The organism is Type-C symbiont of Plautia stali, assembly GCF_059730935.1.
In genome coordinates this window covers 974,089-1,031,759 of record NZ_AP035923.1, presented here as the reverse complement: position 1 = coordinate 1,031,759, position 57,671 = coordinate 974,089, and the positions used below count along the sequence as shown (strand labels likewise).

The following is a 57,671-nucleotide window of genomic DNA, read 5'->3' as shown; positions in this document are numbered from 1 at the left end:
CCGATTTCGCCATAGCCGGGTAAACAGGCGATGACCAGCGAACCAAAACACATCATGCATACCGAGATCAGCATCGAACTTTTTCGGCCGTGACGGTCCGCGATGTAGCCGAATAGCCAGCCACCGATGGGACGCATTAAGAAGCCCGCCGCAAACACGCCGGCCGTTTGCAGCAACTGGGTAGTGGTGTCGCCGGCCGGGAAAAATACATGGGCAAAATAGAGCGAAAAGAACGAGTAGACGTAGAAATCAAACCATTCGACCAGATTGCCGGACGACGCGCCGATAATGGCCCAGATGCGTTGTTTACTGACGGCTGCCGCTTCCGGCTGGGCCGATTTTTGTTGTAAGTCGGTCATCTTTTACCTCATTTCCTTGCGAAGAACATCGCTAAAGCAATGAGTAAAGCATCTGAGAGCAGCGCGGGGGAATCAGAGCCCGTTCAGGATGACAAAATGTGACAGAGCTGGAGTTTTAGGGCGAGATTTTGCAAGGGGTGAAGTGGATTTAGCGATCGCCAGACGTAAAAAAGCCCCGGACTCTCGTCCGGGGCTTCCTTACTGGTTTGATGCCTGGCAGTTCCCTACTCTCGCATGGGGAGGCCCCACACTACCATCGGCGCTACGGCGTTTCACTTCTGAGTTCGGCATGGGGTCAGGTGGGACCACCGCGCTGTTGCCGCCAGGCAAATTCTTTGTGCGCGAAACGAATCTTTTTCGCTGATGCCGCGTTGCCCGTCCTCGCGCTACTCAGTCACATACTTCTGTATGCTCCCTCGTACCGTCTCGTCCGGCGCCTTGCCTCAGCGCAAAATCTTTCGTTTCCGCTAATTTTTCCGTCACAAGCTGAAAATTCTTCCGGTCTCTCAGACCAAAACGCCTCTGGCGTTGTAAGGTTAAGCCTCACGGGTCATTAGTACCGGTTAGCTCAACGCATCGCTGCGCTTACACACCCGGCCTATCAACGTCGTCGTCTTCAACGTCCCTTCAGGACCCTTAAAGGGTCAGGGAGAACTCATCTCGGGGCAAGTTTCGTGCTTAGATGCTTTCAGCACTTATCTCTTCCGCACTTAGCTACCGGGCAGTGCCATTGGCATGACAACCCGAACACCAGCGGTGCGTTCACTCCGGTCCTCTCGTACTAGGAGCAACCCCCCTCAATTCTCCAGCGCCCACGGCAGATAGGGACCGAACTGTCTCACGACGTTCTAAACCCAGCTCGCGTACCACTTTAAACGGCGAACAGCCGTACCCTTGGGACCTACTTCAGCCCCAGGATGTGATGAGCCGACATCGAGGTGCCAAACACCGCCGTCGATATGAACTCTTGGGCGGTATCAGCCTGTTATCCCCGGAGTACCTTTTATCCGTTGAGCGATGGCCCTTCCATTCAGAACCACCGGATCACTATGACCTGCTTTCGCACCTGCTCGAGCCGTCACTCTCGCAGTCAAGCTGGCTTATGCCATTGCACTAACCTCCTGATGTCCGACCAGGATTAGCCAACCTTCGTGCTCCTCCGTTACGCTTTGGGAGGAGACCGCCCCAGTCAAACTACCCACCAGACACTGTCCGCAGCCCGGATCACGGGCCTACGTTAGAACATCAAACATTAAAGGGTGGTATTTCAAGGTTGGCTCCACGCAGACTGGCGTCCGCGCTTCAAAGCCTCCCACCTATCCTACACATCAAGGCTCAATGTTCAGTGTCAAGCTATAGTAAAGGTTCACGGGGTCTTTCCGTCTTGCCGCGGGTACACTGCATCTTCACAGCGATTTCAATTTCACTGAGTCTCGGGTGGAGACAGCCTGGCCATCATTACGCCATTCGTGCAGGTCGGAACTTACCCGACAAGGAATTTCGCTACCTTAGGACCGTTATAGTTACGGCCGCCGTTTACCGGGGCTTCGATCAAGAGCTTCTCCTTGCGGATAACCCCATCAATTAACCTTCCGGCACCGGGCAGGCGTCACACCGTATACGTCCACTTTCGTGTTTGCACAGTGCTGTGTTTTTAATAAACAGTTGCAGCCAGCTGGTATCTTCGACTGGCCTCGGCTCCGGGAGCAAGTCCCTTCACCTACGCGCCAGCGTGCCTTCTCCCGAAGTTACGGCACCATTTTGCCTAGTTCCTTCACCCGAGTTCTCTCAAGCGCCTTGGTATTCTCTACCTGACCACCTGTGTCGGTTTGGGGTACGATTTCGTGTTACCTGGAGCTTAGAGGCTTTTCCTGGAAGCAGGGCATCAGTTACTTCACCGCCGTGGCGGCTCGTCGTCACGCCTCAGTGTTAAAGAAGACCGGATTTGCCTGGTCTTCACACCTGCACGCTTAAACCGGGACAACCGTCGCCCGGATAACCTAGCCTTCTCCGTCCCCCCTTCGCAGTAACACCAAGTACAGGAATATTAACCTGTTTCCCATCGACTACGCTTTTCAGCCTCGCCTTAGGGGTCGACTCACCCTGCCCCGATTAACGTTGGACAGGAACCCTTGGTCTTCCGGCGAGCGGGCTTTTCACCCGCTTTATCGTTACTTATGTCAGCATTCGCACTTCTGATACCTCCAGCATGCCTCACAGCACACCTTCAGCGGCTTACAGAACGCTCCCCTACCCAACAACACATAGTGTCGCTGCCGCAGCTTCGGTGCATGGTTTAGCCCCGTTACATCTTCCGCGCAGGCCGACTCGACCAGTGAGCTATTACGCTTTCTTTAAATGATGGCTGCTTCTAAGCCAACATCCTGGCTGTCTGTGCCTTCCCACATCGTTTCCCACTTAACCATGACTTTGGGACCTTAGCTGGCGGTCTGGGTTGTTTCCCTCTTCACGACGGACGTTAGCACCCGCCGTGTGTCTCCCGTGATAACATTCTCCGGTATTCGCAGTTTGCATCGGGTTGGTAAGCCGGGATGGCCCCCTAGCCGAAACAGTGCTCTACCCCCGGAGATGAGTTCACGAGGCGCTACCTAAATAGCTTTCGGGGAGAACCAGCTATCTCCCGGTTTGATTGGCCTTTCACCCCCAGCCACAAGTCATCCGCTAATTTTTCAACATTAGTCGGTTCGGTCCTCCAGTTAGTGTTACCCAACCTTCAACCTGCCCATGGCTAGATCACCGGGTTTCGGGTCTATACCCTGCAACTTAACGCCCAATTAAGACTCGGTTTCCCTTCGGCTCCCCTATGCGGTTAACCTTGCTACAGAATATAAGTCGCTGACCCATTATACAAAAGGTACGCAGTCACCTAACAAGTAGGCTCCCACTGCTTGTACGTACACGGTTTCAGGTTCTGTTTCACTCCCCTCGCCGGGGTTCTTTTCGCCTTTCCCTCACGGTACTGGTTCACTATCGGTCAGTCAGGAGTATTTAGCCTTGGAGGATGGTCCCCCCATGTTCAGACAGGATACCACGTGTCCCGCCCTACTCGTCGGACTCACAACTCATGCATCTTCGTGTACGGGGCTGTCACCCGGTATCGCGCGACTTTCCAGACGCTTCCACTGATGCACAAGCTGATTCAGGTCCTGGGCTGCTCCCCGTTCGCTCGCCGCTACTGGGGGAATCTCGGTTGATTTCTTTTCCTCGGGGTACTTAGATGTTTCAGTTCCCCCGGTTCGCCTCGTTAACCTATGTATTCAGTTAACGATAGTGTGTCGAAACACACTGGGTTTCCCCATTCGGACATCGACGGCTGTAGCGGTTCATATCACCTTACCGTCGCTTTTCGCAGATTAGCACGTCCTTCATCGCCTCTGACTGCCAGGGCATCCACCGTGTACGCTTAGTCGCTTAACCTCACAACCCACAGGCGTTTTGCAACGCTGCGGACTGCAAGCATTTGAGAGACCCGAACGCATCGTGATTTCATTCTTATTACGGAGAATGAATACGACGCGTCGTTTCAAATTTTCAGCTTGTTCCGGATTGTTAAAGAGCAAATACTTCGCAGCACACCGTCGCCGGTATACTCTGAAGTAAGTTTCAGTACTGTAATGGTGGAGCTAAGCGGGATCGAACCGCTGACCTCCTGCGTGCAAGGCAGGCGCTCTCCCAGCTGAGCTATAGCCCCATACAGTCACTGCAGAGACCATCTACATCCACTCACCAGGAGTCACGTTTCTCACACGGGAAATGTGATTTCGTCTCAGGCAAGGCATGTTTTCGCGAAGCATAGTGAACTATGCGAGCCGGAAACATAACGCGGCATGAGAAGAAATCTGGTAGGCCTGAGTGGACTTGAACCACCGACCTCACCCTTATCAGGGGTGCGCTCTAACCACCTGAGCTACAAGCCTGTAGAGGTTTTTTCTGCTCGTTACTTTTCTATCAGACAATCTGTGTGAGCACTTCGCGGGAAAGTATCTTCAGGTAAGGAGGTGATCCAACCGCAGGTTCCCCTACGGTTACCTTGTTACGACTTCACCCCAGTCATGAATCACAAAGTGGTAAGCGCCCTCCCGAAGGTTAAGCTACCTACTTCTTTTGCAACCCACTCCCATGGTGTGACGGGCGGTGTGTACAAGGCCCGGGAACGTATTCACCGTAGCATTCTGATCTACGATTACTAGCGATTCCGACTTCATGGAGTCGAGTTGCAGACTCCAATCCGGACTACGACGCACTTTATGAGGTCCGCTTGCTCTCGCGAGGTCGCTTCTCTTTGTATGCGCCATTGTAGCACGTGTGTAGCCCTGGCCGTAAGGGCCATGATGACTTGACGTCATCCCCACCTTCCTCCGGTTTATCACCGGCAGTCTCCTTTGAGTTCCCGGCCGAACCGCTGGCAACAAAGGATAAGGGTTGCGCTCGTTGCGGGACTTAACCCAACATTTCACAACACGAGCTGACGACAGCCATGCAGCACCTGTCTCAGAGTTCCCGAAGGCACCAAAGCATCTCTGCTAAGTTCTCTGGATGTCAAGGCCAGGTAAGGTTCTTCGCGTTGCATCGAATTAAACCACATGCTCCACCGCTTGTGCGGGCCCCCGTCAATTCATTTGAGTTTTAACCTTGCGGCCGTACTCCCCAGGCGGTCGACTTAACGCGTTAGCTCCGGAAGCCACGCCTCAAGGGCACAACCTCCAAGTCGACATCGTTTACGGCGTGGACTACCAGGGTATCTAATCCTGTTTGCTCCCCACGCTTTCGCACCTGAGCGTCAGTCTTCGTCCAGGGGGCCGCCTTCGCCACCGGTATTCCTCCAGATCTCTACGCATTTCACCGCTACACCTGGAATTCTACCCCCCTCTACGAGACTCAAGCCTGCCAGTTTCAAATGCAGTTCCCAGGTTAAGCCCGGGGATTTCACATCTGACTTAACAGACCGCCTGCGTGCGCTTTACGCCCAGTAATTCCGATTAACGCTTGCACCCTCCGTATTACCGCGGCTGCTGGCACGGAGTTAGCCGGTGCTTCTTCTGCGGGTAACGTCAATCGGCGAGGTTATTAACCTCACCGCCTTCCTCCCCGCTGAAAGTACTTTACAACCCGAAGGCCTTCTTCATACACGCGGCATGGCTGCATCAGGCTTGCGCCCATTGTGCAATATTCCCCACTGCTGCCTCCCGTAGGAGTCTGGACCGTGTCTCAGTTCCAGTGTGGCTGGTCATCCTCTCAGACCAGCTAGGGATCGTCGCCTAGGTGAGCCATTACCCCACCTACTAGCTAATCCCATCTGGGCACATCCGATGGTGTGAGGCCCGAAGGTCCCCCACTTTGGTCTTGCGACGTTATGCGGTATTAGCTACCGTTTCCAGTAGTTATCCCCCTCCATCGGGCAGTTTCCCAGACATTACTCACCCGTCCGCCACTCGCCACCCAAAGAGCAAGCTCTTCTGTGCTGCCGTTCGACTTGCATGTGTTAGGCCTGCCGCCAGCGTTCAATCTGAGCCATGATCAAACTCTTCAATTTAAAGTTTGATTTGCTGCAACGAGTGCAGCGATGCTCTGTGAATTAAACTTCGTAATGAATTACGTGTTCACTCAGCAAAGACTTGATATTTTTTAAAGCCCGTAGGCTTGTGATATCAATCCTGCGAGTGCCCACACAGATTGTCTGATAAATTGTTAAAGAGCGGTGCGACGCGGCGTTCGGCCTGCTGTCGCGAGGTGGCGTATATTACGCTTTCCTCCTTCAGAGTCAAACACTTTTTTCAGCGTTTTTCTCCGGCGGGGTGAATCACTTCACGCCCTGCTGAGCCGCCTGCGTTGCCGCTTTGCCGTCTCAGTGGTGGCGCATTATAGGGACTTCGTTTCGCCTGACAAGCGCTAATTTGCAGTTTTTGCGCGACCGCTCACTTTCCAGGCAACACGTTGCAAAAACCAGCTGATTCTTGCGAAACAGCATAAAAAAACGGGCCCTGAGGCCCGTTTTTGTCACCTTGCGTTATTGATGTGCGACGATGGCATCGTCCTGCACATCCATTTCGATGGTTTTTCCCGGAACCAGCGCGCCAGACAAAATCTTCTGCGCCAGCGGGTTTTCAATCTGCTGCTGAATAGCCCGTTTCAATGGCCGCGCGCCGTAAACCGGATCGTAACCATTTTCGCCCAGCAGTTTCAGCGCCGCGTCGGAAATGTGCAGCTGATAACCGCGCTCTTCCAGACGCTGATACAGCCGCTGCAGCTGAATCTGCGCAATCGAGGCAATATGTTTTTCACCCAGCGGATGGAATACCACCACCTCATCAATACGGTTGATAAACTCCGGACGGAAGTGGTGTCCGACGACCGTCATCATCACATCTTTCATTTCCGCGTAATCAAGCGCGCCGAAACGTTCCTGAATCAGATCCGAACCGAGGTTAGATGTCATGATCACCACGGTATTACGGAAGTCCACGGTGCGCCCCTGACCATCGGTCAGACGCCCGTCGTCCAGCACCTGCAGCAGAATGTTGAACACATCCGGATGCGCTTTTTCCACCTCATCCAGCAAAATCACCGAGTAAGGGCGACGACGCACCGCCTCTGTCAGGTAACCCCCCTCTTCATAACCGACGTAGCCTGGAGGTGCCCCGACCAGACGCGACACCGAATGTTTCTCCATGAATTCCGACATGTCGATACGCACCATCGCGTCATCGCTATCGAACAGGAAATTAGCCAGCGCCTTGCACAACTCGGTTTTACCGACACCGGTCGGTCCAAGGAACAGGAACGATCCGATCGGCCGGTTCGGGTCAGACAAACCGGCGCGGCTACGGCGAATGGCGTTCGATACCGCTTCAACCGCTTCGTCCTGGCCGATAACCCGGGCATGCAGCTCCTGCTCCATCCGCAACAGTTTATCGCGCTCGCCTTCCATCATGCGGGCCACCGGAATACCGGTCCAGCGCGCCAGCACATCGGCGATCTCGACATCCGTTACGCGGTTGCGTAACAGCTTCATGGTTTTACCTTCAGCCTGCGTGGCGCTTGCCAGCTGTTTTTCCAGCTCCGGAATTTTGCCGTACTGCAGTTCCGACATCTGGCCAAGGTCACCCACACGCCGTGCCTGCTCCATAGCCAGACGCGCCTGCTCCAGCTCAGCTTTGATGTTTTGCGTGCCGGTCAGCGAGGCTTTTTCCGCTTTCCACTCTTCTTCAAGCTCAGCATATTCGCGCTCTTTCTGATCCAGCTCGCTTTCCAGCATCTCCAGACGCTTAACGCTGGCGTCATCCGATTCTTTCTTCAGCGCCTGCTGCTCCAGTTTGAGCTGGATGATGCGCCGTTCGAGACGATCGAGCGGTTCCGGTTTGGAGTCAATCTGCAAACGAATACTCGACGCCGCCTCATCAATCAGGTCGATGGCTTTATCCGGCAACTGGCGATCGGCAATATAGCGGTGCGACAACGTTGCCGCAGCCACAATAGCCGGGTCGGTAATCTGCACATGGTGATGCAACTCGTAACGCTCTTTCAGGCCACGCAGAATGGCGATGGTGTCTTCCACGCTCGGTTCGGCGACGAACACTTTCTGGAAACGGCGCTCCAGCGCGGCATCTTTCTCAATGTACTGGCGATATTCATCCAGCGTAGTGGCACCCACGCAGTGCAGTTCACCGCGTGCCAGCGCCGGCTTCAGCATGTTGCCGGCATCCATCGCGCCGTCGGCTTTACCGGCGCCGACCATGGTATGCAGTTCATCGATAAACAGAATGACGTTGCCTTCCTGCTTCGCGAGGTCATTCAGTACGCCTTTCAGGCGCTCTTCAAACTCGCCGCGATATTTCGCACCGGCCACCAGCGCGCCCATATCCAGCGCCAGAACGCGCCGGCCTTTCAGCCCTTCCGGCACTTCGCCGTTAATGATGCGCTGTGCCAGCCCTTCAACGATGGCGGTTTTACCGACGCCCGGTTCACCGATGAGCACCGGGTTATTTTTGGTTCGACGCTGCAATACCTGAATGGTGCGGCGAATCTCTTCGTCACGCCCGATAACCGGATCTAACTTGCCGAGCTCAGCGCGCTCCGTCAGATCGATGGTGTATTTTTTCAAAGCCTGGCGCTGATCTTCAGCCCCCTGATCGTTCACGTTTTCCCCTCCCCGCAGTTGCTCGATGGCCTTAGCGAGTTTGTCCGCCGTGGCACCGGCAGACTTCAGTAAGTCCGCCAGCGAGCCGCGCGATTCGAGGGCCGCCAGAACAAATAATTCAGATGAAATAAAGTTGTCGCCGCGCTTTTGCGCCAGCTTGTCGCACAGATTCAGTACCCGGACCAAATCCGCTGATGGCTGAACGTCGCCGTCAGTCCCTTCGACCTGCGGCAAACGATTGATGGCTTGTTCAATGCTGGTACGCAGGTTAGCGACATCCGCTCCCGCCGCGCTGAGCAGCGGACGTACCGATCCACCCTCCTGGTTGAGCAGCGCGCTCATCAGGTGCAGGGGTTCGATGAATTGATTATCGTGTCCCAGAGCAAGGGACTGTGCATCGGCCAGGGCCAACTGGAATTTGTTGGTAAGACGATCCAGACGCATGATTCCTCCCATTACAGGTCAAAATGCTACTGGAGATTAAATGAGGTCATCCCTCAAATTTTCAAGGTTAATGACCTGAGTTGTGAGCAAAAAATACGCTTACTGGATCGTCTTGCGGCGTAAGGTTATCTCAGCCAAATCAAAGTTGCCATACGCCCGGTGATTCCGTCGCGTCGGAAGGAGAAAAAATCGGCGCTTTCCTGATAGGTGCAGCGCGCGTCAGCCGTGACAGATCGCACGCCAGCGGCCTGCAGACGCTGGGTTGCCAGCAGCCAGATATCGGCAAAATATTTCTCACCGGCCGGGCGAAAAGCCGCATCGGCAGCGGCATCCTGCGCCAGGAACGCACTGCGCACCTCGGCCCCCACTTCAAATGCCTTTGGACCAATCGCCGGACCGAGCCAGGCATGAATCTCGCTCGCCGGGCAGTGAAACTGTGCCAGCGTCTGCTCCAGCACCCCATGACACAACCCGCGCCAGCCGGCATGTGCCGCGGCAACTTCGCTGCCATCATGGCTGCAAAACAGCACCGGCAGGCAGTCGGCGGTCATCACTGCACACACCACGCCGCTTTCCCGCGTTATCGCCGCATCGGCTCGCGGCAGGGATGCAGCCGCCGGCAGACGCGCCACCGTCTGGCCGTGTACCTGCTCCAGCCACTGCGGCATTGCCGGTAGCGCCAGCTGCCCGACCACGCGCTGACGATTGTGCATCACGCAATCCGCCTCGTCTCCGACGTGCGCGCCGAGGTTGAGGGAATCCCATGGCGCCGCGCTAACGCCGCCGTGCCGCGTGGTCGAATAAGCCTGCACGCGCGCCGGCGCTGGCCACTGCGGCACGATCCAGTCACTCATAGCCAGTCCAGCTGATCGCGGAACTCGTCGGTATCGGCTTTCAGTGCATCAATCAGATCAACCATGTCCTGCGGCAATGGCGCGTGCCACTCCATCTCAATCCCGGTGATCGGATGATAGAGACGCAGCATAGTGGCGTGCAGCGCCTGGCGGTCAAAACCGCGCAGCGTACTGATGAAAGCCTCAGAAGCGCCCTTTGGCGGACGCGGACGACCACCGTACAGCGGATCGCCCACCAGCGGATGGTTAATGTGCGCCATGTGCACGCGAATCTGGTGAGTACGGCCGGTTTCCAGGCGCAGGCGTAAACGCGTATGGGCGCGGAAATGCTCCATGATGCGATAGTGCGTGGTGGCCGGTTTACCCATCGGATGCACTGCCATGTGGGTACGCTTGGTAGAGTGACGCGCCATCGGCTCATTCACCGTACCGCCGGCGGTCATGGTGCCAATCGCCACCGCTTCATATTCGCGGGTGATTTCACGCAGCTGCAGCGTTTCAACCAGATGCGTCTGCGCCGGTACCGTTTTGGCCACTACCATCAGTCCGGTAGTGTCTTTATCCAGACGGTGCACGATGCCGGCGCGCGGCACGTCGGCAATCGCCGGATAATGATAAAGCAGCGCATTCAGTACCGTGCCGTCCGGATTACCGGCGCCAGGGTGGACCACTAAGTCGCGCGGTTTGTTGATCACCAGGATGTGGTCATCTTCATAAACAATATCCAGCGGAATATTTTGCGCTTCCCAGCGCTGCTCCTCTTCGATCTCGGCATCAATCGCCACCTGCTCACCGCCGAGTACTTTCTCTTTCGGTTTATCGATGATGGTGCCGTTGACGCTGACCCGACGCTCAAGGATCCACTCTTTTATGCGGGAACGTGAATAATCAGGGAACAATTCCGCCAAAGTCTGATCTAAGCGTTGTCCAAGCTGTGCTTCGGACACCGTTGCGGTGAGTTGAACTTGTTGTGCCATATACAGCTTCTTCGTTAACGTTGGGTTTTCACGGCGATGCCGTTTAATATAATGTGCTATCGTACTGGTCATTACCGGGAGCTATACGGACAGCTTCCGCCATAACACTTTGAGGATAATCATTTCGTCATGACGCGTATGAAACATCTGGTGGCTGCTGCCACACTGAGCCTGAGCCTGGCACTGGTGGGCTGTTCCGGCTCATCGGACCCGGTCCCGGACAGCCCGCCGTCTGAAATTTACGCCACAGCGCAGCAAAAGCTGCAGGACGGTAACTTTAAAGCGGCGATTAAGCAACTGGAAGCGCTGGATAACCGTTATCCGTTTGGTCCTTACTCGCAGCAAGTGCAGCTGGATTTGATCTACGCGTACTACAAAAATGCCGATCTGCCACTGGCGCAAGCCGCCATTTCCCGCTTTATGCGCCTGAACCCGACGCACCCTAACATTGATTACGTGATCTATATGAAGGGCCTGACGGACATGGCACTGGATGATTCCGCGCTGCAGGGCTTCTTCGGGATCGATCGTTCCGACCGCGATCCTACCCATGCGCGTGATGCATTCCGTGACTTCTCTCAGCTACTGCGCGGCTATCCGAACAGCCAGTACGCGGCAGATGCGCAGAAACGTCTGACGTTCCTGAAAGATCGCCTGGCGAAGTATGAGCTCTCCGTGGCGCAATTCTATACCAAGCGCGGTGCCTATGTCGCCGTTGTTAATCGGGTTGAAGGTATGATGCGCGATTATCCGGACACCCAGGCCACGCGTGACGCGCTGCCGCTGATGGAAAATGCCTATCGCCAGCTGCAGCTGACGACGGAAGCCGACAAAGTCGCGAAAATCATTGCGGCGAATAGCGCGTCCTGATTTTCGTGCCATTAAAAAAGCAGCCGCTGTGGCTGCTTTTTTTTGGTCAGAAAACCGTCTGCAACAGGTTTTTCCGCTACGGTTAACTCATCAATCTTGCCCCTATCCCTGCTGTGCATCAAGCTTTTTTCGCCCTTTTCCCGGCCTTTCTCACAATTCGCTGGCATTGACAAAAAGTGACATTCCAATGTGATCCAGATCACACATTTTCCTGATTTGCGCGGTATGCTGGTCCTACCCAGACGGAAATGACAGAGAGGTTTAACTATGATTCTGAACATTACCAGCAAACAAATGGAAATCACTGTGGCAATCCGCAACCATGTCGAAGACCGTCTCGCCAAGCTGGAAAAATGGCAAACCCACCTGATAAATCCGCACATTGTGTTATCGAAAGAGCCGAAAGAATTTGTGGCCGATGCCACCATTAACACGCCAAACGGCACGCTGGTCGCCAGCGCGAAACACGATGATATGTATACGGCCATCAATGACCTGATCGCCAAGCTGGAGCGCCAGCTAAATAAAGCACAGCACAAGCCTGAAGCACGGCGCGCCACCAGCAGTGTTAAAGATTTCACCCCTGCCGGGTAATTTATCGCTTTTCAGCAACGCGCCTGCGGGCGCGTTTTTTATTGACAGCTTTTAAGCTGTGCGGTTACTCTCAGTTCACTTTATTGCCGGAATTGATCATGAAACTGCTGCCGTTCTTCTTCGCATTCTTTTTTACCTTCCCCTGATTGGGAGGCGATTCGTCGTGTGAAAATGAATGCGAAGACGAACAACAAAGCCTCCCAACCGGGAGGCTTTTTTATTGGACATTTTACAGGTGAGCCCTATGAATCCCGAGAATCCGCTGCTGGCGTTACGCGATAAGATCAGCGCCGTCGATGCCAGGCTGTTAACGCTGCTGGCTGAACGGCGCGCGCTGGCCGTTGAGGTAGCGCAGGCCAAGCTGGCCACCCACCGCCCGATTCGTGACGTCGAGCGCGAACGCGCCCTGCTGGAAAATCTCATCGCGCTGGGTAAAAAACATCAGCTGGATGCGCACTACATCACGCGCCTGTTCCAGTTAGTGATTGAGGATTCGGTGCTGACCCAGCAGGCGCTGCTGCAGAAAAACCTGAATCATCCACATGCGCATGCGCCGCGCATCGCCTTCCTCGGCCCAAAAGGCTCCTACTCGCACCTTGCCGCCCGTAAATACGCCACGCGCCACTTCGATTCGATGGTGGAAATGGGGTGTCTGAAATTCCACGACATCATTCAGCAGGTTGAAAGCGGTCAGGCGGATTACGCGGTAATGCCGATTGAGAACACCAGCTCCGGCTCGATCAATGACGTATACGATCTGCTGCAGCAAACGTCGCTGTCGATCGTCGGCGAGCTGACGATTCCTATCGAACACTGCGTGCTGGTTAGCGGTAATACCGATTTGCAGCAGATTGAAACCGTGTATAGCCATCCGCAGCCGTTCCAGCAGTGCAGCCAGTTCATCAACCGCTTCCCGCAGTGGAAAATCGAATACACCGAAAGTACGGCGGCGGCGATGGAAAAAGTAGCCGCGATGAACTCGCCGCACGTGGCCGCGCTGGGCAGCGAAGCCGGCGGTGAGCTGTATGGTCTGCAGGTGCTGGAGCGCAACCTGGCGAATCAGCAGCAGAACCATACCCGCTTCATTGTGCTCGCGCGTAAACCGATTGAAGTCTCCAGCCAGGTGCCGGCCAAAACCACGCTGATTATGGCGACGGGCCAGCAGGCCGGCGCGCTGGTTGAAGCACTGCTGGTGTTGCGTAATCACAATCTGATCATGAGCAAGCTGGAAAACCGGCCAATCAACGGTAACCCGTGGGAAGAGATGTTTTACATTGATGTGCAGGGCAATCTGCAGTCGGAGAATATGCAGCAGGCGCTGGAAGAACTGCGTGCGCTCACGCGTTCACTGAAGGTGCTGGGCTGCTATCCCGGTGAGAACGTGGTACCGGTAGAACCGCGTCTGTAAAACAAAAAGGCATCCTCGCGGATGCCTTAATCATTACTGGCGACTGTCGTTGGCGGAGCGCAGCATGCTGCGGCTCTCGACAAGGAAGCGTTTCGCGTAGTCACCAAACCAGTGTTCCACACGCTCAAAGCTGTTGATGAACGCCTGTTTATCGCCCTGCTCCAGCAGCGTGATGGCTTCACCAAAACGCTGATAGTAGCGTTTAATCAGCGCCAGATTACTTTCCGACGACATGATAATGTCGGCGTACAGCTGTGGGTCCTGCGCAAACAGCCGTCCCACCATCGCCAGTTCGAGGCGATAGATAGGCGAGGACAGTGCCAGCAGTTGATCCAGATTGACGTTCTCTTCCGCCAGATGCAAACCATAAGCGAAGGTGGCGAAGTGGCGCAGCGCCTGAATGAACGCCATGTTTTGATCGTGCTCAACCGCACTGATGCGGTGTAAGCGCGCGCCCCACACCTGAATCTGCTCCAGGAACCACTGATAGGCTTCCGGCTGACGGCCATCGCACCATACCACCACCTGCTTCGCCAGGCTGCCGCTGTCCGGACCGAACATCGGATGCAGTCCCAGTACCGGGCCGCTGTGCGCCGCCAGCATCGCCTGCAGCGGACGGTTCTTCACCGACGCCAGATCCACCAGAATGCAGTCATCAGGCAGCGTTGGCAGATCGGCAATGATCTGTTCGGTCAGGTGGATCGGCACGCTGATGATCACCATGCCCGCATCGTGCAGCAGTTCATCCGCGCGCGGCCAGTCATCTTTATCAAGAATACGCACCTGATAGCCGGAGAGCGTCAGCATCTTCTCGAACAGACGTCCCATCTGACCGCCGCCGCCGACAATCACCACCGGACGCAGTTCAGGACAGAGCGTTTTGAAGCCTTTGTCATTTTCATGCGCATAGGATTCACGCATCAGACGACGCAGCACATCTTCGATCAGGTCCGGCGACACGCCGAGCGCTTCCGCTTCCTGACGACGCGACGCCAGCATACTGGCCTCGCGCTCAGGCACATAAATCGGTAAACCGTAGCGGCTTTTGACTTCGCCGACTTCGGCCACCAGCGCCAGTCGTTTCGCCAGCAGCCCCAGCAGGGCTTTATCTACTTCATCAATTTGATCGCGCAGCGCGGTCAGTTCAGCCACCATGACTCATTACACCTCGTGTGACAGACGCGCCGACAGCACTCCCTGCAGATCCCGATGGATTTCACGCAGCATAGTTTCAGTGGTTTCCCAGTTGATGCAGGCATCAGTGACGGAAACCCCGTACTTCATCTCGCTACGCGGTTGCTCAGAAGACTGGTTGCCTTCGTGAATATTACTTTCCAGCATCAGGCCAATGATGGAGCGGTTTCCATCTTTAATCTGCGCGATAGCCGATTCGGCTACGCCAGGCTGACGGCGATAGTCTTTGTTAGAATTGCCATGGCTGCAATCTATCATTAAGGCCGGACGCAGTCCCGCTTTCAGCATCTCTTTTTCACACTGCGCGACATCTTCCGGGCCGTAGTTTGGCGCTTTGCCACCGCGCAGAATCACGTGACCATCCGGGTTGCCCTGAGTTTGCAGCAGGCACACCTGACCGGCCTGGTTAATGCCGACAAAGCGGTGCGGCATCGCAGCGGCGCGCATGGCGTTGATTGCGGTGCCGAGGCTGCCATCGGTGCCGTTTTTAAAGCCTACCGGCATCGACAGGCCAGACGCCATTTCACGGTGCGTCTGCGATTCTGTGGTACGCGCCCCAATCGCCGACCAGCTAAACAGATCGCCGAGGTATTGCGGGCTATTTGGGTCGAGCGCTTCGGTGGCCAGCGGCAGGCCCATCTCCACAAGATTGACCAGCAGCTGACGCGCAATGTGCAGGCCGGCTTCCATATCAAACGAGTTGTTCATGTAAGGATCGTTGATTAACCCTTTCCAGCCGACGGTGGTACGGGGTTTTTCAAAATAGACGCGCATAACGATATACAGTTGATCCTTCAACTGTGCAGAGAGTGTTTGTAACTGACGAGCGTAATCCAGTGCGGCTTCGGTATCGTGGATCGAGCAGGGACCGCACACCACCAGCAGACGCGGATCGCGACCCGCGATGATATCCGCGATGGTCTGGCGGGAAGCGGCAATTTGCGCTTCCTGCGCCGCAGTCAGCGGGAACTTCGCTTTCAGTTCCTGTGGCGTAATTAAAATCTGTTCGTCGGCGATATGCACATTGTTCAGCGCGTCTTTTTGCATGATGGCGATCCTTTTTCACTCGTTATGCGGTTTTACGATCCTCACTGAGGATGACGCTTACTTTACCACAGCATGTAAATCATGCAATCCATGCATGTACACTTTTATTACCACTCTCTTTAAAACTACAAAATAAAAGTTAATTAAAATATATAAATCATTAAGTTAACAACCTTAAAACCTGTAAGATCCATCAAACAAAAATGTAAATTTTTAATTACACCAATCTGACCAGGCCAGATGTTTTTTCCTTACGATATCGCTAACATGCTGTTATCCATTTGATTAATTCAGGATCGCTTTATGTCCATCCCTCAAGTCGCCCTGCGTCCCTTTACTCTGCAGGATGCCGAAGCGTTTACGTATGCCGTTAATCAGTCTCTGGGCAGCCTGCAGCCGTGGATGGTATGGGCTCATGCGGATTACAGCGTTGATGAAGCCGTCAGCTGGATCAACTTCACTCATCTGCAGCGTCAAAAGGGTGAAGCTGAAGAGTTCGCGATTGTCGATGGCAACGATCGGTTGCTGGGCGGTGCTGGCTTACGTTATGCGCGTCAGCCCGGTGAGTTCAGTGCGCTGGGCTACTGGGTTCGCAGCGAGGCGCAGCAACAGGGCGTTGCCCGCCGGGCGGTGGCACAGCTGGTGAATCTGGCGTTCGCCCAGCCACACATAACTGTGCTGGAGATTCTTGCTGCAGAAGAGAATCACGCCAGCCGCGCCGTGGCCCTGCGCAGCGGCTTCTCATTTGTGGATTACCGCTACGGGTTGATTGTGCTGGAGAGCGGGCCGGTCAACACGGCGATCTATCACCTCAGACGCCCATAAAAAAAGGGGCTGGCCTTATGGCCAACCCCTTGTTTGCTATTAACTTTGGGATGTCGCTTACGCGCCAAGACGCTCTTTGATACGAGCTGACTTACCGGTACGCTCACGCAGGTAGTACAGTTTGGCTTTACGCACAGCACCACGACGTTTGACAGTAATGCTGTCAATTACCGGAGAGTGAGTCTGGAAGACACGCTCAACGCCTTCGCCGTTAGAAATCTTGCGAACAGTGAATGCAGAGTGCAGACCGCGGTTACGAATAGCGATAACCACGCCCTCGAATGCCTGCAGACGTTTCTTAGAACCTTCAACGACCCATACTTTCACTTCCACGGAATCACCCGGACGGAAGGAAGGTACGTCCTGTTTCATCTGCTCTTGTTCAAGTTGCTTGATAATGTTGCTCATAATTAAATCTCTTATCCTGGGTAAACTGATAGTCAGGGAAGATTACTCTTCCACCTCATCGTTTTGTTGCTGCTGATGTTCCCGCTGGAACTCACTTAGCAACCTTGCTTGCTCTTCAGTCAGAGCCAGGTTTTCCAGAAGTTCAGGTCTTCTTAGCCAGGTACGGCCCAGCGACTGTTTCAGGCGCCAGCGGCGAATATCGGCATGGTTGCCCGACAGCAGAACTGGCGGAACCTCCATCCCCTCTAACACTTCAGGTCGGGTATAGTGCGGGCAATCCAGCAAACCTTCCGAGAACGAATCCTCATCGGCTGACGCCTGTTTCCCCAGCACGCCAGGAATAAACCGGGCGACCGAGTCAATTAACGTCATCGCTGGCAGCTCACCGCCACTGAGCACGTAATCACCGATTGACCATTCTTCATCAATCTCAGTGTGAATCACACGCTCATCTATCCCTTCATAACGACCGCAAACCAGAATTAACTTCTGGCTGGTCGCCAGTTCGCAAACGCCTTGCTGGTCAAGTTTGCGACCCTGAGGTGAAAGATAAATCACCTTAGCGCCTTCTCCCGCCGCCGCTTTCGCTGCGTGGATAGCATCCCGTAAGGGTTGCACCATCATCAACATACCCGGTCCGCCGCCGTAAGGACGATCGTCCACGGTACGGTGCCGGTCGTGCGTGAAGTCACGTGGACTCCAGCTCTCTATGTTGAGCAGGCCATTTTTTACTGCCCGGCCAGTTACCCCGTACTCGGTAATAGCGCGAAACATCTCTGGAAACAGGCTAATAACACCAATCCACATCGCGTTCGCCGTTACGTTACCGGATTGTCCGGAGATCAAAAACCAGGATCCCAGTCTACTTCAATGGTGCCAGTAGCGAGATCGACTTTCTTGATAACCTGTTCATCAAGAAACGGTATTAACCGCTCCTGTACACCGAATGCATCTTTCAGGTTTGCCTTTACGACGAGAACGTCGTTCGAGCCGGTCTCCATCAAATCAATGACTTTGCCCATCTCGTAGCCGTCGAGGTTTACCACTTTGCAACCCATCAGGTCTTTCCAGTAGTAATCGCCCTCTTCCAGCGCCGGCAGCTGCGTGGAGTCAACCGTAATTTCGCAATTGGTCAACTGTGCCGCAGCGTCCCGATCGTCAATGCCTTTGACTTTGATGATCAGGTCCTGATTGTGGTGCTTCCAACCCTCAAGCTCGACCTGCTGCCATTGACCGGCGCGCTGGATAAACCAGGGTTGATAGTCGAAGATGCTTTCAGCGTCTTCAGTGGAGGAAAACACTTTGAGCCAACCCCGAATTCCGTAAGCGGCACCCATTTTGCCCAGAATGATTGGGTTAACGGGAGGCTGTGCGGCAGGTTTACTGCTCATGCTCACCACCGTGACAGATTAAGCTGCTTTTTTTGCTTCTTTGATCAGCGCGTTAACGCGATCAGAAAGCGTTGCGCCCTGGCCAACCCAGTGCTCAATACGGTCCAGATCCAGACGCAGACCTTCAGCCTGACCAGAAGCGATCGGGTTGAAGAAACCTACGCGCTCGATGAAACGACCGTTGCGAGCATTGCGGCTGTCAGTGACGACGACCTGATAGAACGGACGCTTTTTAGCGCCGTGACGTGCCAAACGAATGGTTACCATAACATCCTCTTTAGTTAATAAAACAACCGGGCCCCATCGAGGAACGGGGCCCGGGTGCAATATAAAAAGCCCGAAAATTTTACTCATTTTGGCGCAAAAAGCAACCTGAGTGTCTCACTTTTCTGGTTCGGGCTCTGTCGCCTTAGCGGCCGGGGAATCCTGGCGGCATCATGCCTTTCATGCCACGCATCATTTTGGCCATGCCGCCCTTCTTCATTTTCTTCATCATGCGCTGCATATCATCAAACTGCTTCAGCAGCCGGTTGACGTCCTGCACCTGCATACCGGAACCGGTAGCGATACGGCGCTTGCGCGAACCTTTGATGATCTCTGGCTTCTCACGCTCTTTGCGCGTCATCGAATTGATGATGGCCTCCATGCGCACCAGCACTTTGTCATCCATCTGCGATTTAACGTTATCCGGCAGCTGGCCCATGCCCGGCAGTTTGCCCATCAGGCTAGCCATGCCGCCCATGTTGCGCATCTGCTTAAGCTGCTCCAGGAAGTCGTTAAGATCGAAACCGTCGCCGGTTTTAAGCTTCTTCGCCAGCTTTTCCGCCTGCTCGCGGTCAACTTTGCTCTCAATATCTTCAATCAGCGACAGCACGTCGCCCATGCCGAGAATGCGCGATGCGATACGGTCCGGATAGAACGCTTCCAGCGCATCGGTCTTCTCGCCCATCCCCATAAATTTGATTGGCTTGCCAGTGATGTGACGAATCGACAGCGCCGCACCGCCGCGCGCATCGCCGTCGACCTTGGTCAGGATCACACCGGTGAGCGGCAGCGCTTCGTTGAACGCTTTCGCGGTATTGGCGGCATCCTGACCGGTCATGGCATCGACGACAAACAGCGTTTCAACCGGATTGATCGCGGCGTGCACCTGTTTGATCTCATCCATCATCGCTTCGTCAACGTGCAGTCGACCGGCGGTATCCACCAGCAGCACATCGTAGAACTGCAGACGCGCTTCTTTCAGCGCGTTGTTAACGATATCCACCGGCTTCTGGCTGAGGTCGGACGGACAGAAATCCACACCGACCTGCTGCGCCAGGGTTTCCAGCTGTTTAATCGCCGCCGGGCGGTAGACGTCCGCAGACACCACCAGCACCTTTTTCTTGTGCTTTTCGCGCAGGAATTTACCAAGCTTACCGACGCTGGTGGTTTTACCGGCACCCTGCAGGCCCGCCATCAGCACCACGGCCGGCGGCTGAGCATTGAGGTTCAGCGCGTTATTTTCGGCCCCCATCGCCGCAACCAGTTCGTTGCGCACGATTTTGATAAACTCCTGACCCGGCGTCAGGCTTTTGTTTACATCCTGCCCCACCGCGGCTTCTTTCACGCGGTTGATGAAATCGCGCACTACCGGCAGCGCAACGTCGGCCTCCAGCAGCGCCATACGCACTTCGCGCAGCGTATCTTTGATGTTGTCTTCGGTCAGCCTTCCGCGGCCACTGATATTGCGCAGGGTTTGCGACAAACGATCGGTTAAATTATCAAACATGCTCTCTCACTTAATAGCGTAGCGAGGCCGCCAGGGCGACACAATGCGGCGGATTATAACACGAAGCCAGGCCGATCTCTGCAATTGACCGTGAGATCGTTTGGAGCCTGCTGCCGCTGGCGCTATACTGCTTTTTTCCTTATCTGACCGACACCTGAAAGGATCTATGTTCGTTTTCGCGATCGTGGCGCTGTTCGCCTACTCTCTCAGTCTTGCATTGATCATTCCGAGCCTGCTGAAACGCAACAGCGGCTGGCGGCGTTTTGCCGTGTTATCCGCCTGCGTGGCGCTGATTGCCCATGCGGTAGCGCTGCAGCAACGCATATTTGCCGTCGATAATGGACAAAACCTTAGCCTGCTGAATATTGGTTCGCTGGTCAGTTTGCTCATCTGCGCCATCATGACTATCGTCGCGTCGCGCAATCGCGGCTGGCTGCTGCTGCCGATTGTTTACAGTTTTGCGCTGATCAATCTGGCCTTCGCCACCTTTGTGCCAAACGCCTTTATCACCCATCTTGAGACCACGCCTGGCATGATGGTGCACATCGGTCTGTCGCTGTTTGCCTATGCCACGCTGATCATCGCGGCGCTGTATGCGCTGCAGCTGGCGTGGATCGACTATCAGTTAAAGAACAAAAAGCTGACGTTCACCCAGGATATGCCGCCGCTGCTCAGCATTGAGCGTAAGATGTTCCACATCACGCAGATAGGCGTGGTATTGCTGACGCTGGTGCTGTGCACCGGCCTGTTCTTTATGAATAACCTGTTCAGCCCGGAAAACATTGATAAAGCGGTGCTGTCGATTATCGCCTGGTTTGTCTACATCGTGCTGCTGTGGGGCCACTATCATGAAGGCTGGCGCGGTCGCCGTGTGGTGTGGTTCAACTGCGGCGGTGCGCTGCTGCTGACCATGGCCTATTTCGGCAGCCGCGTTCTGCAGCACCTGCTCACCTCTCACTAAAGGAATTTTTGCGTTGGAACATGTTTCAACCACCACGCTCATTATCACGCTGATCATTATGGTGCTGGTCTCGGCCTACTTCTCGGGTTCAGAGACCGGCATGATGACGCTCAACCGCTACAAACTTCGCCACAAAGCCAAAAGCGGCAACCGCAGCGCGCGTCGCGTTGAGAAACTGCTGCGTCGCCCCGACCGTCTGATTAGCCTGGTGCTGATCGGCAACAACCTCGTGAATATCCTCGCCTCGGCGCTCGGCACCATTGTCGGTATGCGCCTGTACGGCGATGCCGGCGTAGCCATCGCCACTGGCGTGCTGACCTTCGTGGTGCTGGTGTTTGCCGAAGTGCTGCCTAAAACCGTCGCGGCGCTCTATCCGGAAAAAGTTGCGTATCCCAGCAGCTTTCTGCTGACGCCGCTGCAGTACGTGATGCTGCCGCTGGTGTGGCTGCTCAATACCATTACCCGCATTCTGATGCGCATGGTGGGCATTAAAACCGAAGGGTCGATTAACTCCGCCCTCAGCAAAGAAGAACTGCGCACCATCGTGTATGAATCCCGCTCGCTGATGTCGCGCCGCAACCAGGACATGCTGCTGTCGGTGCTGGACCTTGAGAAGGTCAACGTTGACGACATCATGGTGCCGCGCAATGAGATCGTCGGCATCAATATCAATGATGAGTGGAAGTCGATCGAGCGTCAGCTCAGCAACTCACCGCATGGCCGTATTGTGCTGTTCCGCGACTCACTGGACGATAGCGTCGGCATGCTGCGCGTGCGCGAAGCGTGGCGCATGATGGCCGAGAAAAAAGAGTTCAATAAAGAGCGACTGCTGCGCGCTGCCGATGAAATCTACTACGTGCCGGAAGGTACGCCTCTTAACGTGCAGCTGGTAAAATTCCAGCGCAATAAGAAGAAAGTGGGGCTGGTGATCGATGAGTACGGCGACATCAAAGGGCTGGTTACCATCGAAGATATTCTGGAAGAGATCGTCGGCGACTTTACCACCTCCATGTCACCGTCACTGGCCGAAGAAGTGATGCCGCAAAACGACGGTTCGGTACTGATTGAAGGCAGCGCCAACGTGCGGGAAATCAATAAGGCCTTCAACTGGACGCTGCCGGAAGAGGAAGCGCGCACCATCAACGGTATGCTGCTGGAAGCGCTGGAAGAGATCCCGCAGATGGACACGCAAGTACAGGTTGGCCATTACGACATTGATATTCTTGATGTGCAGGACAACATGGTGAAGCAGGTGCGCATTACGCCGCATCAGCCGCTGAAAGCGTCCATCGGTTCCTGAGACGATAAAAACAAAACGCCGCGATAATCGCGGCGTTTTTTATGGCAGAAGCGGCAACTAGAGTTGCAGCTCTTTCAGCTTTTCAGCCGGCAGCTTCAGATCTTCATTGCGGTTAACGCCAATGTCGTGCGCCAGCACGTTGCGCGCAATCTGCTGCGCTTCGTCCAGTGAGTGCAGCTTGTAGCTGCCGCACTGGTATTCGTTCAGTTCCGGAATCTGGTTCTGATCTTTTACCTTCAGCACATCTTCCATCGCGCCTTTCCACGCTTTTGCCACGCGCTGCTCGTCTGGCGTACCAATCAGGCTCATGTAGAAGCCGGTGCGGCAGCCCATCGGTGAGATATCGACGATTTCCACGCCGTCACCGTTGAGGTGGTTACGCATGAAGCCCGCGAACAGGTGCTCCAGCGTGTGGATGCCGCGTTCGGTCAGGATGTCGATATTCGGACGGCAGAAACGCAGATCGAAAACGGTGATGGTATCGCCATGCGGAGTGTTCATGGTCTTCGCCACGCGTACCGCTGGCGCGCCCATGATGGTGTGATCAACAGTAAAACTATCCAGTAGTGGCATACGTCACCTCCTGTTTTGAGATTTTTTTTAAAACGATGAAACTTTTCTGTTCGCCCAACGTCTGAATATATGAAAGACGCGCATTTGTTATCATCATCCCTGACAACAGAGATGTTAATTTAGGCCACAGTGATGTGGCCATTTTCTTTTCTAGCCTTCGCGACCTGCCAAATAGCTGGCAAAATCCAGTGTATCACTCTGCTCCAGCTGCTGCTGTTTCAGCACCGACTCCTGCGCCTGACGGCTAAAATCGGCTTCGGTGAGAATTTCCAGCGGCTCTTCGCACAGCAGATGCCGATACTGCTCGGCCAGCGCCACGCCGGCTCCGGTCAGCCCCTGCTCTTTAATGGCTTGCAGAATGCGCGCCGAATAGGTTAGCTCAGGATCGTCAAACGACGCTACCAGTTGATCGCAAACCTGTTGATATTGCGTGCTGCCGTCGTTGCTATCCAGCACTTCAGCCACCCGGCGCAGATCGGCAAACAGCGCTTTACCGACATCAACCAGCAGATGTTCCGTATCACTGCAGCCCACGCCGATCACCTGACCCGGCTTGCGCCCTTCCAGCACCACGCGGTTCCAGTTTTTCCGGCTGCACAGCAGCTCATCTGCGCTCATCTCCGGCGCATCGGCCAGCGTACACCAGATCAGGAACAGATCGAGGAAGCGCGCCTGATCGGCGTCCACACCGATGGCAGAGAACGGGTTGATGTCCAGTGAACGCACTTCAATATACTCAATGCCGCCGCGCAGCAGCGCATCGGACGGTGCCTCACCCGAGCGGGTCACGCGTTTCGGACGAATCGGCGCGTACAGTTCGTTCTCGATTTGCAGCACGTTGGTATTGAGCTGCAGCCAGTTACCTTCCGCGTCTTTGGTGCCCATCGCCGCATATTCGGCAGACGGCGTTTTGATCGCCGCTTTCAGCGCAGCGACATATCCTTCCAGCGAGTTGAAGGTAATGCCCAGCCCGCTTTGTGATTTATTGGTGTAGCCCAAATCACTCAGGCGCAGCGAAGTGGCATACGGCAGCCACAATGTTCCTTCGCCGTTGGTTTCGAACGGCAGCTTACTTTCTCGTCCCTGCAGGAAGGAAGAGCAGATGGCTGGCGAAGCGCCAAATAGGTAAGGAATCACCCAGCCGTAGCGATAGTAGTTGCGGATCAGGCGCAGATAGCCCGCCGAGATGGTCTCTTTGCCGCTCTCCGCGTCTTTGACATCCGCCCACTCCTGCCAGAACGACAGTGGCAGCGAGAAGTTATAGTGCACGCCAGAAATAATCTGCATCAGCGCGCTGTAGCGGTTTTTCAGCCCCTGACGATACAGGGTTTTCATTTTGCCGATATTGGAGCTGCCGTACTGCGCCAGCTCAATGTTGTCCACATCTTCAACATAGCCCGGCATACTGAACGGCCACATGCGCTCGTCGCCCAGCTCGCGCGCCACGTGACGGTGGATGTCACGCAGAAACGCAAGGGAGCGATCGATGTTCTGATCCACCGGGGTGATGAACTCCAGCAGCGTTTCAGCAAAATCGGTGGTAATCCAGTCGTGCTTCAGCGCTGAACCCAGCGATTCAGGGTGGCCAGTGGTAGCCAGATGACCATTCGGCTGGACGCGAAGTGTTTCACGTTCAATGCCACGGCCGATACCCTTTAACGCGTCGGGATGCGCTTCCAGCCAGGAGAGCGCTTTTGATACGTCCGGGATCACATTAACCTCCCGCTGTGTGAATAATTTATTTTTGTTCAGCATAATGTTAACCGTAGCCTCGAATCTGTGCGAATCAATGCCACCATTGCATACCTTGTAAAGTGGCGGTCGCGATAACGATATAACGCAGCGTTTTACCCAGGGCGAGAAACAGCACGCAGGGTAGCCAGGAGAAGCGCAACCACCCTGCGAGCACGCAGAGTAAATCGCCCACCACTGGCAGCCAGCTAAACAGCAGCGCTGCGGGTCCCCATCGTTGTAGCCACGTCATTGCTGTGTCGTGCCATCGCCCCTGCCCTGTTGCTGGCATCAGGCGACCAAGAAGAATGTTGGTCAGGCCGCCCAGCGTGTTTCCCACTGATGCAGCCAGTAACAATCCATAGACCGACCCTTTCTGGGCGATCAATAACGCAATCAGCACCGCTTCTGAGCTGCCCGGAAGCAGCGTTGCACTCAGAAAGCTACTGCCGAATAACGATCCATACGTCAGAAATTCATTCACAGTAAACGGACATCAACCACATCCATGCCCGCCGCTTTAGCCGCCTGTACGCCAAAGTCAGCATCCTCGAATACCACGCAGCGCGCAGGCGCAACGCCCATCAGCTCTGCACAGCGTAAGAAGGTATCAGGCTGCGGCTTATGACGCTGGACATCGTCCGCGCCGACTACCGCATCAAACAGATGATAAACGTTGAGCGCTTCCAGCAGCGCTTTGGCTAAGCTGTGTTCGCTGCCGGTGCCAACCGCCATCGGACGGCGACCGTGATAGGCTTTGACCACCTCCATCAGTGGCAGCGGACGCACGTCTTCCAGCAGCATCGCTTTCAATGCCGCAGTTTTCTCTGCCGCCAGCTGATGCGGATCGTGCTGCGCCTGATTCTGTTCCAGAATGTAGCGGGCCAGTTGCCAGGTGGGTGCCCCGTTGAATGCCACCATCTTTGCTTCGTCCATGGTGAAACCATAGCGGCTCAGCACCTGCTGCCAGGCTTTTCGATGTGTCGGCTCGGTATCAAGAATGGTGCCGTCCATATCGAAAATCAGGGCGTCATAGTGGTCGTACATTGTGACTCCATTAACACCACAAAATGAGCCATTACTTTAGCGTAATGCGCTCAGGTTGTCGCCAGGCAGGCTTAACCGCAAATGCTTTGAAAGCATTAGCAATTTTCGTTTTCAGAATAAGGTCAGAGCGCGCGACCGGCGATAAATGGCGGTAAATGCAGTGATTTTTTGATGGAGACGGCGCGTGAGAAAATCTTTCGGAATGCGGATATTGAATCGGGTCAGGAATGAAGCGGAACAGCGCACAAGGGCAGTTTGCTTTTTATTTGATGGTGCATCCAGGAGGATGATTCGGCTGGCGCCTCACCCTGCGGGCCGTTGCTGAAGCAACGTTATCCTCCTTAGTACGTCCTGAACGATTATCGCATCATGACACACTGAGGCACTTTCCATCTTGCAGAAGATGGTGCATCCAGGAGGATTCGAACCTCCGACCGCTCGGTTCGTAGCCGAGTACTCTATCCAGCTGAGCTATGGATGCATTGAGATTTTCTTTCGATGAACAAACTGAACAGACTTGAGAATAACACAGAGAATGGTGCATCCAGGAGGATTCGAACCTCCGACCGCTCGGTTCGTAGCCGAGTACTCTATCCAGCTGAGCTATGGATGCATTGAGAGATTTTCTTACGATGGACTAACTGAAATCAACCTGGGAATGATACAAAGAATGGTGCATCCAGGAGGATTCGAACCTCCGACCGCTCGGTTCGTAGCCGAGTACTCTATCCAGCTGAGCTATGGATGCATTAAATGATTCTTGTACAACGCAGGGTGCTAACAACTCACCATGAAAGGAACTACTCGTTCACTCTTACTACTCTGAAGTAAATACCATATCCGAAGATGGTGCATCCAGGAGGATTATTCGGCTTGCGCCTCACCCTGCGGGCCGTTGCTGAAGCAACGTTATCCTCCTTAGTACGTCCTGAACGATTATCGCATCATGACACACTGAGGCACTTTCCATCTTGCAGAAGATGGTGCATCCAGGAGGATTCGAACCTCCGACCGCTCGGTTCGTAGCCGAGTACTCTATCCAGCTGAGCTATGGATGCATCGGAAAATGGCGGTGAGGCGGGGATTCGAACCCCGGATGCAGCTTTTGACCGCATACTCCCTTAGCAGGGGAGCGCCTTCAGCCTCTCGGCCACCTCACCTTACGCGTTCTTGCGAACCGTGCTTTTGAACTTTGTTTCCGCTCATCGGCACTGCGTGGCGCACATATTACTTTCCCGGACTTATAAGTCAAACAATTTTTCCCGACTTTTTACCGATTCAGGTTTGATTGCGCAAATGACGTGCAATCCGCATGTTTTGCCGACAAAAAGAGTGATTTATCAACAGTAAAAGCGTGCGGCAGCCGACATAATTCGCGGAAAAATCAGGAGAGCGTGAACGGATAAAAATAACGACGGGAGGGAGAGAAGCGGTAGCGCCTCGCCACACAGCGAGGCACTGAATACGTTATTGAGGTGTACTCTGTGTTTTTTCAGCCTGGATGCGCTGATAGATCTCTTCACGGTGAACCGACACTTCTTTTGGCGCGTTTACGCCTATGCGGACCTGGTTACCCTTAACACCCAGCACCGTTACAGTTACCTCATCACCAATCATGAGGGTTTCACCAACTCGACGAGTTAGAATAAGCATTCTTTGCTCCTTGAAAGATTAAAAGAGTCGGGCCTGTTCGGTCTCCCGGCCATATCCATCATATAACGCTGAACAATGCCTATGACAAATACACCATTGTGTTCTGCCATGCCAATACATTCTGCTGATAGTTAGTTTAGCCGAAATACACTACATCAACCGGACTTTGTCATTACCTGGTGCACACCGCGTTAAAAAGCGCCGAAACAGATGTTCCTGGCGCTCTTCACGATGCTTAATTTTATTTCGTTACAGCCGGTTACTCACCCACTCCGGCACGCCAGCCAGCGCGCCAGAAAGTGCCTGGGCGTCGGTTCCGCCAGCCTGCGCCAGGTCCGGACGCCCGCCGCCTTTACCGCCAACCTGCGCAGCCAGTTCGCCAATCAGCTCACCGGCCTTCACCCGATCGGTCAGATCTTTGGTGACGCCAGCAATCAGCGACACCTTACCTTCTGCAACGGTTGCCAGTACGATGACAGCAGAACCAAGCTGATTTTTCAGATCGTCCACCATCGTGCGCAGCATTTTTGGCTCGACATTGCTGAGTTCGCTTACCAGCAGTTTCGCGCCCTTCACCTCAACCGCTTTGCTACTCAGTGAAGCGCTTTCCTGCGCCGCTTGCTGATCGCGTAGCTGTTGCAGCTCTTTCTCCAGCGCACGCACGTTTTCTACCAGTCCGCGCACTTTCTCGTTCAGATTACTGTGGTTGGCTTTCACCACCTGAGCAATATCGGTTAGCTGATCGCTCTGCGCGTGCAGTTGTGCAATCGCGGCTTCACCGGTCACCGCTTCGATACGGCGAATACCCGCCGCCGTGCCGGCTTCGCCCTGAATGCGGAACAGGCCGATGTCACCGGTGCGGGCCGCGTGTGTACCGCCGCACAGCTCAATGGAGTACTCGCCCATGCTGACTACGCGCACACGCTGATCGTACTTCTCACCGAACAGCGCGGTGGCGCCCAGCGCTTTCGCCTCTTCCAGGTCCATCACGTTAGTGGTGATAGGCAGGTTGCGGCGAATCTGGGCGTTAACGATATCCTCAACCGCACGAATCTGCTGCGGCTTCATGGCTTCGCCGTGTGAGAAGTCAAAACGCAGGTACTTGTCGTTGTTAAGCGAGCCTTTCTGGCCAACGTGATCGCCCAGCACTTCGCGCAACGCTTCGTGCATCAGATGCGTCGCTGAGTGGTTAAGGATGATGCGCGAACGACGTACTTCATCGACCTGCGCCTGCAGGCGATCGCCCACCCGCAGCTGACCCTGGCGTAGCTTACCGATATGACCAAAGGCTTTGCCATATTTTTGCGTATCCTGCACGCTAAATTCAGCATTTTGCCCGGTCAGAACGCCGGTATCACCCACCTGGCCGCCAGACTCACCGTAGAACGGTGTCTGATCCAGAATCACCACCGCATCCTGCCCGGCAGTAACCTGCTCAACCTGCTGGCCGTCCACAAACAGCGCCTGCACCGTCGCCTCGAGCGAGAGGTGGTCGTAACCTTTGAATTCAGTCGGCGTATCAAAGCGGATAACCGTGTTGTAATCGGTACCGAAGCCGCTGGCTTCACGCGCACGCTGACGCTGCTGCTCCATCGCCGCTTCAAAGCCCGCTTCGTCAATCTTCAGATTACGCTCACGGCATACGTCAGCAGTCAGGTCCGCCGGGAAGCCGAAGGTGTCATACAGACGGAAAACCGTTTCGCCGTCGAGGGTGTCGCCTTTCAGCTTCGCCAGCTCGTCGTCCAGCAGTGCCAGGCCACGCTCCAGCGTTTTAGCAAACTGCTCTTCTTCATTTTTCAGGGCGTTCTCAACGTGCTTCTGCTGACGCTTGAGATCCTCACCTGCTGCGCCCATCACCTCGATCAGCGGAGCCACCAGTTTGTAGAAGAAGGCTTCTTTCGCGCCCAGCATGTTGCCATGACGCACCGCGCGACGAATGATGCGGCGCAGCACATAGCCACGGTTTTCATTCGACGGGATGACACCATCGGCAATCAGGAAGGCACATGAACGGATGTGGTCGGCGATCACGCGCAGTGATTTATTGTTCAGATCGGTGGCGCCGGTTACCTGCGCCACCGCGTTAATCAGCTTCGCGAACAGATCGATTTCATAGTTGGAGTTCACATGCTGCAGTACCGCGGCGATACGCTCAAGGCCCATACCGGTATCCACCGACGGTTTCGGCAGTGGCTGCATGGTGCCGTCGGCCTGACGGTTGAACTGCATGAACACGATGTTCCAGATTTCGATATAGCGATCGCCATCTTCTTCCGGACTGCCCGGAGGGCCGCCCCAGATATGGTCGCCGTGATCGTAGAAGATTTCGGTGCACGGACCGCAAGGGCCGGTGTCACCCATCTGCCAGAAGTTGTCAGAGGCGTAAGCACCGCCTTTATTATCGCCAATGCGGATAATACGTTCGCGCGGTACGCCGATGTCATTAGCCCAGATTTCAAAGGCTTCGTCATCGGTTTCGTATACGGTTACCCACAGACGCTCTTTCGGCAGCTTAAACCACTGCTCGCCCGTCAGCAGTTCCCAGGCGTAGGCAATGGCTTCTTTCTTGAAGTAGTCGCCAAAGCTGAAGTTGCCCAGCATTTCAAAGAAGGTGTGGTGACGCGCGGTGTAGCCGACGTTTTCCAGGTCATTGTGCTTACCGCCGGCACGCACGCAGCGCTGCGACGTGGTGGCACGCGAATAATCTCGCTTGTCCTGACCAAGGAAAACGTCTTTAAATTGCACCATGCCGGCGTTAGTAAACAGCAACGTCGGATCGTTGTTTGGTACGAGGGAGCTGCTGGCTACAACCTGATGTCCCTTGCTATGAAAAAAGTCGAGAAACGCTTGACGGATCTCAGCAGTGCTCTTGCTCATAAAATTCCTGGAATCACGCTAACGAACGTTCCCTTTCGCTGGCAAACCGCATGCGCCCGGCCCGCCACTGACTGAGGAACAAAAAGTGGGAATAAGATAAATTTTCTTCAATGGGAAGTAAAATCCCATCGCCTTTCAGTCGTCAATATTTCTGAAAATCGCCTGAATGTCTTCCATCATAAAGCCTTTCGACATCAGAAAGCGCTGGACTTTGCTTTTTTCCGCCCAGCTTTGCGGCAGCGGTTCGCCGAATTTACGTTTAGCGACCTCGGCCGCGCAGTGGCTCCAGTCAACCTCGCTATCGAACAGCGCCTGGTTGATCTCATCACGGTCGATGCCTTTTTGCTGCAGCTCCATGCGCACCCGCTGTGGACCATAGCCTTTGCGCGCTCGACTCTGAATAAAGCGTTCAGTAAAACGCTGGTCGTTGAGCCAGCCATTCTCCTGACACCAGTCGAGCACTTTCTCCAGCAGCACTTCCGGTATCGGCTGGCTCTCCTGTTGCTGCAGCCAGGCCGCACGCTGATTGTTCAGCTGCAGTTTGCGTTTCAGCTCGTCGCGGCTATGGTCGCGCTGCGACAAAATACGCATGGCACGATCGAGTACCCGGGAAAAGGTTGGCTCCGGAGCCTGTGATGAGGTCGATGACATAGGATTACCTTGTTGTGACTGTTGCGCAGGGTAAAGCAAGAAGGCAGAGAGGAAAAGCACGGGCGGGAAAAAGCAAAACGGGAGCATTGCTGCTCCCGTGGGTATGGTTAGAAATCTTCGTTGGTTTCGCTGGCTTCTTCGTATTTATCAGCCGCGCTATCCGCTGTCGCCGCTTCCGCCGTCGCACCGGTCAGCAGCATGTCACGCAGCTTAACGTCGAGCTCATTGGCAATCGCCGGATTCTCTTTGAGGAAGTTGGTAGCGTTCGCTTTACCCTGGCCGATTTTATCGCCGTTGTAGCTGTACCACGCACCGGCTTTTTCCACCAGTTTGTGCTTCACGCCGAGGTCAACCAGCTCGCCGAAGGTGTTGATGCCTTCACCGTACATGATCTGGAACTCAGCCTGCTTAAACGGTGCTGCCACTTTGTTCTTCACCACTTTAACGCGGGTTTCGCTCCCCACCACTTCGTCGCCCTCTTTAATGGCGCCGATACGGCGGATATCCAGACGCACGGAGGCGTAGAATTTCAGGGCGTTACCACCGGTGGTGGTTTCCGGGTTACCGAACATCACACCAATCTTCATACGAATCTGGTTGATGAAGATCAGCAGCGTGTTGGACTGCTTAAGGTTACCCGCCAGCTTACGCATCGCCTGGCTCATCATACGCGCAGCCAGACCCATGTGCGAATCACCGATTTCACCTTCGATTTCCGCTTTCGGCGTCAGCGCCGCCACGGAGTCAACGATGATCACGTCTACCGCACCCGAACGGGCCAGCGCATCACAGATCTCCAGCGCCTGCTCACCGGTATCCGGCTGCGAACACAGCAGGTTATCAATGTCGACGCCCAGTTTCTTGGCGTATACCGGATCCAGCGCGTGCTCGGCATCAATAAAGGCACAGGTTTTGCCTTTACGCTGCGCAGCAGCAATGACCTGCAGGGTCAGCGTGGTTTTACCGGAGGACTCAGGTCCGTAGATCTCAACGATACGGCCCATTGGCAGGCCACCCGCGCCCAGCGCGATGTCCAGCGACAGGGAGCCGGTAGAGATGGTTTCAACATCCATCGAGCGGTCTTCACCCAGGCGCATGATGGAGCCTTTACCAAATTGTTTCTCAATCTGGCCCAGCGCGGCAGCTAAAGCCTTCTGTTTGTTCTCGTCAATCGCCATTTCCACTCCTAATCATGCCGGGTGAGCGGGCACCGTGTATGCCTGCTCGTTCTGTTGCCGCTAATTATACTGTATAGTCATACAGTATCAAGTTTAATTTGTCAGAAATTCATCCAGCAGCGCCTGCAGCGCCCAGCTGACCGACTGACGCCGGACAGCATCGCGATCGCCGGCAAACTGCTGGCGCTGCGCCAGCACGCGGCCCTCCGGACCCGCCAGCGCAAACCAGACGGTACCGACCGGCTTTTCAGCCGTGCCGCCATCCGGTCCGGCGATGCCGCTCACCGCAATACCGTAGCCAGCGCCGGCCGCGGCACAGGCGCCGGTCACCATTTCGCGTACCGTTTGCTCACTGACGGCACCGTGCTGCGCCAGCGTCGCCGCCTGCACGCCAACCATCTGCTGCTTGGCCTCATTGCTGTAGGTAACAAAGCCGCGCTCAAACCAGGCCGAACTGCCACTGATATCAGTAAACACTTTGGCAATCCAGCCGCCGGTACAGGACTCCGCCGCCGTCACCGTCGCCTGACGATGCCTGAGCTGTTCGCCAATACGGCGGCTGAGCTGCTGAAGTTGTTCGTCGTTCATCGCCTTCTCCTGTTGTGGCGCTTCACGTTAGCAGTAAATGGTGCGGCGACAAGCCCTTTTCAACCGCCGCCGTCGCATTTTGCGCACTGCGTTCCGGCAGGGTCAGCGCATTTTCACCGCCACCATAAATAAACGCGGGAAGGCCAGCAAAACCTGTCCATTACTGCGCGTCGGGTAAGCGGGCAGCAGCGCCTGATGATAGTCGTGTAAAAAGTCCGCCTGCTGCGCCTCATCCAGCGCGGCAAGGAACGGACGCAACCCGGTGGCACGCAGCCAGCTGATGATCGCCTGCGCATCCGCCATCGGATGATAGTAAGTGGTGCGCCAGATATCGACCTGACAGCCTGCATCGCCTAATAAATCATAGTAGCAATCGCTGCTCAGCAGGCGTTTACGCTCTGCCGCCTGAGGCGAAATATGCGCCTGCCAGCGTGAGCTGGCGGCCACCTCACGCATCAGACGATGCGACGGCTCCTGCAGATTATCCGGCATTTGTACCGCCAGTGCACCGCCCGGTGCCAGCTGGTTGACCAGATGCGGCAACAAGGTTTCGTGGTCGGTCAGCCATTGCAGCGACGCGTTGGCATAAATGACCTGTTGCGGCTGCTCAGGCTGCCAGCTGCGGATATCGGCCTGACGAAAATCACAGCCCGGCAGGCGTTGCCGCGCCTGTTCCAGCATCGCCTCAGAGCTGTCGATGCCGGTGATGTGCGCCTGCGGCCAGGCCTGCGCCAGCAGTTCCGTACTGTTGCCCGGGCCACATCCCAGGTCCGTAGCAAAGCGCACCTCGTTGACGGGAATACGCGCCAGCAACTCCTGTGCCGGACGCGTACGCTCAGATTCAAACTGACGATACAGCTGGGGATTCCAGTCTTGCATAGCAACGCTCCTGTCTGTGTGGAAGAGTCACACACTACCTGTTTTGCTGCGCGAGGCGCGAAGAGAAAAGTGCGGTTGCCGAAAAAGTGTGGGTGGCGCAGCGGAGTCAGGGCTGCAGGCTCAGGCGAGGTGATAGCGCGCACGGGCGCGGATGTCATTACTTCCGCATCCTGCGGGGGAAAAGCAACAGGACGGCACATGGCCGTCCTGCAATTAGTTCTTTTTCACAAACTCAGATTTGAGTTTCATCGGACCGAAGCCGTCGATTTTGCAATCGATATTGTGGTCACCTTCAACCAGACGGATGCTTTTCACTTTGGTGCCGATTTTCAGGGTGGAAGAGCTGCCTTTCACCTTGAGATCTTTCACTACGGTTACGCTATCGCCATCTGCCAGCAGGTTACCGTTGGCATCGCGCACCACCAGCCCTTCGCTGCTGTCATCCGCGCTGGCGGACCAGATATGGCCGCAGGAGGGGCAGTTCAGGTTTTCACCCTCCTGCCAGGTGTAATCTGCCTGGCAGGCCGGGCAGGCAGGTAAAGTCGTCATACATATTCCTCAGTGGTCGGTATGCGATGAAGAAGGCACCGCAAAACGGGCGCCATCTTATACCCTCATACTTTATAAGGACAGGATTAAAGCATGTTGCCCTGACGCGCCTGGGCGACCGCCTGCCCCAGCTGCCACACCGCCATGGCATAGTGCGTGCTGTGGTTGTAGCGCGTAATCACGTAGAAATTAGGCAGACCGTACCAGTATTGATAGCTGGTGCCGAGATCCAGCCGCAGCAGGCTGACCTGGCTGTTGCCGTCCAGCGAACCCTGCGGTGCCAGACCGCTGGCCGCCAGCGTATTCACTGAATAAGAGGTTTTGAAACCGTTCTCCAGCGCCGGTGCCTGACCGCTGGCGGGCACGGCGACGTTTTCACCGGAACGCCAGCCGTGCGCTTTAAAGTAGTTGGCAACGCTGCCGATGGCATCCACCGGATCCCACAGATTGATATGGCCGTCGCCGTTAAAATCGACCGCATACTGCTTATAGGAGGACGGCATAAACTGGCCGTAGCCCATGGCACCGGCGAAAGAGCCGCGCAGATCCAGCGGATCGTCCTGCTCGGTGCGCGCCATCAGCAGGAAGGTTTCCAGCTCGCTGCTGAAGTAAGCGGCACGGCGCGGATAGCTAAACGAGAGCGTCGCCAGCGCATCCAGCAGACGGGTTTTGCCCATCACCCGACCCCAGCGTGTTTCCACCCCGATAATCCCGACGATGATCTCCGGCGGTACGCCATACACCTGCTGGGCGCGCTGCAGCGCATCCTGATATTGATTCCAGAAGGCGACGCCGTTCTGCACGTTATCCGGGGTGATGAATTTATTGCGATAGCGAATCCACGCGCCGTTCGGCCCGCTCGGCGGCGTATAGCTCGGTGCCTGCTGATCCATCAGGCGCAGCACGTAATCCAGTCGCTTCGCCTGACCAATGACCGCATGCAGCTGGTCGCGGTTGAAACCGTGCTTCGCCACCATCTGATCGATAAATTGTTCCGCCGCCGGATTACCGGCAAAGTCGCCAAACATCGGCTGAATGGCGTGAGAAGGTTCCAGTAAAAACCCCCCTTTCGGTGCAGGCACAACGGCGGATTGCTGCTGGGGGGCAGGCTTACTGCTGCAGGCAGCAAGCAAACAAATAAGCGGAAGAAGAGCAACCTTAAAACGCATCGGATATCCATAAGCCAGATGAAACACGAATGCTCATGGTAATCGTTCAACGAAGCGACTTACAGAGCAATGTCGTAAATTTACGCCCGTTGTGATTCTGCAGTTATGACCAGCCCTATCTCTGGTCAGGTAATGAAAACGCCGCTGAGGTAAGGGGTGCACTGACCGAACTGACGCTCACCTGTAGCGCGGCAGCGGCCTCGCACGGCCGCGGCTAAGCGCCGAATTTGCGTGCTGGCTCCACAGTTTTCCCCGCCGCGTAAAATTTGCTTTTTACCGCCTGTCGCAATTTGATATGGTCGCCAGCCAGAAACATCGGCTGGCGGATGAAGCGGGCTGCGCAAAAATGCTAACATTTGCCCTTTCGTTATCCGCCAGTGTGATAACCATCCATCCCCGGCTGCCCCCTGTCCAGCCAGCGGAAATCAAAAGAGTGAATCCTGAGTGAGAATGAGATGAAAGGAGCAGAGCAAATGGACTTCAGTGGCCACACCCCCATGATGCAGCAATACCTGCGCCTGAAGGCCGATCATCCTGACATCCTGCTGTTTTATCGCATGGGCGATTTCTATGAGCTGTTCTACGACGATGCCAGACGCGCATCGCAGCTGCTGGAGATCTCGCTGACCAAACGCGGTGCGTCCGCCGGGGAACCGATCCCGATGGCCGGCGTGCCCTATCATGCCGTGGAGGGCTATCTGGCGAAGCTGGTGCAGCTGGGCGAATCGGTGGCGATCTGTGAACAGATTGGCGATCCGGCACTCAGCAAAGGGCCGGTTGAGCGTAAAGTGGTGCGCATTGTAACGCCCGGCACCATCAGTGATGAAGCGTTACTGCAGGAGCGCCAGGATAACCTGCTGGCAGCCATCTTCCAGAGCCAGCGCGGTTTTGGCTATGCCACGCTGGATATCAGCTCCGGGCGTTTCCGCCTTAGCGAGCCGGGCGATGTCGAGACCATGGCGGCCGAACTGCAGCGCACCAATCCGGCAGAGCTACTTTATCCGGAAGATTTGCAGGCCATGACGCTGATCGATCAGCGCCGCGGGCTGCGGCGGCGTCCGCTGTGGGAATTCGAAATCGACACCGCACGTCAGCAGTTAAACCTGCAGTTTGGCACGCGCGATCTCAGCGGCTTTGGCGTCGAGCAGGCGCATCTGGCGCTGCGCGCGGCGGGCTGTCTGCTGCAGTATGTCAAAGATACGCAGCGCACCTCACTGCCGCATATTCGTTCACTGAGTATGGAGCGCCAGCAGGACAGCGTCATTATGGATGCGGCCACCCGGCGCAATCTGGAAATCACCCAGAATCTGGCGGGCGGCAGCGAAAATACGCTCGCGGCGGTGCTGGATAAAACCGTCACGCCGATGGGCAGCCGCATGCTGAAGCGCTGGCTGCATATGCCGCTGCGCGACGTAGCCACCATCACGCGCCGCCAGGAATCAATTGCCGAACTGCAGTCGCTGAGCGAAGAACTGCAACCGGTGCTGCGCCAGGTAGGCGATCTGGAGCGTATTCTGGCACGTCTGGCGCTGCGCACCGCGCGTCCGCGCGATCTGGCACGCATGCGTCATGCCTTCCAGCAATTACCAGAACTCAATACCCAGTTAGCGGGCGTGGCCGCACCTCATCTGAATGTGCTGCGCGACCGGATGGGGGATTTCAGCGAACTGCGCGAACTGCTGGAAAGCGCCATTATTGAATCGCCGCCAGTGCTGGTGCGCGACGGTGGTGTTATCGCGCCCGGCTATAACGCCGAGCTGGACGAGTGGCGCGCGCTGGCCGACGGCGCCAGCGACTATCTTGACCGCCTGGAGATTCGCGAGCGCGAAAAACTGGGGCTGGATACGCTGAAGGTTGGCTTCAACGCTGTGCACGGCTATTACATCCAGGTCAGCCGCGGACAGAGCCATCTGGTGCCTATCCATTACGTCCGCCGCCAGACGCTGAAAAATGCCGAGCGCTATATCATTCCCGAACTGAAAGAGTACGAAGACAAGGTCCTCACGTCGAAAGGCAAAGCGCTGGCGCTGGAAAAGAGCCTGTATGACGAGCTGTTCGATCGCCTGCTGCCGCACCTCGAAGCGCTGCAGCAGAGCGCCGCGGCGCTGGCTGAACTGGACGTACTGGCCAACCTGGCCGAGCGCGCCTGGACGCTCAACTATTGCCGCCCGGTGCTGCAGGAGAAAGCCGGGATTCGCATCACCGCCGGTCGCCATCCGGTGGTGGAACAGGTGCTGAAAGAGCCGTTCATTGCCAACCCGCTGTCGCTCTCGATGCAGCGTCGCATGCTGATCATTACCGGCCCCAACATGGGCGGTAAGAGTACTTATATGCGGCAGACGGCCCTGATTGCGCTGATGGCCTGGATCGGCAGCTATGTGCCAGCGGAAGAGACGGTGATCGGCCCCATCGATCGCATCTTTACCCGTGTCGGTGCCGCTGACGATCTCGCCTCCGGTCGCTCTACCTTTATGGTCGAGATGACCGAGACCGCCAACATTCTGCATAACGCCACCGAAAACAGCCTGGTGCTGATGGACGAAATCGGCCGCGGGACGTCCACTTATGATGGCCTGTCGCTCGCCTGGGCCTGTGCCGAAAGCCTGGCGAATCGCATCAAAGCCATGACGCTGTTTGCCACCCACTACTTCGAGCTCACGACCCTGCCGGAGAAAATGGAAGGCGTGGTGAATGTGCATCTTGATGCGGTGGAACACGGTGACACCATCGCCTTTATGCACAGCGTGCAGGATGGCGCCGCGAGCAAGAGCTACGGCCTGGCCGTGGCGGCGCTGGCCGGTGTGCCGAAAGAGGTGATTAAGCGTGCGCGCCACAAGTTAAAAGAGCTGGAAGCGCTGTCGGGCAGTTCTGCCGGCTCAACGGTGGAGGGCTCACAGCTGCCGCTGCTGGTGGCGGAAACCTCGCCGGCAGTGGAAGCGCTGGAAGCGCTCGATCCGGACAGCCTGACGCCCAAACAGGCGCTGGAGTGGATTTACCGTCTGAAAACCCTGATGTAATCAGTCACCGGCGCGTGCGCGGCGCGCCGGCCTGAATGACAGGCATAAAAAAACGGTGACCTTATGGTCACCGTTTTTATTGCCAGCTACGGCTTATTCGCGGAACAGTGCTTCGATATTCAGACCCTGCGTCTGCAGAATTTCACGCAGACGACGCAGACCTTCTACCTGAATCTGACGGACACGCTCACGGGTTAAACCGATTTCGCGGCCCACATCTTCCAGCGTTGCCGCTTCATAGCCTAACAGGCCGAAACGACGTGCCAGCACTTCACGCTGCTTGGCATTGAGTTCAAACAACCACTTAACGATGCTCTGTTTCATATCATCGTCCTGCGTGGTGTCTTCCGGACCGTTATCTTTCTCATCGGCCAGGATATCCAGCAGCGCTTTCTCGGAATCACCGCCTAACGGCGTATCAACCGACGTAATGCGCTCGTTGAGACGCAACATACGGCTTACGTCATCAACTGGCTTGTCCAGCTGCTCGGCGATCTCTTCCGCACTCGGCTCATGGTCCAGCTTGTGCGACAGTTCACGCGCGGTACGCAGGTAAACGTTCAGTTCTTTAACAATGTGAATCGGCAGACGAATAGTACGGGTTTGGTTCATGATAGCCCGTTCAATGGTCTGACGAATCCACCAGGTGGCATAAGTTGAGAAGCGGAACCCGCGTTCCGGGTCAAACTTCTCTACGGCGCGAATCAGGCCGAGATTACCCTCTTCAATCAGATCCAGCAGCGCCAGACCACGATTGCTATAACGACGGGCAATCTTTACCACCAGGCGTAAGTTACTTTCGATCATGCGACGACGAGAAGGAATGTCACCGCGTAATGCGCGACGGGCGAAGAACACTTCTTCTTCCGCCGTTAACAGTGGTGAATAACCAATCTCGCCGAGGTAAAGCTGCGTCGCATCCAGAACGCGTTGCGTCGCACCCTGTGACAGCAACTCTTCTTCAGCTACTTCATTATCACCAGGTTCGTTCTCAACGAGAGCCTTCTCATCAAAAACCTCAGCTCCGTTCTCCTCGAATTCCGCATCATCGTGTAACTCATTAACTTTCAGCGTATTCTGGCTCATAAGCGGCTCCTACCCGTGATCCAAGGGCAGAACACCTAAGGTTCTGCCGGATTATCGCTGCGGTAAATAACGCAACGGGTTTACGGATTTCCCCTTGTAACGAATTTCAAAGTGCAATCTTACTGAACTGGTTCCGGTGCTACCCATGGTAGCGATTTTTTGCCCCGCCTTAACTTCCTGTTGTTCCCGGACCAGCATGGTATCGTTGTGGGCGTAGGCACTCAGGTAATCATCGTTGTGTTTGATGATGATTAAATTACCGTACCCGCGGAGCGCGTTGCCTGCGTATACCACTCTTCCTGATGCAGTGGCGACGACAGGTTGTCCACGCGACCCGGCGATATCGATCCCTTTGTTTCCGCCTTCCGCAGCGGAGAAGTTATCGATGATCTTCCCATCAGTCGGCCAACGCCAGCTTCCCACTGGTGTTGTGCTATTAGTTGTGCTGCTAACTGTGGGCGGTGCGGTAACCGGAGCTGTGGTCGTTGCCACATTATTTGCCCCTTTCGACGGCAGCATTTTCCCGCCTGTCGAACCCGAATCATCAGAATACGTAATAACAGGTTGCTGTGCAACAGGGGTAGATTTAATTTGCGTCTGATTCGATGCCACCGGAACGCCGCCCTGCGTGGCATCCGCTGCGGTTATCGCGTTACCACCGGTGATGGTCTGACCGTTACCGTTACCCACCTGTAACGTCTGCCCGGCGCTCAGGCTATAGGGGGCCGCGATATTATTGCGCTGTGCCAGATCGCGGAAATCATTGCCGGTAATCCAGGCAATATAGAACAGCGTATCGCCTCGCTTAACGGTGTAGGTTTCACCGCCGTAGCTGCCTTTAGGAATATTCCCATAATTGCGATTGTACACAATACGACCATTTTCGGTGGTCACATTATTATTGCCACTAACCATTCCACCCGCAGGCGCGGCTGATGGTGTACCACCGCTTAACATTCCACCACGCGGCATCGCCGGCACGGTGCTGTTCTGCGCGGCGATCATGCCGCCGCCTGTGGTGGGAGCAGCAGCCATACCGCTATCACCGCTGTTGCTGCCAATCTGGCTGATGGGGGCTTGTGTGTTGTCGCCAGAGCTACAGCCTGCCAGCCAAAAACCGACCAGTGAAAGTGCCGCCAGACGGCGTAATTGAAATACTGTGCTTCCCGTGCTCATTGATCCCCCGTGATGGCAATCCTGGATAAAACTGTGTGTCGACGTTGACCGCATGATTCACTATCTGTGCCGTCAAAAACGCGCTTTCGCATTGATTAACAAGGATAGTAACAATATCAACTGCGCCATGCCATGTAACGATTGTGAAGAAATACGTAAGATGGCTTTATGCCAGATCGCCCTGAACCAGCGGCACAAAGCGCACCGGCTCAATCGTTTCTTCAATGATTTCACCACCCTGACGACGCAGGCGCTTAAGTACCTGCTGGTCCTCACCCACCGGCAGCACCATTTTGCCGCCTTCTCCCAGTTGCGCTATCAGCGCAGTCGGAATTTCTGGCGGTGCGGCAGTCACAATAATGGCATCAAACGGCCCCCGCGCGGCCCAGCCCTGCCAGCCGTCGCCGTGGCGTGTGGAAATGTTATGCAGATCGAGCTGCTTCAGGCGGCGTTTCGCCTGCCACTGCAGCCCTTTGATGCGTTCAACCGAGTAAACGTGGTTAACCAGATGCGCGAGAATGGCGGTCTGATAACCCGAACCGGTGCCAATTTCCAGCACGCGCGAAGTCGGGTTCAGTTCCAGCAGCGCCGTCATGCGCGCCACCATATAAGGCTGAGAAATGGTCTGGCCGTTGCCAATTGGCAGCGCCACATTCTCCCAGGCTTTATGTTCAAAAGCCTCGTCAATAAAGCGTTCACGCGGGACATCAGCGATGGCTTTCAGCAGATGCTCATCGTGAATACCCTGCGTGCGCAGTTGGGCCAGAAGCGTTTCGATGCGCCGGTTTACCATGCCGGGTTCACCTCAGCCTGGTACAGCCCGTCGCCTGCCCTCTTCCGCGCCGCGCCGGCGCCAGGATCAACCTGTCGTAATGTCTTCACGCCAGGGAACACGCCAATGCCGGGAGTCTGAATTCCATCATCGTTGCTGAGCCGTATCCGCATCTGATTCTGACCTTTTTCATTAACCGGTCCACCGACCGCCGCGCCCGTTTTGCGCCTTCAGCGGCGCAAGCGGTCCTGCGCTGGCGGCACAAGGATGTTTGCATTCTAGCGGTGAGGCGCGGGAAGTGGTAGGCGTAAATCACGCAACCGTCGGCAGTTGTCGCAACAATAAGCAGTCAAACGCAATGGCAACCGGTAAAAAGCCCGGCGAAAAGCCGGGCTGATTTATCACCTCAGTGACGATCAGGTAAGCTCACCGCATACAGATACCAGGCCGAGTGCGGCAGCCAGCCTTCCGCCCAGCGCCAGTCTTCATCCTTCCGTGTGACCGCATAACCTTCGTCAAAGGCGATACCGTCCGCCACCTGATTCGACGCGCCGGTGATGCCGTTGACGATACCGCCCGGCAGCGTGGTGTATTTCCACGAATTGAAGAACAGATAGCTGATGTGACGATAGCCGCTGCCGGTCAGCATGCTGACGTCGTACGGATTATGACCGAGGATCCAGTTGAGCTGATCCCAGGCATAACTCTGCAGCTGCTGCGTAAAGGCTTTATCGTCCGCGAACAGCGGCATCGCCTGACGGGCGGCGGCGGCCAGCGAGGCGATACGCGCGTTTTCGCCCTGCCACCACGGCGCAGCTTCGCTGTCGTGCGGGAAGAAGAAGCTGGTGCGCTTCACGCCGTCTTTCAGCTGAATCAGCTGGCGCGCATAGCCAAACGGGTTATTGCTCTCTTTGGTGACCGCCAGCTCAAAGCCCAGCGAGCGTTTTACCGTCTGGCGGATGTTCGCCTGCTGCGCCTGCGGCGCGATGCGCGCGTACTCCAGCAGCGCGATCACCGGCAGACCGGCATCGGACGGATGGAAGAACGGGCGTTTTTCGCCGTCGGCACGCCAGTAGTCATGCCAGTTATCCAGCGACGTCAGTCGCGCCATCAGGCTCTCCGCACGCTGCTGCGCCGCAGCCAGATAGACCGCTTTTTGCGAGGCGCGATACAGCTCGGTAGCCGCCAGCAGCGCGGTGTAATCATCCACGATGTTCTCTTTGCCGTCGTTCACCATGCGCAGATTATTTTTCTGCAGGAAGGCAAAGGCATCTTCTGCGGTTTGCAGATACTGCTGCCGCGTAAAGTTACCGTCATTTTCCATGGTGCTGGCCAGCGCCAGCGCGGCAATTGACATGCCGGCACCGGATCGGAAGCTGGCCTGCCACGCCAGCGGGCCGACCGCCTCTTCTTCAACAATGGTGGAATCTGACTCCTTCTCTTTAATCTGCGTGCGCCAGTTGGGATTGGCGATCACCCGGTCCTGAGCCAGCTTCTCTTTGCCCGGCGACGAGATCGCCTGGAAGAAGGATTCACCCGGCCGCTTCATGCGCACCAGGAAATCGGCACCGTACAGCCCTTCGTCGAGCATGCGCCGGCGATACTCATCAAAGTTCGGGTTATCCCGCGCCCCGAGATTTTGATAACCGCGCAGTAAACTCCACGCCACCAGCGGCGCCTGCTGCGGATTGAAATAAGAGGTCAGATTCTGGTGCGACAGGTGCACGCCGTAATCGCCGGTGGCGTCATACCAGCCGCCGTGGACGTCAACCGTACCGCTGCCGGTGCCCGGTGGCAGCGGCAGTTTGCGGTCCGCCTTATCGAACAGGCCGGTGACGCGCTGGCTTTTGAAATAGGCAATCACATCGGACAGCGTATAGCGCTCGAGCAGATCGGCACCAATAATGAACGGCCCGGAGCGCACATCGCCGTCACTGCTGGTGGTTTGCAGCACGTAGCGGCCTGGCGTTTGCCAGCCGGAGAAATCGGCACGATAGAAGGTGCGATCGCCCCAGCCCGGCACGTCACCTTGCGGCTGCAGCGTGCCGCTCAGCACCGCTTTATTGGTCTCATTATCCAGCAGGGTAAATTTCACCGGCGGTTTAGTGCGCGAGTCGCCGGTCAGCTGCACGATGGCGTTTTTCGGCGCGGCAACATCGTAGCCGACCTGATTGATTAAAACGTGGGTTTCGGCGTGCGCCAGCCCGGCCAGTAACAGCGCTGCGGTCAGCGCGGAGAAGCGAATCCTCATGGTCATCATCCTTAGTGTCGTGAGTGATTGAACAGGCTAAAAGGGGCAATCATCATGAATTTGACGTCCTTTTCATCCTGGAAAACGTTGCCATAGCCGCCGCCCCAGCTGGGGTTATCGCTATGATTGTTGTAGGCGGTGAGATGCAGCTTGAATACCGTGTCTTTGGCCCAGCCGGACTGCACCTGCCACACCAGATCGCCATTGATGGCGGTTTCCGTCAGGCGCTGCTGCTGCGACCAGTCGCCGCCGCGCGCCGGTTTACCGTCCCAGCCCCAGGCAAACGAGCCACCGATGCTGACGCCTGGCCAGACGATGTCGCTGAGATCGATCATCAGGCCCGCGAACAGTGCTTTTTCGCCGTCGGCGTTGAAGTCAGAGCGCGAATCCCACCACATATCGATGCGGCCCGCGGAGTTGGGATAGATCGGCGTCATCGCCACGGTGTAGTAACCCTGTTTCCCCGGTGCGTGTACCGCGCTGCCCTCGAGCCGGAACTGGTAGCGATCCCACTGGTACGCCAGCGTCAGGCCCTGCTGCCAGGCAAACTCATCGTAAACATCATGCCGACCGGTACGATCCTGCGAGCCGTAGAACTGCCAGCTGACGCTGAACGGGTTATCCCACAGCGTCAGCTGGCGTGCCGCTTTGGCGAAATATTTGTCGAGATAATGCGGAGATTCCCCCCACGCCAGCTCCAGCGTGTTGCCGTTTTTGAAGTCATACTTCGCACCCAGCGAGTGCAGATAAGGAATGCGTGTTTGCCGGTCGATTTCGCGAAACTCGTACATTTTGCGATACCACGGTGCTTTGTACTTGTTGGCGCCCATCCACGACAGCGACAGCGCGCCGGCAGCGCCATAGTCATAGACTGCCCCGACTTCCACGCCCTGGTAAGTGCCGGGCAGAAATCCCCATTGGGTGCCAAGCAGCGTCTGACCGCTCGGCTGGATATAACCGGCCCGCAGCCAGTAGTCGCCGGCTTTGAGTTTCAGCGCGGCACGGTAGAGATCCAGCCCGTTACGTTCGCCGACGCCACGGTCTTCCCACATCGAAGGCCCGTGACTGAAGCTGATCTCGTTGGGATGCGCCGGGCTGCCTTCAAACAGATCCCAGGTGGCGAAGGCCGCCACATCAATGCCCACGGTATCGGCCAGATAGCCGGACTGATAATCGAGCGCGCCGGTCAGCGTGCTGTGATGCAGGTTGGTCTGATAGTGCTGATAGTGCGTGCTGTGCGGATCGAGATCTTTACGCTCACGGTGGCGCTGCCAGTAATAGACGGTGCCCTCCAGCGTGCTGTCTTCAACAAATCCTTCCGCCAGCGCCGGCGGTGCCGCGCCCAGCATCAGGGTGGCCAGCGGCAGCAGCGCTGCCTTTTTTCTCCTGGTGAATGTGTTCATGACCTTTCCTTAAGGTGCACGCGGCCCTGCGAAGCAGCCGCATGCGATTTCCCTGTTTTGGTGTTAACGAATCAGCGCATCAGGCGCCGGTTTTATTCACGCTGCGCAGCGTCCAGCGGCCGTAAATCAGCGTCAGAATGAATGGGGTGAGGAAAGCCACGGCAATTGCCGCCACTTCATAGATCATCTTCGACTCCGGGCCTTCGAACAGGCCAAGTTCAAACACATTCAGCACCGGCAGGAAACTGTAAGTTTTCACCTGCAGCAGCCCGGTGATGCCACCGCCGAGCGCCGCGCCGATGCAGCCGAAGATAAACAGCATGCGGTACTTGAGATTGACGCCGTACAGCGCCGGTTCGGTGATGCCAAAGAACGCTGACAGCGACGCCGAGATTGCAATCTGCCGGTCGCGCAGGCTGCGGGCGATGAAGATCGCGCCGGTAACCGCGCCAAACTGCCCCATCACCGCCGACATAAACATCGCCATGATGGTGTCATAGCCCTGCACCTGAATATTGATCAGCGCCAGCGGGATGATGCCCCAGTGGACGCCAAACACCACAAACAGCTGACCTATGCCCGCCAGCAGCGCGCCGGAGATCATCGGGCTGAGCTGATAGAGCCAGCTGTAGCCGCTGGCGATGCCGACGCCAACGTAATCCGCCAGCGGGCCAATCACCGTGAACACCACAAAACCACAAATCAGCAGCGACAGGCACGGCACAAACACCAGCGCTGCCACCTCGGGGATCCACTGTTTCAGCCGGCGCTCAACCTTGCTCAGCAGCAGCACCGCCAGAATCGCCGGAATCACCGCGCCGCCGTAAATCTTCAGGCTGATGCTCAGGCCGAACAGCGCGAAGTGCGCCGGCAGATCCGGCTGGGTCAGCGGAAACACCATCGCCGCCGTCAGCGCCAGCGCGGTGAAACGGCTGGCGCCGAAACGGTCCGCCGCGGTAACCGCAATAAACAGTGGCAGAAAGACAAACACGCCGCTGGCCAGCGCGTTGAACATGGCGAACAGCAGGTCATCGTCCGCCACCCAGCCCTGTGTCTGTAGCAGCACCATGATGCCTTTGATCACCCCGATGCCGGCCAGTACGCCAATGTAGGGCGTGAAGATAGCGCCCAGCGTGGCCAGCATTTTGCCCGCAACGCCGCGCTCGTCTTTGCCGGGCTTCACCGGCTCGGCCACCGGCGCTGCGCCCTGCTGCATCGCCTGATACAGCTGTTCGACCTGCGGCCCGACCACAATCTGCAGCTGTCCGGACGCGTTCACCACGCGGATGACGCCCGGCAGGCTACTGATGGCCGGCATATCGACACTGGCCAGATCGTTTATCGTCAGCCGCAGCCGCGTGGCGCAGTGTGAAATGTGGCTGATATTATCGTCGCCGCCGACCTGTTCCCTGATGGCCTGCGCCAGCTTCACGTAATCGAGTTTCATTGTTGTTATCCTTATGGCTCGCGCCCGGCGTTAGTCGTAATCACCCGGTTTGGTTTTGCTCTTCATCGCCACGCCAAAATCAGTGAATATGCGCTGCGGCAGATTATTGCCTTTGGCTTCAGCGATGTGATGCGCGAGGATCTGGAACGGAATCACCATCAGCAGCGGCGCCATCCATTCGCTGACCTCCACGCCGAGTGCCAGCGTGCGCGCATCATCGCTCTCCCCGAGACACAGACTCCAGACGTGCGGTGTCACGCGCTGCTCATACTGGCGCAGCAGCTGCAGGCGTTCGCGCACCGGCGCCTCGACGTCGATGAAGAACAGCCGGTGCTGCGGATTGATTTCGAAATAGGGGCCATGCATAAACGCTTCCAGTTCAATGCCCTGCGACGGCACGCGCACCGTTTCGCTGAATTTGGTCTCCATCTCTTTGATCACGCCAATCGCCGGACCAAAGCCAATCGAGATAAAGCGTGGCGCCGCAGTGAGATCGTCCTGCCAGCGCTGCCAGAAGCGCTCGGTGCGGGCGATGATGTCCGGAATCGCGTCGACGCCGCGCTGCAGTTGCGCCAGCGCCTGCTGCTCCTGTTCTGCGCTGAGACGACCGCTGTGGCGCGCGCTGTGCACGCCAATCAGCATCAGCGTCAGGATCGTGGCGACATAGCCTTTGGTGACATAACCGACGCGCTCCTCGCCGTTCATGATGTCTACGGCATGATCCACCGCCTGCGCCAGCGGACTGGTGATTTTGCTGGTGATGCCCCAGGTTGCCACGCCGTGCTGTTTTTTCAGCGCGTCAATCGCCGCCAGCGTCGAAGTGCTCTCGCCGCTCTGTGAAATCGCGATCACCAGATCGGTCGCCGGGTCCCACTGCTCGTAATGCTGAAAATGGAACGGCTCCTGCACGCTGATGCGTACGCCAGTCAGTTGCTCAACGTAATATTTGGCGCTGAGCGCGGCGTTGATGCTGGAGCCGGTGGCCAGAATCAGCACTGTTTTCGCCTTGCCCAGCACCGGTAATCCCTGCGGATAGCACGCCAGCAGATGGCTCAGCACCTCGGGTTGCTGGTGGATGTAGGTCATCATGGTGGGTTTCATTACCGCTCCTTAAACTGTTTTCCCGCCAACCTGAAAACGTTTTCAGGTTATGAGCCAACTTATTTAATGGCGCATATTAAGTCAACGTGAGGATCGTGAAATTGCGATCGCGCTAACAAAGCGCAACGAAAGCAGGCGGAACGTTTAAGGAGAGAAGATCAGGCGGATTCGCCGGGGATCAATACCGGCTTTAGCGGTGTGCTGCAGCGCGCGTGCGGGCTTAGGCTGCCGTCCAGCTGCGCCATCATCATGGTGATAATGTTTTGCCCCAGCTGCGGATTCTGGTGATCGACACTGGTCAGGCGCGGGATAAAATACTCGCTGCCGGGGAAGCGCTCGCAGCTGATGACCGCGACCTGCTCAGGCACGTCAATGCCGCGATCGCGTAACGCGCGGATCGCGCCCATCGCCACGCGATCGTTGATCGCCACCAGCGCCTGCGGTTGCTCTACCTGCTGCCACAGCGTATCAACCGCCTGATAGCCGTGTTCAGGATAGAAGTTATTCAGGCAGATCCAGCTGTCGCGCGGCGTAATGCCGGCCTGCTGCAGCGTGGCGTGGAAATGACTGACGCGCTCGCGCGTCACCCACACTTTGCGCGAACCGCCGATGAAGGCGATATCACGCAGGCCGCGCGCCAGCAGATGATTCACCGCCAGCCCGACGCAGTGCTGCTGGTCGCGCATCACGCACGGCCATCGGCCAGCAGGATGCGGCTGCCCCACCACCACCACCGCCATTTTGTCCATCAGCGATTCCAGCAGCGTCAGGTAGCCGGCCGGAATCGGCGCATAGTCGCTGTGGCCGCCGAGCACGATCACCCCATCGATCTGGCTATCGATAATCGACTGAAAAATCGCGCTTTCGTCATCGTCGTGCTGAGGGCTGCGGTTGGCCGACTGGGTATCGTACAGGGTGATTTTGTAACCGATGGCCAGACAGGCCTGCTGAATCTGCGCCACCAGCGTGACGAAGTAAGGGTTAGTGATGTCAGAGACAATCACCGCGAGGGTGTAGCTCTGGCGCGATATCATGCCGCGTGCCATCAGGTTGGGGCTGAACTGATGCTCGGCGATCACCTGTTCCACCCGCGTGCGGGTTTTTTCCGATACCCACGCATGCTTGTTGAGCACGCGCGAGACGGTAGTGATCGACACACCGGCGAGTACGGCAATATCCTTGATGGTGAGATTTTTGCTCATCGTCGCCGGGTTCGCTTATTCGTCGCCGAGCGGGGCCGCCGCGCCGTTGCTCAGCAGTTCACGCACTACGCTGGTGGCAAAACTGCCGGCCGGCAGCCAGAACTGCAGCTCGAGCGTGACGTCATCCCACCAGTTCCATTGCAGATCTTTCGGCACCACCAGCATGGCGCGCCGCGCCGCATCGACGCGTTCACGCTCCAGCAGGCCCAGCAGATCGGCCGCGCCCGCCAGCTGCTGCTGTTCAAACGCCAGCGTTTCGCCCTGGGTGCCCAGCTCGCCACGCCCGGCCAGCGGTGCGGTGATGCGCAGCTCGTGGTTATCCACACGCTGCTGCAGCGCAGGTAACTCGTCCGTCTGGGCAACAAACCAGCTGCCGCGCCCGCTGAGCTGCAGCGCATCGCCGGGCTGCACGCGATCCAGCGCACCGTCACGCTGCAGGCGCGCGCTGGTCAGCTGATTGAACAGCTGGCTGCGCGCCGCCGACAGCAGAATGCCTTTCATACTGCGGTCGCGTGGACGGAATTTCTCCTCTGCCCACAGGCGCGCCTGCGTCAGGTTATTGCCGCCGCGGCCAAAGCGCTGTTCGCCAAAGTAGTTGGGCACGCCCTGCTGCTGAATTCGCTGCAGCCGCGATTCCACCTGCGCGCGATCGGACACCTGACGTACCACCAGACGAAACGCATTGCCCGCCAGCGCGCCGGTGCGCAGTTTACGCTTGTGGCGAATCACCTGCAGGATCTCCACGCCTTCCAGCTGGAAGCCGGCAAGGTTGGGCATCGCCGTGCCCGGCACGCGGAAGCACAGCGTCTGCTCGGTGACCGCGTGGCGATCTTTCATGCCGGCATAGCTGAGATCGCGCTGATGCACGCCGAGGAATTTGGCGATTGCCTCAGCGACAAAACGCGTGTTGCAGCCAATTTTGCGGATGCGCACCAGCAGCTGTTCGCCTTCGCCATCATAGGGATAGCCGAGATCTTCAATCACTACGAAATCTTCGGGACTGGCTTTGATCACCCCGGTAGCAGCGGGTACGCCGTGCAGGTAGAGCAGTTCACTCATGCCCGATCGGCCTTCACCAGCAGCGCCACGGCTTCGCAGGCGATGCCTTCACCGCGACCGGTGAAGCCCAGCTTCTCGGTGGTGGTGGCTTTGACGTTGACATCATCCATGTGGCAACCGAGATCTTCGGCGATGTTGACGCGCATCTGCGGCACGTGCGGCAGCATTTTCGGTGCCTGAGCGATGATGGTGACATCGACGTTGCCGATGCGGTAGCCCTTCTGCTGGATGCGGCGCCAGGCTTCGCGCAGCAAACCGCGGCTGTCGGCGCCTTTGAATGCAGGATCGGTATCCGGGAACAGTTTGCCGATGTCGCCCATTGCCACCGCGCCCAGCAGCGCGTCGGTCAGCGCATGAAGCGCCACATCGCCGTCTGAATGCGCAATAAAGCCCTGTTCGAAGGGAATACGCACCCCGCCAATCACCAGCGGACCTTCGCCGCCAAACGCGTGCACGTCAAAACCGTGACCGATACGCATCATGCGTGCTCCTTTAACTGAATCTGAGTGAGATAGAAGGCCGCCAGCGCCAGATCTTCCGGCCGCGTTACCTTAATATTGTCGCTGCGTCCGCTGACCAGCTCAGGATGATAACCGCAATACTCCAGCGCCGAGGCTTCATCGGTGATGGTCGCGCCTTCATTGAGCGCGCGCGTCAGGCAGGCGGTCAGCAGCGCATGCGGGAAAAACTGCGGCGTCAGCGCATGCCATAAGTCATCGCGTTCAACGGTATGCGCAATGGCACCTTTGCCGGGCTCCGCGCGCTTCATGGTGTCGCGCACCGGTGCCGCCAGAATCGCGCCGACTTTGCTGTGCTCACGCACCGCCAGCAGACGCGCTAAATCATCGGGATGCAGACACGGCCGCGCCGCGTCGTGCACCAGCACCCAGGCGCTGTGGCGGATGGTCTGTAATCCGGCCAGCACCGATTCGGCGCGGGTTTCGCCGCCGGTGACGCGCAGCACACGTGCATCCTGCGCCAGCGGCAGGCTATCGAACCAGCCGTCATCCGGGCTGACTGGCACCACCACCTGCTTTACCGCCGGATGCGCCAGCAGGCGCGCCACGCTGTGCTCGAGCAGGGTTAACGGACCGATGGTGAGATACTGCTTCGGACAGGCGGCCTGCATGCGGCTGCCGATACCGGCAGCCGGCACCACGGCAATCACATCCGCAGAGGAAGAGAGCTGATTCATGGTTTATCGTTGTTGATTCTGCGCCGCTTGTTGCGCATTACGTTTGTTTTGGTCTGGCACCAGACGATAGAAAGTCTCGCCAGGCCTGATCATGCCCAGCTCGCTGCGTGCGCGTTCCTCAATCGCCTCTGAACCGCCATTGAGATCGTCAATTTCGGCAAACAGTTGATCGTTACGCGCTTTGAGTTTGGCGTTATTCGCCTGTTGTGACGCCACGTCTTCGCTGACGCGCGTGTAATCATGGATACCGTTCTTGCCCAGCCACAGAGAGTATTGCAACCATCCCAGCAGCACGAGCAGCAGTAACGTCAGTTTTCCCATCCCCGCCCCCTGAAAAACGGCTCAATCATCCCATAACTTGACGCCGGACTCCACTGCGGCAGCGAAAATGGCGCGCAAGCAGATTTGTCTGGACAAATAATGACGGGGAAAGCGCCGGACGGCAGGTAAAGTTTTGTAACCTGCCGATGCGTTTGCACATCAGCGCCGGATTACCAGCCGGAGAGAAAGGAGAACAGCAGCCAGAACAGGCACACCACCACCAGGGCGGTGATCAGGCCGCTCCACCACAGCCGGCCACGCAGCATCAGGCTGAGCACGATGCCAATCAGCACCGAAACCGGCAGCAGCGCAAGGAAAAAAGGCCAGGTGTAGAGAAAGAAAAACAGCGTGTTAGAGCCGTACAGCAGAAACGGGATGCCCAGCGCACACCAGTACGAGAGAAAGCCGATCACGCCGCCCGGCAACGATGAGCGTGGCTCATCCGGGGTGCGTTCATCTTTGCGTGCCAGCATGGGGGTAACGTTCTGCATAGAGATCCTGTTGACGCTAAAGCGCGGCAAACCGTGAGATTTGCCGCTGTCGGTTCAGGATCTGATGATATCGTGGTGGCGCAGCAGGTCTAACAATTGGCCGGTCAGTTTTGTAACCAATTGTTCACCATCCAGCTGGATTTCCGGCGCGTCCGGCGCCTCGTAAACGCTGTCGATACCGGTGAAGTTACGTAGCTCGCCGGCACGGGCTTTTTTATACAAGCCTTTCGGATCGCGCGCTTCGCACACCGCCAGCGGCGTATCGACGAACACCTCGATAAACTGCCCGTCACCGAGCAGATCGCGCACCATCTGGCGCTCGGCACGGTGCGGCGAGATGAACGCCGTCAGCACCACCAGTCCGGCATCCACCATCAGTTTCGCCACTTCGCCCACGCGCCGGATATTCTCTTTGCGGTCTTCATCGCTGAAACCGAGATCGCGGCACAGGCCGTGACGCACATTGTCGCCGTCCAGCAGATAGGTGCTGACGCCCAGCCGGTGCAGCGCCTGCTCCAGTGCACCGGCCACGGTAGATTTACCCGAGCCAGAGAGCCCGGTAAACCACAGCACCACGCCACGATGGCCGTGCTGCTGTTCGCGTTCAGCGCGCGTGACCGGATGGTCATGCCACACCACGTTTTCGTCGTGCTGCGCCATTACTGACCGCCCAGCAGGTCGCGCGCGTTCCAGTGCGGGAAGTGACGGCGCACCAGCGCGTTCAGCTCCAGCTCGAAATCACTGTACTGGCCAGCCTGACTGCGCGCGGCGCTCAGCGGCTGATGGATCATGCCGGCGCCGACGGTCACGTTGCTCAGGCGATCGATAAAGATCATGCCGCCGGTCACCGGGTTCTGCTGGTAAGCATCCAGCACCATCGGTTCATCGAAGGTCACTTCTACCAGACCGATGCCGTTGAGCGGCAGGCTGTCGACCGCGCGTTTTTCCAGCGTATTGATCTCCACCTGATGGAGAATCTTTTCGACGCGGCCACGCGCTTTCTTGCCGGCAATTTTCACTTCATAGCTTTGTCCCGGCTGCAGCGGCTGTTCCGCCATCCACACCACGTCGACGGTCGCGGACTGCACCGCCTGCAAATCGGCTGCGGCATCCACCAGCAGATCGCCACGGCTGATGTCGATCTCATCGTTCAGCACCAGGGTAATCGCCTCACCGGCGGCCGCCTGCTGCAGGTCGCCATCAAAGGTGACGATACGCGCAACGCTGGATTCCACACCGGACGGCAGCACTTTCACTCGCTGGCCGACGCTGACCACGCCCGATGCCAGCGTACCGGCATAGCCACGGAAGTCGAGGTTCGGCCGGTTAACATACTGCACCGGGAAGCGCATCGGCTGCGTGTCGACCACGCGCTTCAGCTCTACCGTTTCCAGCACGTCGAGCAACGTCGGGCCGCTGTACCACGGCATGGTTACGCTCGGGGTGGCGACGTTATCGCCTTCCAGCGCCGACATCGGCACAAAGCGGATATCAAGATCGTCCGGCAGCTGCGCGGCAAAATCGAGGTAATCCTGTTTGATCTGCTCGAAGGTCTCCTGGCTGTACGCCACCAGATCCATCTTGTTGATCGCCACCACCAGATGTTTGATGCCCAGCAGCGTGGCAATAAAGCTGTGGCGACGGGTCTGATCCAGCACGCCTTTGCGCGCATCGATCAGCAGGATCGCCAGATCGCAGGTTGAGGCACCGGTCGCCATGTTGCGGGTGTACTGCTCGTGCCCCGGCGTGTCGGCGATGATGAACTTGCGCTTCTCGGTGGAGAAATAGCGATAGGCCACATCGATAGTGATGCCCTGCTCGCGCTCGGCCTGCAGGCCATCAACCAGCAGCGCCAGATCGAGTTTCTCGCCCTGGGTGCCGTGGCGTTTGCTGTCATTGTGCAGCGACGACAGCTGATCTTCATAAATCTGGCGCGTATCGTGCAGCAGACGGCCAATCAGCGTACTTTTGCCGTCGTCGACGCTGCCGCAGGTGAGGAAACGCAGCAGGCTTTTGTGTTGTTGCGCGGTCAGCCAGGCTTCAACGCCGCCCTGCTCGGCAATCTGTTGGGCAATAACGGTATTCATCGGCGTCTCCTTAGAAATAACCCTGACGTTTTTTCAGTTCCATCGAACCGGCCTGGTCGCGGTCAATCACGCGCCCCTGACGTTCACTGGTGGTGGAGACCAGCATCTCTTCAATGATTTCCGGCAGCGTCTGCGCCTCGGATTCCACCGCGCCGGTCAGCGGCCAGCAGCCGAGGGTGCGGAAACGCACCATACGCTGCTTAATCACTTCACCCGGCTGCAGGTTGATACGATCGTCATCAATCATCATCAGCATGCCGTCGCGCTCCAGCACCGGGCGCGGTGCAGCCAGGTACAGCGGCACGATTTCGATGTTTTCCAGGAAGATGTACTGCCAGATATCCAGCTCGGTCCAGTTGGAGAGCGGGAACACGCGAATGCTTTCGCCTTTGTTGATCTGGCCATTGTAGTTGTGCCACAGCTCCGGACGCTGGTTCTTCGGATCCCAGCGGTGGAAACGATCGCGGAACGAATAGATACGCTCTTTGGCGCGCGACTTCTCTTCGTCACGGCGTGCGCCACCGAATGCCGCATCAAAACCATATTTGTTCAGCGCCTGCTTCAGGCCCTCGGTTTTCATGATGTCGGTGTGTTTGGCGCTGCCGTGCACGAACGGGTTAATGCCCATCGCCACGCCTTCCGGGTTACGGTGCACCAGCAGCTCTGCGCCCATCGCTTTCACGGTGCGATCGCGGAACTCGTACATTTCACGGAATTTCCAGCCGGTATCAACGTGCAGCAGCGGAAACGGCAGCGTGCCCGGATAGAAGGCTTTGCGCGCCAGATGCAGCATCACCGAGGAGTCTTTACCGATGGAGTACATCATCACCGGATTGCTGAACTCGGCCGCCACCTCGCGGATGATATGGATACTCTCTGCCTCCAGCTGGCGCAGATGAGTGAGACGATTTTGGTCCATAATTTTTCCTCAAGCCAAATTGACAACGGCGGACTCGCGAGCCCCCTGCTGTGCCGAATGTTGGAACCAGGCAAGTTGCCCGTGCAGATTCACCACTTCGCCAATCACTAATAGCGCTGGCGTCGGCGCGGCAGCTGCCAGCGCCTCGAGTTGTGCTAAGGTGCCGGTCAGCACCTGTTGATCCTGGCGTGTGCCGCGACCAATCACCGCCACTGGCGTTGACGGCGCGCGGCCGTGTTCGATCAGCCCGGCGGCAATTTCCGCCGCTTTCACCGTGCCCATGTAAATTGCCAGCGTCTGACGCGCGCGCGCCAGCGACGGCCAGTCGATACCGTCGCCGTCGGCGCGGCAGTGACCGGTGATAAACAGCACGCTCTGGGCATAATCGCGGTGGGTTAACGGAATACCGGCATACGCGGTAGCACCCGCGGCCGCGGTGATGCCCGGCACCACCTGGAACGGAATGCCCGCCGCCTGCGCCGCCTGCAGCTCTTCGCCGCCGCGGCCAAAAATAAACGGATCGCCGCCTTTCAGGCGCACCACGCGCTTCCCCTGCTGCGCCAGCGTCACCAGCAGCTGATTGGTCTCTTCCTGCGGCACCGAATGGGCGCCAGCGCGTTTGCCGACGCAGATACGATCGGCATCGCGTCTTACCAGCTCCAGCACCTCGTCGCTGACCAGATGGTCATACAGCACCACATCGGCCAGCTGCATCACCTGCAGCCCGCGCAGCGTCAGCAGACCGCTGTCGCCCGGTCCGGCACCGACCAGCGTGATTTCACCCTGATTATCGGAGGTGTTTTCCAGTTCGCGATCGAGCGTGCGGCGCGCTTCGTTGACGTTACCCGCCGCCATCTGGCTGGCAAACAGGCCATTAAAAGCCCGCTCCCAGAAGCGACGACGGTCAGACATTTTGTGGTAACGCTGTTTGACTTTGTCGCGCCACTGACCGGCCACTTCGGCCATCTGCCCGAGATTGGCGGGCAGCAGCGCTTCGATTTTTTCACGCAGCAGACGCGCCAGCACCGGCGCGGTGCCGCTGGAGGAGATCGCCACCACCAGCGGTGAGCGGTCAACAATCGACGGGAAGATAAAGCTGCATTTCGGCTGGTCGTCGACCACATTCACCAGCTTGTGGCGCGCATTGGCGGCATCAAATACCTGCGCGTTGAGGGCGTTATTGTCGGTGGCGGCAATCACGAGGAAAACATCGTCCAGCTGCGCCGCGTCGAAGTGTTGAGCAATCCACTCGATGGCGTTAATGTCGCGCAGCGCCTGCAGTTCATGGCCGAGCTCGCGCGCGGCCACCCGCACGTGCGCACCGGCACGCCGCAGCAGCTCAATTTTACGCGCAGCGATTTCGCCACCGCCGACCACCAGCACCGGACGGTTTTTGAGATCGGCAAAGAGAGGCAAGTAATCCACGTTAACCTTGTTAGTTTTACAATAAGTTAACGCGACTATACGTCCCCGCCTTCTGGCAGATGAAATTACGAATTAGCATGAGTAGTTACCAAATGGAATAACGCACCGGGATTGCTGATAACAATTTGTGCTTAACAAATGATATTGCTGGTGTTTCGGAGCGATACAAATTGTGCAGGCGGCGTCACAGTTTCATACTAACTCAGAATTTTTTTACCCTGACGGGATGTCAGAAAAGGACAACCACTATGTTTGCCACTCTCCGCCGCAGCGTGCTGGCCGCACTGATTGCCGGCGGTTTGCCTCTTTTGGCGCAGGCTGCAGCGAGCGCCCCTGGCCACTTTGCCGAACAGCAGCTGCGTCACATCGCCACCTATTTCCCCGGCCGCATGAGCGGCAGCCCCGCCGAGCTGATGACGGCAGATTATCTGCAGCAGCAGTTCACCCAGCTTGGTTATCAGAGCAATACCCGGCAGTTTAATACCAGCTATAACTGGCTGGAGAAACAGGGCATCACGCGCCGCCATAAAGTGACGGCGACCTCGGTGATCGCCGCACGCGCCGGCAGCGTGCCGCAGGAGATTCTGATCGTCACTCATCTGGATACCTGGACACCGCTCAGCCAGCACGAGGCAGATAATAATCTCGGCGGCCTGCGATTGCAGGGCGTGGACGATAACGCTTCCGGGCTGGGCGTGATGCTGGAGCTGGCGCAGGCGCTGAGTCAAACGCCGCTGCACTATGGCGTGCGCTTTGTGGCGCTGAGCGCAGGCGAAGCCGGTTTACACGGTATGGATGATTATCTGGCGCGCATGAGCGTGCAGGAGAAGAAAGATACGCTGCTGGTGATCGATCTGAATAGCCTGATCGTTGGCGATCGCCTCTACTTTAATAACGGCATGAATACGCCAGCGGCGGTACGCAAGCAGACCAGCGCGCGCGCCCTGCAGATTGCGCACCGTTACGGCATCACGGCCGCCAGCCACGTGCTGACCGCACGCGACTACCCAGGCGTTAATCCGTTTGATAAAGCCGGGATTCCGCTGCTGGACGTTACCGCAGCCAACTGGGCGCTGGGCAATAAAGCCGGTGAGCAGCAGCGCGCCCGTTCACCGCATTTTCCGGAGGGTACGGTGCGCCACCAGACCGGGCGCGATAATCTGAATTACATCGACCACTGGCTGCCGGGGCGCATCCATCAGCGCACGCGCGACAGCGTACGTATTTTGCAGCCGCTGCTGACGGAGCTGGCTAATCCGACGT

At 56.8% G+C, this 57,671-nt stretch carries 50 protein-coding genes, 7 tRNA genes, 3 rRNA genes and 1 other annotated feature (2 of these 61 only partly in view); of the genes, 9 read left to right on the top strand and 51 right to left on the bottom strand.

Annotated features, from left to right (window positions below):
- The 9 genes from AC6I7J_RS04655 to rluD all read right to left on the bottom strand — a co-directional run.
- Positions 1–359, bottom strand: the 5' end (the start) of a protein-coding gene (locus AC6I7J_RS04655; protein ID WP_498006912.1) for an MFS family transporter. It extends 943 nt beyond the left edge of the window; 359 of the gene's 1,302 nt are visible here — the first part of the coding sequence; its start codon is at positions 357–359; its stop codon lies off the left edge, out of view.
- 211 nt (positions 360–570) lie between these two features.
- A 5S ribosomal RNA gene (rrf, locus tag AC6I7J_RS04650) occupies positions 571–686 on the bottom strand.
- A 205-nt stretch (positions 687–891) separates the two neighbouring features.
- Positions 892–3,797 (bottom strand): 23S ribosomal RNA (locus AC6I7J_RS04645).
- A gap of 198 nt (positions 3,798–3,995) precedes the next feature.
- Positions 3,996–4,071, bottom strand: a tRNA-Ala gene (locus AC6I7J_RS04640).
- A 149-nt stretch (positions 4,072–4,220) separates the two neighbouring features.
- A tRNA-Ile gene (locus AC6I7J_RS04635) sits at positions 4,221–4,297 on the bottom strand.
- Positions 4,298–4,371: 74 nt separating this feature from the next.
- Positions 4,372–5,913 (bottom strand): 16S ribosomal RNA (locus AC6I7J_RS04630).
- Together the 16S, 23S and 5S rRNA genes with 2 tRNA genes alongside form the textbook arrangement of a ribosomal RNA operon.
- Before the next feature lie 474 nt (positions 5,914–6,387).
- The gene (clpB, locus tag AC6I7J_RS04625) at positions 6,388–8,961 is read right to left on the bottom strand and encodes an ATP-dependent chaperone ClpB (protein WP_498006911.1); all 2,574 of its coding nucleotides are present in this window, start codon (positions 8,959–8,961) and stop codon (positions 6,388–6,390) included.
- A gap of 125 nt (positions 8,962–9,086) precedes the next feature.
- Positions 9,087–9,815 (bottom strand): purine nucleoside phosphorylase YfiH, encoded by a 729-nt coding sequence (yfiH, locus tag AC6I7J_RS04620; RefSeq protein ID WP_498006910.1) that lies wholly within the window; start codon positions 9,813–9,815, stop codon positions 9,087–9,089.
- A complete protein-coding gene (rluD, locus tag AC6I7J_RS04615) occupies positions 9,812–10,792 on the bottom strand; it encodes a 23S rRNA pseudouridine(1911/1915/1917) synthase RluD (protein ID WP_498006909.1) in 981 nt (326 codons plus the stop codon). Before rluD ends, yfiH begins: the two co-directional genes overlap by 4 nt.
- Positions 10,793–10,921: 129 nt before the next feature.
- Between rluD and bamD the strand changes: the two genes are divergently transcribed.
- Entirely contained in the window at positions 10,922–11,662 is a 741-nt protein-coding gene (bamD, locus tag AC6I7J_RS04610; RefSeq protein ID WP_058759616.1) for an outer membrane protein assembly factor BamD, read from the top strand.
- 11 nt (positions 11,663–11,673) lie between these two features.
- On the opposite strand, the gene AC6I7J_RS04605 is transcribed toward bamD, so the two are convergent.
- Entirely contained in the window at positions 11,674–11,865 is a 192-nt protein-coding gene (locus AC6I7J_RS04605; RefSeq protein ID WP_058771620.1) for a hypothetical protein, read from the bottom strand.
- Between the two features lie 64 nt (positions 11,866–11,929).
- Between AC6I7J_RS04605 and raiA the strand changes: the two genes are divergently transcribed.
- The 3 genes from raiA to pheA all read left to right on the top strand — a co-directional run bounded on the left by raiA (position 11,930) and on the right by pheA (position 13,664).
- Positions 11,930–12,256 (top strand): ribosome-associated translation inhibitor RaiA, encoded by a 327-nt coding sequence (raiA, locus tag AC6I7J_RS04600; protein WP_498006908.1) that lies wholly within the window; start codon positions 11,930–11,932, stop codon positions 12,254–12,256.
- A 97-nt stretch (positions 12,257–12,353) separates the two neighbouring features.
- Positions 12,354–12,478: a sequence feature (Phe leader region), on the top strand.
- Complete coding sequence (gene pheL / locus AC6I7J_RS04595; protein WP_121497579.1) at positions 12,355–12,402, top strand: pheA operon leader peptide PheL; 48 nt, start codon at positions 12,355–12,357, stop codon at positions 12,400–12,402. Its footprint overlaps the feature before it by 48 nt.
- Before the next feature lie 22 nt (positions 12,479–12,500).
- On the top strand, positions 12,501–13,664 hold the full coding sequence (gene pheA, locus AC6I7J_RS04590) for a bifunctional chorismate mutase/prephenate dehydratase (protein ID WP_021507320.1): 1,164 nt from the start codon (positions 12,501–12,503) through the stop codon (positions 13,662–13,664).
- 33 nt (positions 13,665–13,697) lie between these two features.
- On the opposite strand, the gene tyrA is transcribed toward pheA, so the two are convergent.
- Both tyrA and AC6I7J_RS04580 read right to left on the bottom strand, forming a co-directional pair.
- Entirely contained in the window at positions 13,698–14,819 is a 1,122-nt protein-coding gene (gene tyrA / locus AC6I7J_RS04585; RefSeq protein ID WP_058776008.1) for a bifunctional chorismate mutase/prephenate dehydrogenase, read from the bottom strand.
- A 6-nt stretch (positions 14,820–14,825) separates the two neighbouring features.
- A complete protein-coding gene (locus AC6I7J_RS04580) occupies positions 14,826–15,905 on the bottom strand; it encodes a 3-deoxy-7-phosphoheptulonate synthase (protein WP_058771618.1) in 1,080 nt (359 codons plus the stop codon).
- A gap of 303 nt (positions 15,906–16,208) precedes the next feature.
- Here AC6I7J_RS04580 and AC6I7J_RS04575 point away from each other — a divergent pair, with 303 nt between their 5' ends.
- Positions 16,209–16,730, top strand: a complete 522-nt coding sequence (locus AC6I7J_RS04575; RefSeq protein ID WP_498006907.1) for a GNAT family N-acetyltransferase — start codon at positions 16,209–16,211, stop codon at positions 16,728–16,730.
- Positions 16,731–16,787: 57 nt separating this feature from the next.
- On the opposite strand, the gene rplS is transcribed toward AC6I7J_RS04575, so the two are convergent.
- The 5 genes from rplS to ffh form a co-directional block, all read right to left on the bottom strand.
- Positions 16,788–17,138, bottom strand: coding sequence for a 50S ribosomal protein L19 (gene rplS / locus AC6I7J_RS04570; protein WP_021507324.1), 351 nt, complete (start codon positions 17,136–17,138; stop codon positions 16,788–16,790).
- Positions 17,139–17,180: 42 nt separating this feature from the next.
- A complete protein-coding gene (gene trmD / locus AC6I7J_RS04565) occupies positions 17,181–17,945 on the bottom strand; it encodes a tRNA (guanosine(37)-N1)-methyltransferase TrmD (protein ID WP_021507325.1) in 765 nt (254 codons plus the stop codon).
- 35 nt (positions 17,946–17,980) lie between these two features.
- Positions 17,981–18,529 (bottom strand): ribosome maturation factor RimM, encoded by a 549-nt coding sequence (rimM, locus tag AC6I7J_RS04560; protein WP_021507326.1) that lies wholly within the window; start codon positions 18,527–18,529, stop codon positions 17,981–17,983.
- An 18-nt stretch (positions 18,530–18,547) separates the two neighbouring features.
- Complete coding sequence (gene rpsP / locus AC6I7J_RS04555) at positions 18,548–18,796, bottom strand: 30S ribosomal protein S16 (RefSeq protein ID WP_007893313.1); 249 nt, start codon at positions 18,794–18,796, stop codon at positions 18,548–18,550.
- Between the two features lie 142 nt (positions 18,797–18,938).
- The gene (gene ffh / locus AC6I7J_RS04550) at positions 18,939–20,300 is read right to left on the bottom strand and encodes a signal recognition particle protein (RefSeq protein ID WP_021507327.1); all 1,362 of its coding nucleotides are present in this window, start codon (positions 20,298–20,300) and stop codon (positions 18,939–18,941) included.
- Between the two features lie 166 nt (positions 20,301–20,466).
- Between ffh and AC6I7J_RS04545 the strand changes: the two genes are divergently transcribed.
- Together AC6I7J_RS04545 and AC6I7J_RS04540 are read left to right on the top strand one after the other, a co-directional pair.
- Entirely contained in the window at positions 20,467–21,261 is a 795-nt protein-coding gene (locus tag AC6I7J_RS04545) for a cytochrome C assembly family protein (protein ID WP_010617128.1), read from the top strand.
- A 13-nt stretch (positions 21,262–21,274) separates the two neighbouring features.
- On the top strand, positions 21,275–22,561 hold the full coding sequence (locus AC6I7J_RS04540; protein ID WP_325925700.1) for an HlyC/CorC family transporter: 1,287 nt from the start codon (positions 21,275–21,277) through the stop codon (positions 22,559–22,561).
- A gap of 57 nt (positions 22,562–22,618) precedes the next feature.
- Here the strand turns inward: AC6I7J_RS04540 and luxS are convergent, their stop codons facing one another.
- The 17 genes from luxS to mltB form a co-directional block, all read right to left on the bottom strand.
- Positions 22,619–23,134, bottom strand: a complete 516-nt coding sequence (gene luxS, locus AC6I7J_RS04535; RefSeq protein WP_010617126.1) for an S-ribosylhomocysteine lyase — start codon at positions 23,132–23,134, stop codon at positions 22,619–22,621.
- Positions 23,135–23,284: 150 nt separating this feature from the next.
- Entirely contained in the window at positions 23,285–24,889 is a 1,605-nt protein-coding gene (gene gshA / locus AC6I7J_RS04530) for a glutamate--cysteine ligase (RefSeq protein ID WP_021507329.1), read from the bottom strand.
- A 31-nt stretch (positions 24,890–24,920) separates the two neighbouring features.
- Positions 24,921–25,349 (bottom strand): YqaA family protein, encoded by a 429-nt coding sequence (locus AC6I7J_RS04525; RefSeq protein ID WP_021507330.1) that lies wholly within the window; start codon positions 25,347–25,349, stop codon positions 24,921–24,923.
- The gene (gene yqaB / locus AC6I7J_RS04520) at positions 25,346–25,912 is read right to left on the bottom strand and encodes a fructose-1-phosphate/6-phosphogluconate phosphatase (RefSeq protein WP_058759621.1); all 567 of its coding nucleotides are present in this window, start codon (positions 25,910–25,912) and stop codon (positions 25,346–25,348) included. The genes AC6I7J_RS04525 and yqaB overlap by 4 nt, the downstream gene beginning before the upstream one ends.
- A 404-nt stretch (positions 25,913–26,316) precedes the next feature.
- Positions 26,317–26,393: transfer RNA gene (locus tag AC6I7J_RS04515), tRNA-Arg, on the bottom strand.
- A 55-nt stretch (positions 26,394–26,448) separates the two neighbouring features.
- Positions 26,449–26,525: transfer RNA gene (locus AC6I7J_RS04510), tRNA-Arg, on the bottom strand.
- A 58-nt stretch (positions 26,526–26,583) separates the two neighbouring features.
- A tRNA-Arg gene (locus tag AC6I7J_RS04505) sits at positions 26,584–26,660 on the bottom strand.
- 233 nt (positions 26,661–26,893) lie between these two features.
- Positions 26,894–26,970: transfer RNA gene (locus tag AC6I7J_RS04500), tRNA-Arg, on the bottom strand.
- Between the two features lie 9 nt (positions 26,971–26,979).
- Positions 26,980–27,072, bottom strand: a tRNA-Ser gene (locus AC6I7J_RS04495).
- 307 nt (positions 27,073–27,379) lie between these two features.
- The gene (gene csrA / locus AC6I7J_RS04490; protein ID WP_021314278.1) at positions 27,380–27,565 is read right to left on the bottom strand and encodes a carbon storage regulator CsrA; all 186 of its coding nucleotides are present in this window, start codon (positions 27,563–27,565) and stop codon (positions 27,380–27,382) included.
- Positions 27,566–27,814: 249 nt separating this feature from the next.
- Positions 27,815–30,442 (bottom strand): alanine--tRNA ligase, encoded by a 2,628-nt coding sequence (gene alaS, locus AC6I7J_RS04485; RefSeq protein WP_498006906.1) that lies wholly within the window; start codon positions 30,440–30,442, stop codon positions 27,815–27,817.
- A 135-nt stretch (positions 30,443–30,577) separates the two neighbouring features.
- The gene (locus AC6I7J_RS04480) at positions 30,578–31,093 is read right to left on the bottom strand and encodes a regulatory protein RecX (protein ID WP_498006905.1); all 516 of its coding nucleotides are present in this window, start codon (positions 31,091–31,093) and stop codon (positions 30,578–30,580) included.
- A 107-nt stretch (positions 31,094–31,200) separates the two neighbouring features.
- Positions 31,201–32,271, bottom strand: coding sequence for a recombinase RecA (gene recA / locus AC6I7J_RS04475; RefSeq protein ID WP_021507334.1), 1,071 nt, complete (start codon positions 32,269–32,271; stop codon positions 31,201–31,203).
- A gap of 93 nt (positions 32,272–32,364) precedes the next feature.
- Entirely contained in the window at positions 32,365–32,859 is a 495-nt protein-coding gene (gene pncC / locus AC6I7J_RS04470) for a nicotinamide-nucleotide amidase (RefSeq protein WP_058776003.1), read from the bottom strand.
- A gap of 102 nt (positions 32,860–32,961) precedes the next feature.
- Positions 32,962–33,738 carry a trans-aconitate 2-methyltransferase gene (tam, locus tag AC6I7J_RS04465; protein WP_498006904.1) on the bottom strand — a complete coding sequence of 259 codons (777 nt, stop codon included), beginning with the start codon at positions 33,736–33,738 and terminating at the stop codon, positions 32,962–32,964.
- 213 nt (positions 33,739–33,951) lie between these two features.
- Positions 33,952–34,287 carry a zinc ribbon domain-containing protein YjdM gene (locus AC6I7J_RS04460; protein ID WP_021507336.1) on the bottom strand — a complete coding sequence of 112 codons (336 nt, stop codon included), beginning with the start codon at positions 34,285–34,287 and terminating at the stop codon, positions 33,952–33,954.
- A gap of 86 nt (positions 34,288–34,373) precedes the next feature.
- Entirely contained in the window at positions 34,374–35,456 is a 1,083-nt protein-coding gene (gene mltB / locus AC6I7J_RS04455) for a lytic murein transglycosylase B (protein ID WP_031279678.1), read from the bottom strand.
- 473 nt (positions 35,457–35,929) lie between these two features.
- On the opposite strand from mltB, the gene mutS reads away from it, so the two are divergent.
- Positions 35,930–38,473 carry a DNA mismatch repair protein MutS gene (gene mutS, locus AC6I7J_RS04450; protein WP_058759752.1) on the top strand — a complete coding sequence of 848 codons (2,544 nt, stop codon included), beginning with the start codon at positions 35,930–35,932 and terminating at the stop codon, positions 38,471–38,473.
- A gap of 93 nt (positions 38,474–38,566) precedes the next feature.
- Here mutS and rpoS read toward each other — a convergent pair whose 3' ends face one another.
- From rpoS to cysG, 17 genes are all read right to left on the bottom strand, one after another.
- Entirely contained in the window at positions 38,567–39,559 is a 993-nt protein-coding gene (gene rpoS, locus AC6I7J_RS04445; RefSeq protein ID WP_021507339.1) for an RNA polymerase sigma factor RpoS, read from the bottom strand.
- Positions 39,560–39,610: 51 nt separating this feature from the next.
- The gene (gene nlpD, locus AC6I7J_RS04440) at positions 39,611–40,735 is read right to left on the bottom strand and encodes a murein hydrolase activator NlpD (RefSeq protein WP_058776000.1); all 1,125 of its coding nucleotides are present in this window, start codon (positions 40,733–40,735) and stop codon (positions 39,611–39,613) included.
- 166 nt (positions 40,736–40,901) lie between these two features.
- Positions 40,902–41,528 (bottom strand): protein-L-isoaspartate(D-aspartate) O-methyltransferase, encoded by a 627-nt coding sequence (locus AC6I7J_RS04435; protein ID WP_021507341.1) that lies wholly within the window; start codon positions 41,526–41,528, stop codon positions 40,902–40,904.
- 385 nt (positions 41,529–41,913) lie between these two features.
- Entirely contained in the window at positions 41,914–43,758 is a 1,845-nt protein-coding gene (locus AC6I7J_RS04430; protein ID WP_498006903.1) for a glycoside hydrolase family 9 protein, read from the bottom strand.
- Between the two features lie 11 nt (positions 43,759–43,769).
- On the bottom strand, positions 43,770–45,161 hold the full coding sequence (locus AC6I7J_RS04425) for an OprD family outer membrane porin (protein WP_498006902.1): 1,392 nt from the start codon (positions 45,159–45,161) through the stop codon (positions 43,770–43,772).
- Between the two features lie 79 nt (positions 45,162–45,240).
- Positions 45,241–46,608: a PTS transporter subunit EIIC gene (locus tag AC6I7J_RS04420; protein ID WP_059010923.1), complete on the bottom strand. Its 1,368-nt coding sequence runs from the start codon at positions 46,606–46,608 to the stop codon at positions 45,241–45,243.
- 30 nt (positions 46,609–46,638) lie between these two features.
- Entirely contained in the window at positions 46,639–47,709 is a 1,071-nt protein-coding gene (locus tag AC6I7J_RS04415; protein ID WP_058771484.1) for an SIS domain-containing protein, read from the bottom strand.
- Positions 47,710–47,867: 158 nt separating this feature from the next.
- Positions 47,868–48,911: a LacI family DNA-binding transcriptional regulator gene (locus AC6I7J_RS04410; RefSeq protein WP_498006901.1), complete on the bottom strand. Its 1,044-nt coding sequence runs from the start codon at positions 48,909–48,911 to the stop codon at positions 47,868–47,870.
- Positions 48,912–48,926: 15 nt separating this feature from the next.
- Positions 48,927–49,970 (bottom strand): tRNA pseudouridine(13) synthase TruD, encoded by a 1,044-nt coding sequence (gene truD, locus AC6I7J_RS04405; RefSeq protein WP_498006900.1) that lies wholly within the window; start codon positions 49,968–49,970, stop codon positions 48,927–48,929.
- Positions 49,967–50,449 (bottom strand): 2-C-methyl-D-erythritol 2,4-cyclodiphosphate synthase, encoded by a 483-nt coding sequence (gene ispF / locus AC6I7J_RS04400; RefSeq protein ID WP_031279680.1) that lies wholly within the window; start codon positions 50,447–50,449, stop codon positions 49,967–49,969. Before ispF ends, truD begins: the two co-directional genes overlap by 4 nt.
- Positions 50,449–51,165: a 2-C-methyl-D-erythritol 4-phosphate cytidylyltransferase gene (gene ispD, locus AC6I7J_RS04395; RefSeq protein WP_021507349.1), complete on the bottom strand. Its 717-nt coding sequence runs from the start codon at positions 51,163–51,165 to the stop codon at positions 50,449–50,451. The genes ispF and ispD overlap by 1 nt, the downstream gene beginning before the upstream one ends.
- A gap of 3 nt (positions 51,166–51,168) precedes the next feature.
- Entirely contained in the window at positions 51,169–51,486 is a 318-nt protein-coding gene (ftsB, locus tag AC6I7J_RS04390) for a cell division protein FtsB (protein WP_021507350.1), read from the bottom strand.
- A gap of 170 nt (positions 51,487–51,656) precedes the next feature.
- The gene (locus tag AC6I7J_RS04385) at positions 51,657–51,977 is read right to left on the bottom strand and encodes a DUF3561 family protein (RefSeq protein WP_021507351.1); all 321 of its coding nucleotides are present in this window, start codon (positions 51,975–51,977) and stop codon (positions 51,657–51,659) included.
- 54 nt (positions 51,978–52,031) lie between these two features.
- Positions 52,032–52,637, bottom strand: coding sequence for an adenylyl-sulfate kinase (gene cysC / locus AC6I7J_RS04380; protein ID WP_021507352.1), 606 nt, complete (start codon positions 52,635–52,637; stop codon positions 52,032–52,034).
- The gene (cysN, locus tag AC6I7J_RS04375; protein ID WP_058771479.1) at positions 52,637–54,064 is read right to left on the bottom strand and encodes a sulfate adenylyltransferase subunit CysN; all 1,428 of its coding nucleotides are present in this window, start codon (positions 54,062–54,064) and stop codon (positions 52,637–52,639) included. Before cysN ends, cysC begins: the two co-directional genes overlap by 1 nt.
- Positions 54,065–54,074: 10 nt before the next feature.
- Positions 54,075–54,983 (bottom strand): sulfate adenylyltransferase subunit CysD, encoded by a 909-nt coding sequence (gene cysD, locus AC6I7J_RS04370; RefSeq protein ID WP_021507354.1) that lies wholly within the window; start codon positions 54,981–54,983, stop codon positions 54,075–54,077.
- 9 nt (positions 54,984–54,992) lie between these two features.
- Positions 54,993–56,408, bottom strand: coding sequence for a siroheme synthase CysG (cysG, locus tag AC6I7J_RS04365; protein WP_336700496.1), 1,416 nt, complete (start codon positions 56,406–56,408; stop codon positions 54,993–54,995).
- 248 nt (positions 56,409–56,656) lie between these two features.
- Between cysG and AC6I7J_RS04360 the strand changes: the two genes are divergently transcribed.
- Positions 56,657–57,671, top strand: partial view of an aminopeptidase gene (locus tag AC6I7J_RS04360; RefSeq protein ID WP_058780265.1) — the 5' portion only. It continues 5 nt past the right edge of the window; the window shows 1,015 of its 1,020 coding nt (coding positions 1–1,015); it begins with the start codon at positions 56,657–56,659; its stop codon lies off the right edge, out of view.

Excerpts from the sequence above, each read along its gene's own strand:
- clpB (WP_498006911.1), bottom strand. The coding sequence starts at position 8,961 with ATGCGTCTGGATCGTCTTACCAACAAATTCCAGTTGGCCCTGGCCGAT.
- yfiH (WP_498006910.1), bottom strand. The coding sequence starts at position 9,815 with ATGAGTGACTGGATCGTGCCGCAGTGGCCAGCGCCGGCGCGCGTGCAG.
- rluD (WP_498006909.1), bottom strand. The coding sequence starts at position 10,792 with ATGGCACAACAAGTTCAACTCACCGCAACGGTGTCCGAAGCACAGCTT.
- bamD (WP_058759616.1), top strand. The coding sequence starts at position 10,922 with ATGACGCGTATGAAACATCTGGTGGCTGCTGCCACACTGAGCCTGAGC.
- raiA (WP_498006908.1), top strand. The coding sequence starts at position 11,930 with ATGATTCTGAACATTACCAGCAAACAAATGGAAATCACTGTGGCAATC.
- pheA (WP_021507320.1), top strand. The coding sequence starts at position 12,501 with ATGAATCCCGAGAATCCGCTGCTGGCGTTACGCGATAAGATCAGCGCC.
- tyrA (WP_058776008.1), bottom strand. The coding sequence starts at position 14,819 with ATGGTGGCTGAACTGACCGCGCTGCGCGATCAAATTGATGAAGTAGAT.
- AC6I7J_RS04580 (WP_058771618.1), bottom strand. The coding sequence starts at position 15,905 with ATGCAAAAAGACGCGCTGAACAATGTGCATATCGCCGACGAACAGATT.
- AC6I7J_RS04575 (WP_498006907.1), top strand. The coding sequence starts at position 16,209 with ATGTCCATCCCTCAAGTCGCCCTGCGTCCCTTTACTCTGCAGGATGCC.
- rplS (WP_021507324.1), bottom strand. The coding sequence starts at position 17,138 with ATGAGCAACATTATCAAGCAACTTGAACAAGAGCAGATGAAACAGGAC.
- trmD (WP_021507325.1), bottom strand. The coding sequence starts at position 17,945 with ATGTGGATTGGTGTTATTAGCCTGTTTCCAGAGATGTTTCGCGCTATT.
- rimM (WP_021507326.1), bottom strand. The coding sequence starts at position 18,529 with ATGAGCAGTAAACCTGCCGCACAGCCTCCCGTTAACCCAATCATTCTG.
- rpsP (WP_007893313.1), bottom strand. The coding sequence starts at position 18,796 with ATGGTAACCATTCGTTTGGCACGTCACGGCGCTAAAAAGCGTCCGTTC.
- ffh (WP_021507327.1), bottom strand. The coding sequence starts at position 20,300 with ATGTTTGATAATTTAACCGATCGTTTGTCGCAAACCCTGCGCAATATC.
- AC6I7J_RS04545 (WP_010617128.1), top strand. The coding sequence starts at position 20,467 with ATGTTCGTTTTCGCGATCGTGGCGCTGTTCGCCTACTCTCTCAGTCTT.
- luxS (WP_010617126.1), bottom strand. The coding sequence starts at position 23,134 with ATGCCACTACTGGATAGTTTTACTGTTGATCACACCATCATGGGCGCG.
- gshA (WP_021507329.1), bottom strand. The coding sequence starts at position 24,889 with ATGCTGAACAAAAATAAATTATTCACACAGCGGGAGGTTAATGTGATC.
- yqaB (WP_058759621.1), bottom strand. The coding sequence starts at position 25,912 with ATGTACGACCACTATGACGCCCTGATTTTCGATATGGACGGCACCATT.
- csrA (WP_021314278.1), bottom strand. The coding sequence starts at position 27,565 with ATGCTTATTCTAACTCGTCGAGTTGGTGAAACCCTCATGATTGGTGAT.
- alaS (WP_498006906.1), bottom strand. The coding sequence starts at position 30,442 with ATGAGCAAGAGCACTGCTGAGATCCGTCAAGCGTTTCTCGACTTTTTT.
- AC6I7J_RS04480 (WP_498006905.1), bottom strand. The coding sequence starts at position 31,093 with ATGTCATCGACCTCATCACAGGCTCCGGAGCCAACCTTTTCCCGGGTA.
- recA (WP_021507334.1), bottom strand. The coding sequence starts at position 32,271 with ATGGCGATTGACGAGAACAAACAGAAGGCTTTAGCTGCCGCGCTGGGC.
- pncC (WP_058776003.1), bottom strand. The coding sequence starts at position 32,859 with ATGAACGACGAACAACTTCAGCAGCTCAGCCGCCGTATTGGCGAACAG.
- tam (WP_498006904.1), bottom strand. The coding sequence starts at position 33,738 with ATGCAAGACTGGAATCCCCAGCTGTATCGTCAGTTTGAATCTGAGCGT.
- AC6I7J_RS04460 (WP_021507336.1), bottom strand. The coding sequence starts at position 34,287 with ATGACGACTTTACCTGCCTGCCCGGCCTGCCAGGCAGATTACACCTGG.
- mltB (WP_031279678.1), bottom strand. The coding sequence starts at position 35,456 with ATGCGTTTTAAGGTTGCTCTTCTTCCGCTTATTTGTTTGCTTGCTGCC.
- mutS (WP_058759752.1), top strand. The coding sequence starts at position 35,930 with ATGGACTTCAGTGGCCACACCCCCATGATGCAGCAATACCTGCGCCTG.
- rpoS (WP_021507339.1), bottom strand. The coding sequence starts at position 39,559 with ATGAGCCAGAATACGCTGAAAGTTAATGAGTTACACGATGATGCGGAA.
- nlpD (WP_058776000.1), bottom strand. The coding sequence starts at position 40,735 with ATGAGCACGGGAAGCACAGTATTTCAATTACGCCGTCTGGCGGCACTT.
- AC6I7J_RS04435 (WP_021507341.1), bottom strand. The coding sequence starts at position 41,528 with ATGGTAAACCGGCGCATCGAAACGCTTCTGGCCCAACTGCGCACGCAG.
- AC6I7J_RS04430 (WP_498006903.1), bottom strand. The coding sequence starts at position 43,758 with ATGAGGATTCGCTTCTCCGCGCTGACCGCAGCGCTGTTACTGGCCGGG.
- AC6I7J_RS04425 (WP_498006902.1), bottom strand. The coding sequence starts at position 45,161 with ATGAACACATTCACCAGGAGAAAAAAGGCAGCGCTGCTGCCGCTGGCC.
- AC6I7J_RS04420 (WP_059010923.1), bottom strand. The coding sequence starts at position 46,608 with ATGAAACTCGATTACGTGAAGCTGGCGCAGGCCATCAGGGAACAGGTC.
- AC6I7J_RS04415 (WP_058771484.1), bottom strand. The coding sequence starts at position 47,709 with ATGAAACCCACCATGATGACCTACATCCACCAGCAACCCGAGGTGCTG.
- AC6I7J_RS04410 (WP_498006901.1), bottom strand. The coding sequence starts at position 48,911 with ATGAGCAAAAATCTCACCATCAAGGATATTGCCGTACTCGCCGGTGTG.
- truD (WP_498006900.1), bottom strand. The coding sequence starts at position 49,970 with ATGAGTGAACTGCTCTACCTGCACGGCGTACCCGCTGCTACCGGGGTG.
- ispF (WP_031279680.1), bottom strand. The coding sequence starts at position 50,449 with ATGCGTATCGGTCACGGTTTTGACGTGCACGCGTTTGGCGGCGAAGGT.
- ispD (WP_021507349.1), bottom strand. The coding sequence starts at position 51,165 with ATGAATCAGCTCTCTTCCTCTGCGGATGTGATTGCCGTGGTGCCGGCT.
- ftsB (WP_021507350.1), bottom strand. The coding sequence starts at position 51,486 with ATGGGAAAACTGACGTTACTGCTGCTCGTGCTGCTGGGATGGTTGCAA.
- AC6I7J_RS04385 (WP_021507351.1), bottom strand. The coding sequence starts at position 51,977 with ATGCAGAACGTTACCCCCATGCTGGCACGCAAAGATGAACGCACCCCG.
- cysC (WP_021507352.1), bottom strand. The coding sequence starts at position 52,637 with ATGGCGCAGCACGACGAAAACGTGGTGTGGCATGACCATCCGGTCACG.
- cysN (WP_058771479.1), bottom strand. The coding sequence starts at position 54,064 with ATGAATACCGTTATTGCCCAACAGATTGCCGAGCAGGGCGGCGTTGAA.
- cysD (WP_021507354.1), bottom strand. The coding sequence starts at position 54,983 with ATGGACCAAAATCGTCTCACTCATCTGCGCCAGCTGGAGGCAGAGAGT.